48 protein-coding genes (2 of these 48 cut by a window edge) are annotated in these 57,671 nt (G+C 70.9%); 13 read left to right on the top strand and 35 right to left on the bottom strand.

What is annotated here, in order from left to right; translation table 11 throughout:
• On the bottom strand, positions 1–1,526 hold the 5' portion of the coding sequence (gene pruA, locus ACWDZ4_RS09150) for an L-glutamate gamma-semialdehyde dehydrogenase (RefSeq protein WP_451507780.1). The gene continues 106 nt to the left of window position 1, outside the view; the window shows 1,526 of its 1,632 coding nt (coding positions 1–1,526); it begins with the start codon at positions 1,524–1,526; its stop codon lies off the left edge, out of view.
• Positions 1,527–1,583: 57 nt separating this feature from the next.
• The gene (locus tag ACWDZ4_RS09145) at positions 1,584–2,510 is read right to left on the bottom strand and encodes a proline dehydrogenase family protein (protein ID WP_451507779.1); all 927 of its coding nucleotides are present in this window, start codon (positions 2,508–2,510) and stop codon (positions 1,584–1,586) included.
• A gap of 173 nt (positions 2,511–2,683) precedes the next feature.
• Here ACWDZ4_RS09145 and ACWDZ4_RS09140 point away from each other — a divergent pair, with 173 nt between their 5' ends.
• Together ACWDZ4_RS09140 and ACWDZ4_RS09135 are read left to right on the top strand one after the other, a co-directional pair.
• Positions 2,684–3,820 carry a PucR family transcriptional regulator gene (locus tag ACWDZ4_RS09140; protein WP_451507862.1) on the top strand — a complete coding sequence of 379 codons (1,137 nt, stop codon included), beginning with the start codon at positions 2,684–2,686 and terminating at the stop codon, positions 3,818–3,820.
• Between the two features lie 295 nt (positions 3,821–4,115).
• Positions 4,116–4,709: a peptidase inhibitor family I36 protein gene (locus tag ACWDZ4_RS09135; protein WP_451507778.1), complete on the top strand. Its 594-nt coding sequence runs from the start codon at positions 4,116–4,118 to the stop codon at positions 4,707–4,709.
• A gap of 196 nt (positions 4,710–4,905) precedes the next feature.
• On the opposite strand, the gene serA is transcribed toward ACWDZ4_RS09135, so the two are convergent.
• From serA to ACWDZ4_RS09105, 6 genes are all read right to left on the bottom strand, one after another.
• Complete coding sequence (gene serA / locus ACWDZ4_RS09130; RefSeq protein WP_451507777.1) at positions 4,906–6,498, bottom strand: phosphoglycerate dehydrogenase; 1,593 nt, start codon at positions 6,496–6,498, stop codon at positions 4,906–4,908.
• 272 nt (positions 6,499–6,770) lie between these two features.
• The gene (ilvC, locus tag ACWDZ4_RS09125; RefSeq protein WP_451507776.1) at positions 6,771–7,772 is read right to left on the bottom strand and encodes a ketol-acid reductoisomerase; all 1,002 of its coding nucleotides are present in this window, start codon (positions 7,770–7,772) and stop codon (positions 6,771–6,773) included.
• 101 nt (positions 7,773–7,873) lie between these two features.
• Positions 7,874–8,401, bottom strand: a complete 528-nt coding sequence (ilvN, locus tag ACWDZ4_RS09120) for an acetolactate synthase small subunit (RefSeq protein ID WP_069933100.1) — start codon at positions 8,399–8,401, stop codon at positions 7,874–7,876.
• 26 nt (positions 8,402–8,427) lie between these two features.
• Positions 8,428–10,287, bottom strand: coding sequence for an acetolactate synthase large subunit (locus tag ACWDZ4_RS09115; protein WP_451507775.1), 1,860 nt, complete (start codon positions 10,285–10,287; stop codon positions 8,428–8,430).
• 205 nt (positions 10,288–10,492) lie between these two features.
• Positions 10,493–13,381 (bottom strand): putative bifunctional diguanylate cyclase/phosphodiesterase, encoded by a 2,889-nt coding sequence (locus tag ACWDZ4_RS09110; protein WP_451507774.1) that lies wholly within the window; start codon positions 13,379–13,381, stop codon positions 10,493–10,495.
• Positions 13,382–13,707: 326 nt separating this feature from the next.
• Entirely contained in the window at positions 13,708–14,646 is a 939-nt protein-coding gene (locus tag ACWDZ4_RS09105; protein WP_451507773.1) for a 2-hydroxyacid dehydrogenase, read from the bottom strand.
• Positions 14,647–14,721: 75 nt separating this feature from the next.
• Here ACWDZ4_RS09105 and ACWDZ4_RS09100 point away from each other — a divergent pair, with 75 nt between their 5' ends.
• Both ACWDZ4_RS09100 and ACWDZ4_RS09095 read left to right on the top strand, forming a co-directional pair.
• Positions 14,722–15,714, top strand: coding sequence for an aldo/keto reductase (locus tag ACWDZ4_RS09100; protein ID WP_451507772.1), 993 nt, complete (start codon positions 14,722–14,724; stop codon positions 15,712–15,714).
• A gap of 99 nt (positions 15,715–15,813) precedes the next feature.
• Positions 15,814–17,016 (top strand): PQQ-dependent sugar dehydrogenase, encoded by a 1,203-nt coding sequence (locus ACWDZ4_RS09095; protein WP_451507771.1) that lies wholly within the window; start codon positions 15,814–15,816, stop codon positions 17,014–17,016.
• A 126-nt stretch (positions 17,017–17,142) separates the two neighbouring features.
• Here ACWDZ4_RS09095 and ACWDZ4_RS09090 read toward each other — a convergent pair whose 3' ends face one another.
• The 10 genes from ACWDZ4_RS09090 to gatC form a co-directional block, all read right to left on the bottom strand.
• On the bottom strand, positions 17,143–20,244 hold the full coding sequence (locus ACWDZ4_RS09090) for a helix-turn-helix transcriptional regulator (protein ID WP_451507861.1): 3,102 nt from the start codon (positions 20,242–20,244) through the stop codon (positions 17,143–17,145).
• Positions 20,245–20,354: 110 nt separating this feature from the next.
• Positions 20,355–20,528: a hypothetical protein gene (locus ACWDZ4_RS09085; protein WP_451507770.1), complete on the bottom strand. Its 174-nt coding sequence runs from the start codon at positions 20,526–20,528 to the stop codon at positions 20,355–20,357.
• 170 nt (positions 20,529–20,698) lie between these two features.
• The gene (locus ACWDZ4_RS09080; RefSeq protein ID WP_451507769.1) at positions 20,699–20,890 is read right to left on the bottom strand and encodes a hypothetical protein; all 192 of its coding nucleotides are present in this window, start codon (positions 20,888–20,890) and stop codon (positions 20,699–20,701) included.
• 185 nt (positions 20,891–21,075) lie between these two features.
• Positions 21,076–21,624 carry a GNAT family N-acetyltransferase gene (locus ACWDZ4_RS09075; protein WP_451507768.1) on the bottom strand — a complete coding sequence of 183 codons (549 nt, stop codon included), beginning with the start codon at positions 21,622–21,624 and terminating at the stop codon, positions 21,076–21,078.
• Between the two features lie 15 nt (positions 21,625–21,639).
• The gene (locus tag ACWDZ4_RS09070; protein WP_451507767.1) at positions 21,640–23,859 is read right to left on the bottom strand and encodes an MMPL family transporter; all 2,220 of its coding nucleotides are present in this window, start codon (positions 23,857–23,859) and stop codon (positions 21,640–21,642) included.
• A gap of 184 nt (positions 23,860–24,043) precedes the next feature.
• Positions 24,044–26,143: a phosphocholine-specific phospholipase C gene (locus tag ACWDZ4_RS09065; RefSeq protein WP_451507766.1), complete on the bottom strand. Its 2,100-nt coding sequence runs from the start codon at positions 26,141–26,143 to the stop codon at positions 24,044–24,046.
• An 805-nt stretch (positions 26,144–26,948) separates the two neighbouring features.
• Positions 26,949–28,460, bottom strand: a complete 1,512-nt coding sequence (gene gatB, locus ACWDZ4_RS09060) for an Asp-tRNA(Asn)/Glu-tRNA(Gln) amidotransferase subunit GatB (protein WP_451507765.1) — start codon at positions 28,458–28,460, stop codon at positions 26,949–26,951.
• Positions 28,461–28,476: 16 nt separating this feature from the next.
• Positions 28,477–28,710 carry a hypothetical protein gene (locus ACWDZ4_RS09055; protein WP_451507860.1) on the bottom strand — a complete coding sequence of 78 codons (234 nt, stop codon included), beginning with the start codon at positions 28,708–28,710 and terminating at the stop codon, positions 28,477–28,479.
• A gap of 5 nt (positions 28,711–28,715) precedes the next feature.
• Positions 28,716–30,218 carry an Asp-tRNA(Asn)/Glu-tRNA(Gln) amidotransferase subunit GatA gene (gene gatA, locus ACWDZ4_RS09050; protein WP_451507764.1) on the bottom strand — a complete coding sequence of 501 codons (1,503 nt, stop codon included), beginning with the start codon at positions 30,216–30,218 and terminating at the stop codon, positions 28,716–28,718.
• Positions 30,219–30,224: 6 nt separating this feature from the next.
• Positions 30,225–30,521, bottom strand: coding sequence for an Asp-tRNA(Asn)/Glu-tRNA(Gln) amidotransferase subunit GatC (gene gatC, locus ACWDZ4_RS09045; protein WP_015036350.1), 297 nt, complete (start codon positions 30,519–30,521; stop codon positions 30,225–30,227).
• A gap of 236 nt (positions 30,522–30,757) precedes the next feature.
• Here gatC and ACWDZ4_RS09040 point away from each other — a divergent pair, with 236 nt between their 5' ends.
• The 3 genes from ACWDZ4_RS09040 (at position 30,758) to ACWDZ4_RS09030 (ending at position 32,623) form a co-directional block, all read left to right on the top strand.
• Positions 30,758–31,111, top strand: a complete 354-nt coding sequence (locus ACWDZ4_RS09040; protein ID WP_451507763.1) for a hypothetical protein — start codon at positions 30,758–30,760, stop codon at positions 31,109–31,111.
• A 64-nt stretch (positions 31,112–31,175) separates the two neighbouring features.
• Positions 31,176–32,306 (top strand): hypothetical protein, encoded by a 1,131-nt coding sequence (locus ACWDZ4_RS09035; protein ID WP_451507762.1) that lies wholly within the window; start codon positions 31,176–31,178, stop codon positions 32,304–32,306.
• Positions 32,307–32,323: 17 nt separating this feature from the next.
• Positions 32,324–32,623: a hypothetical protein gene (locus ACWDZ4_RS09030; protein WP_451507761.1), complete on the top strand. Its 300-nt coding sequence runs from the start codon at positions 32,324–32,326 to the stop codon at positions 32,621–32,623.
• Here ACWDZ4_RS09030 and ACWDZ4_RS09025 read toward each other — a convergent pair.
• From ACWDZ4_RS09025 to ACWDZ4_RS09005, 5 genes are all read right to left on the bottom strand, one after another.
• A complete protein-coding gene (locus ACWDZ4_RS09025; protein WP_451507760.1) occupies positions 32,620–34,764 on the bottom strand; it encodes a putative bifunctional diguanylate cyclase/phosphodiesterase in 2,145 nt (714 codons plus the stop codon). The genes ACWDZ4_RS09030 and ACWDZ4_RS09025 overlap by 4 nt on opposite strands.
• 293 nt (positions 34,765–35,057) lie before the next feature.
• A complete protein-coding gene (ligA, locus tag ACWDZ4_RS09020) occupies positions 35,058–37,241 on the bottom strand; it encodes an NAD-dependent DNA ligase LigA (RefSeq protein ID WP_451507759.1) in 2,184 nt (727 codons plus the stop codon).
• A 33-nt stretch (positions 37,242–37,274) separates the two neighbouring features.
• Positions 37,275–38,291 (bottom strand): methionine synthase, encoded by a 1,017-nt coding sequence (locus tag ACWDZ4_RS09015; RefSeq protein WP_451507758.1) that lies wholly within the window; start codon positions 38,289–38,291, stop codon positions 37,275–37,277.
• Entirely contained in the window at positions 38,288–38,977 is a 690-nt protein-coding gene (locus tag ACWDZ4_RS09010) for an SDR family oxidoreductase (RefSeq protein ID WP_451507757.1), read from the bottom strand. Before ACWDZ4_RS09010 ends, ACWDZ4_RS09015 begins: the two co-directional genes overlap by 4 nt.
• Before the next feature lie 15 nt (positions 38,978–38,992).
• Entirely contained in the window at positions 38,993–39,556 is a 564-nt protein-coding gene (locus ACWDZ4_RS09005) for an LOG family protein (RefSeq protein WP_451507859.1), read from the bottom strand.
• A gap of 82 nt (positions 39,557–39,638) precedes the next feature.
• Here ACWDZ4_RS09005 and ACWDZ4_RS09000 point away from each other — a divergent pair, with 82 nt between their 5' ends.
• The 5 genes from ACWDZ4_RS09000 (at position 39,639) to ACWDZ4_RS08980 (ending at position 44,563) form a co-directional block, all read left to right on the top strand.
• Positions 39,639–39,971 carry a DUF427 domain-containing protein gene (locus tag ACWDZ4_RS09000; RefSeq protein ID WP_451507756.1) on the top strand — a complete coding sequence of 111 codons (333 nt, stop codon included), beginning with the start codon at positions 39,639–39,641 and terminating at the stop codon, positions 39,969–39,971.
• 52 nt (positions 39,972–40,023) lie between these two features.
• Entirely contained in the window at positions 40,024–40,803 is a 780-nt protein-coding gene (locus ACWDZ4_RS08995; protein ID WP_451507755.1) for an alpha/beta fold hydrolase, read from the top strand.
• A 253-nt stretch (positions 40,804–41,056) separates the two neighbouring features.
• The gene (locus ACWDZ4_RS08990) at positions 41,057–42,211 is read left to right on the top strand and encodes a hypothetical protein (RefSeq protein ID WP_451507754.1); all 1,155 of its coding nucleotides are present in this window, start codon (positions 41,057–41,059) and stop codon (positions 42,209–42,211) included.
• Positions 42,211–43,803, top strand: a complete 1,593-nt coding sequence (locus ACWDZ4_RS08985; RefSeq protein WP_451507753.1) for a substrate-binding domain-containing protein — start codon at positions 42,211–42,213, stop codon at positions 43,801–43,803. The genes ACWDZ4_RS08990 and ACWDZ4_RS08985 overlap by 1 nt, the downstream gene beginning before the upstream one ends.
• On the top strand, positions 43,787–44,563 hold the full coding sequence (locus tag ACWDZ4_RS08980) for a hypothetical protein (protein ID WP_451507752.1): 777 nt from the start codon (positions 43,787–43,789) through the stop codon (positions 44,561–44,563). Before ACWDZ4_RS08985 ends, ACWDZ4_RS08980 begins: the two co-directional genes overlap by 17 nt.
• A 24-nt stretch (positions 44,564–44,587) precedes the next feature.
• Here ACWDZ4_RS08980 and mnmA read toward each other — a convergent pair whose 3' ends face one another.
• Positions 44,588–45,715 carry a tRNA 2-thiouridine(34) synthase MnmA gene (gene mnmA / locus ACWDZ4_RS08975; protein WP_451507751.1) on the bottom strand — a complete coding sequence of 376 codons (1,128 nt, stop codon included), beginning with the start codon at positions 45,713–45,715 and terminating at the stop codon, positions 44,588–44,590.
• A 54-nt stretch (positions 45,716–45,769) separates the two neighbouring features.
• On the opposite strand from mnmA, the gene ACWDZ4_RS08970 reads away from it, so the two are divergent.
• Positions 45,770–46,450, top strand: coding sequence for an N-acetylmuramoyl-L-alanine amidase (locus ACWDZ4_RS08970; RefSeq protein WP_451507750.1), 681 nt, complete (start codon positions 45,770–45,772; stop codon positions 46,448–46,450).
• Positions 46,451–46,473: 23 nt separating this feature from the next.
• Here ACWDZ4_RS08970 and ACWDZ4_RS08965 read toward each other — a convergent pair whose 3' ends face one another.
• The 11 genes from ACWDZ4_RS08965 to ACWDZ4_RS08915 form a co-directional block, all read right to left on the bottom strand.
• A complete protein-coding gene (locus tag ACWDZ4_RS08965; RefSeq protein WP_451507749.1) occupies positions 46,474–47,643 on the bottom strand; it encodes a cysteine desulfurase family protein in 1,170 nt (389 codons plus the stop codon).
• Positions 47,644–47,788: 145 nt separating this feature from the next.
• Positions 47,789–48,004 (bottom strand): hypothetical protein, encoded by a 216-nt coding sequence (locus tag ACWDZ4_RS08960; protein ID WP_451507748.1) that lies wholly within the window; start codon positions 48,002–48,004, stop codon positions 47,789–47,791.
• 41 nt (positions 48,005–48,045) lie between these two features.
• On the bottom strand, positions 48,046–48,891 hold the full coding sequence (locus tag ACWDZ4_RS08955; protein WP_451507747.1) for a thioesterase family protein: 846 nt from the start codon (positions 48,889–48,891) through the stop codon (positions 48,046–48,048).
• A gap of 26 nt (positions 48,892–48,917) precedes the next feature.
• The gene (locus ACWDZ4_RS08950; protein ID WP_451507746.1) at positions 48,918–49,592 is read right to left on the bottom strand and encodes a trimeric intracellular cation channel family protein; all 675 of its coding nucleotides are present in this window, start codon (positions 49,590–49,592) and stop codon (positions 48,918–48,920) included.
• A gap of 18 nt (positions 49,593–49,610) precedes the next feature.
• Entirely contained in the window at positions 49,611–50,783 is a 1,173-nt protein-coding gene (locus ACWDZ4_RS08945; RefSeq protein WP_451507745.1) for an ABC transporter ATP-binding protein, read from the bottom strand.
• Between the two features lie 20 nt (positions 50,784–50,803).
• Complete coding sequence (locus ACWDZ4_RS08940; protein ID WP_451507744.1) at positions 50,804–51,904, bottom strand: ABC transporter ATP-binding protein; 1,101 nt, start codon at positions 51,902–51,904, stop codon at positions 50,804–50,806.
• A 38-nt stretch (positions 51,905–51,942) separates the two neighbouring features.
• On the bottom strand, positions 51,943–52,941 hold the full coding sequence (locus ACWDZ4_RS08935) for an ABC transporter permease (protein WP_451507743.1): 999 nt from the start codon (positions 52,939–52,941) through the stop codon (positions 51,943–51,945).
• A 116-nt stretch (positions 52,942–53,057) separates the two neighbouring features.
• Positions 53,058–54,836 carry an ABC transporter substrate-binding protein gene (locus tag ACWDZ4_RS08930; RefSeq protein WP_451507858.1) on the bottom strand — a complete coding sequence of 593 codons (1,779 nt, stop codon included), beginning with the start codon at positions 54,834–54,836 and terminating at the stop codon, positions 53,058–53,060.
• A 113-nt stretch (positions 54,837–54,949) separates the two neighbouring features.
• Positions 54,950–55,948 (bottom strand): ABC transporter permease, encoded by a 999-nt coding sequence (locus tag ACWDZ4_RS08925; RefSeq protein ID WP_451507742.1) that lies wholly within the window; start codon positions 55,946–55,948, stop codon positions 54,950–54,952.
• A gap of 390 nt (positions 55,949–56,338) precedes the next feature.
• Complete coding sequence (locus ACWDZ4_RS08920; RefSeq protein WP_451507741.1) at positions 56,339–57,139, bottom strand: enhanced serine sensitivity protein SseB C-terminal domain-containing protein; 801 nt, start codon at positions 57,137–57,139, stop codon at positions 56,339–56,341.
• Between the two features lie 71 nt (positions 57,140–57,210).
• Positions 57,211–57,671, bottom strand: partial view of an enhanced serine sensitivity protein SseB gene (locus tag ACWDZ4_RS08915; protein ID WP_451507740.1) — the 3' portion only. Its footprint extends 313 nt past the window's final position; the window shows 461 of its 774 coding nt (coding positions 314–774); its start codon lies off the right edge, out of view — the gene reads right to left on this strand; its stop codon occupies positions 57,211–57,213.

Raw genomic sequence — 57,671 nt, 5'->3', positions numbered from 1 at the left:
TTGGTGCCGGACGCGCGGCCGCCGCCGAAGGGCTGCTGGCCGACGACGGCGCCGGTCGACTTGTCGTTGATGTAGAAGTTGCCCGCGGCGTAGCGCAGCTTGTCCATCGTGTACGCGGCGGCAGCGCGGTCGCCGGAGATGACGGCGCCGGTCAGCGCGTAGTCGGACGCCGACTCCATCTGCTCCAGCATGGCGTCGTACTTCTCGTCCTCGTAGACGTGCACGGCGAGGATCGGGCCGAAGTACTCGGTCGTGAACACCTCGTTCGAGGGGTCCGTGCACGCGATGACCGTCGGGCGGACGAAGTAGCCGACCGAGTCGTCGTACGTACCGCCCGCGACGATCGTGCAGGTCGGGTCGGCGGCGGCGCGGTCGATCGCGGCCTTGTTCTTGGCGAAGGAACGCTCGTCGATGACGGCGCCGATGAAGTTCGACAGGTCGGTGACGTCGCCCATGGTGATGGCGTCGACCTCGGCCGCGAACTCCTCCTTGAAGCCGTCGTTCCAGATCGAGGCCGGGACGTACGCCCGCGAGGACGCGGAGCACTTCTGGCCCTGGAACTCGAAGGAGCCGCGGGTCAGCGCGGTCTTCAGCACGGCGCGGTCGGCGCTCGGGTGCGCGACGACGAAGTCCTTGCCGCCCGTCTCGCCGACGAGGCGCGGGTACGTGCGGTACTTCTCGATGTTGTTGCCGACCGTCTTCCAGAGGTACTGGAAGGTCTTGGTCGAGCCGGTGAAGTGGATGCCGGCCAGGTCGCGGTGGTTGAGGGCGACCTCGGAGACCTCGATGCCGTCACCGGTGACCAGGTTGATGACGCCCTTGGGCAGCCCGGCCTCCTCCAGCAGCCGCATCAGCAGCACGGCGGCGTGCGTCTGCGTCGGGGACGGCTTCCAGACCACGACGTTGCCCATCAGGGCGGGAGCGGTCGGCAGGTTGCCCGCGATGGCGGTGAAGTTGAAGGGCGTGATCGCGTAGACGAAGCCCTCCAGCGGACGGTGGTCCAGCCGGTTCCACACACCCGGGGCGTTCGCCGGCGGCTGCTCGGCGAGCAGGTCACGGGCGTACTTGACGTTGAAGCGCCAGAAGTCGACGAGCTCGCACGGGGTGTCGATCTCGGCCTGCTGGACGGTCTTCGACTGACCGAGCATGGTCGAGGCGGCGAGCGTCTCGCGCCACGGGCCCGCCAGCAGCTCGGCGGCGCGCAGGATGATCGCGGCGCGGTCGTCGAAGGACATCGCGCGCCACGCCGGGGCGGCGGCCAGCGCGGCGTCGATCGCGTCCCGCGCGTCCTGCTGCGTGGCGTGGGCGGCGGTGCCGAGGACGGCCTTGTGGTTGTGCGGCTGTACGACGTCGAAACGCTCGCCGCCGCCCATCCGCTTCTCCCCGTTGATCGTCATCGGGAGGTCGACGGGGTTCTCGGCCAGCTCCTTGAGCTTGGCCTCGAGGCGCGCGCGCTCCGGCGAACCCGGGGCGTAGGTGTGCACCGGCTCATTGACCGGGGCGGGGACCTGGGTCACAGCGTCCATGAGGTCCTTGACTCCTTGGTGAGGGGTGGAAGGGCTCGGCCCTTGGGTCAGCCTGGGTCAGTTCTTGGTGATCATCGAGCGGACGAAGAACAGCAGGTTGGCCGGCTTCTCCGCGAGGCGCCGCATGAAGTAGCCGTACCAGTCGGTGCCGTACGCGGTGTACACACGCATCCGGTGGCCCTCCGCCGCGAGCCGCACGTGTTCCTCGCTGCGGATCCCGTACAGCATCTGGAACTCGTACTCATCCAGTTTGCGCCCCGCGCGCCGCGCGAGCTCCTGGCTGACGGCGATCAGCCGCGGGTCGTGCGACCCGATCATCGGGTACCCGTCGCCCGCCATGAGGATCTTCAGGATCCGGACGTACGCCTTGTCGATCTCGGCCCTGTCCTGGAACGCGACGGTGGCGGGCTCCTTGTAGGCACCCTTCACGATACGGACGCGGCTGCCGTTCGCGGCGAGGCGGCGCGCGTCGTCCTCGGTGCGGAACAGGTAGGCCTGGATCACGCAGCCGGTCTGCGGGAAGTCCTTCCGCAGCTCCTCGTGGACGGCGAACATCGAGTCGAGGGTGGTGTGGTCCTCGGCGTCCAGCGTGACCGTGGTGCCGATCGCGGCGGCGGCCTCGACGACCGGGCGGACGTTGGCGAGCGCCAGCTCGTGGCCGTCCTCCAGCGCCTGGCCGAACATCGACAGCTTCACGGACATCTCGGCCCGCTCGCCCAGCCCCAGACCCTCGAGGTGCTCGATCAGCTCCAGGTACGCGTCGCGGGCGGCGTAGGACTGCTCGCGCGTGGTGATGTCCTCGCCCACGACGTCCAGGGTGACTTCCAGCCCCTTGCCGGCGGCGTCCTGGACGATCGGAACGACCTGCTCGACCGTCTCGCCGGCGATGAACCGGCCGACGACCTGCTTGGTCCCCGGAGCCGCCGACACGAAACGGCGCATTTTGTCGCTGCGCGAAGCGGCGAGGATCACGGGACCCAGCACGGGGCACCTCCACGGAAAAGACTTCGAAGGGGCCGTGGCCGGTAAGGACCGGCACGGCACGGACAACCACCGTGAAATCTATGGATTGCTCGAATCGTGAACCATCGACAGCTGTCACGCATCCCCGGCCCTTACCTCATACAAATGTCTGAAGGGGTGCGAGAATGAGAAGCGTGAAAGGCGATTACCAGGACCTGGTCGACGAGATCTCGGCGCTGCTCGGCGCCCCCGCGACGCTGGAGGACCGTGATTTCCGGCTGATCGCGTTCGGCGCCCACGACAGCGATGACGACACGGCCATGGACCCGGTCCGTACGCGCTCGATCCTCACCCGCCGCTCGACGGCCGAGGTGCGCGCCTGGTTCGAGAAGTTCGGCATCGCCACGGCGGAAAGCCCGGTGCACATCCCCGCCGACCCCGCGGCCGGGGTGCTGCGCGGCCGGCTCTGCCTTCCCGTACGGCACCGGGGCACGGTCCACGGTTACGTGTGGCTGCTCGCCGGGAGCGAGGGCCCGCCGGCGCCCGTGCCGGCCCCGGCGATGGAGGTCTGCGCGCGGATCGGGGCGCTCCTGGCGGACGAGGCCCGTGCCCGCGCCGACCTCGGCCCGTACCTGCTGACCCTGCTCGCCTCGGAGTCCGCCGAGAGCCGGGCCTCCGCGCTGGCCGCACTGGGCACGGCGCTGGGCGACGGCGGCCCGTACGCCCTGCTGTGCGCCGCCCCCTGGACGCAGCCCGTTCCGGGTGTGCGTACGGTCCCGGGCGCGGCCGCCCTCTGTCTGCTCCCGGTGCCCGGTCCGGCCGGCCCGCGCCTCGCCGCCCTGATCAGGCTCCGTACCCGGGCCGACCTCTCCCCCGTCCGCCTGGCGGCCGGCGGCCTGCTCGCCGCGGCGGGCCCGGTCGCCGGCATCGGCAATCCCGTACGCGCGCTGGACGAGCTGCCCTCAGCCTGGCGGGAAGCCTCGGCCGCGGCCCGCGCGGCCCTGGCGCGGCCCCGTCTCGGCCCGGTCGCGCAGTGGTCGGAGATCGGCCCGTACCGCCTGCTGGCCGCGCTCCCCGACAGCGGACCCGGCCATCCCGTCGACCCTGCGGTACGCCCGCTGCTGGAGCCCGCGCACGCCGAACTGGCCCGTACGGCCGAAGTGTTCCTGGACTGCGCGGGCCAGGCGGGCCGCACCGCGAGCACGCTGAGCATCCACCGCCAGACGCTCTACTACCGCCTGTCACGTGTGGAACAGCTCACCGGTCTCGACCTCCACAACGGCGAGGACCGGCTGCTGCTGCACATGTCCCTCAAGGCGGCCCGGCTGTGACGCGTGTCGATCACCAGTTGGCTCATTACAGGCTCTGTACACGTCAAACAGCGCGGCGTGCGGCTGCGGACGAGCCGGCTCCGCACAGCGCCGTCCCCTCGCGCGGCACTCCGGCCCGCCCCGCGACCTGCGGCCCTCTCCCCGGCCACGCCGCCGCCGCTCCCGGCGACCGTGACTTCCGCCGCGCAAGGGGGCGTACGACCAGAAAGCCTCTGGAGGCTCACCGGCCGCGTCGCTAGCGTTTGCGTCGCTCCGGACACCCCGGGGCGACGTGAGCGAAGGGAACGCACTTCCTATGCGCATCAGAAGCAAGCTCGCCGTCACAGCCACAGCGGGAGCCATGGCGGTTCTGGGCCTGGCCGGCCCGACCTCCGCGTCGACCACGCTCGAATCCAAGATCGCGTCCGAGGTGAAGCAGGCCGGGCTGAGCAAGAGCGAGGCCGCCGGACTCCAGAAGCAGATCGACAAGCAGCTCGCCACCACGCCCGGTGGCAAGCAGATCGGCGTCAACCAGATCGCCTGGCGCGGCGGCAAGGCCGTCATGACGTTCCCGTTGCCGGGTGAGAGGCAGGCCCGCGCGGTCAACGAGCCCGTCGGCACCCTCGGAACGCCGAACTGCAGCTACGCCTGGACGTGCCTCTACGAGCACCAGAACTTCGACGGACGCCGGCTGACCTGGTCGGACTGCAACTTCGAGAACCTGGCCAACTGGAGCTTCAACGACAAGACGACGTCCTGGCACAACAACCAGACGCGTGGCACCCAGACTCACGTCTACAACTGGTCGGGCAGTTCCTGGGTCCTCCTGTGGACGTCCACCGCCCCGTCGTCCAGTTCCTACGTCGGCAGCGCCAACAACGACAAGGCAGACGGCCTGTGGGTGTGCTGACGACCGACGGCTGACGACTGACGGCTGACGGCTGACGGCTGAGAGCCGGTCCGGTCTCGCGCTGCCCCCTCCTTCGCCCCCCTGGCGGGGTCGTGCGATACGGACCGGACAGCACCGTGCCCGGGACGCGGATGCCTCGTACACCTTCTTCGTACGAGACATCCGTGCGTCCCGGGCACGGTGGGAAAGAGCCGGGTCAGTCGGCCAGGTTCACGAAGCGGGCCGAGGCCGCGCCGATCTCTTCGGCGATCTCGGTGAGAACCGCCTGCGGAACGGTGTCGTCCACGGAGAGGACGGCCAGTGCCTCGCCGCCCTGGTCCGCGCGCGAGACCTGCATGCCCGCGATGTTGAGCCCGGCCTCGCCGAGGATGCGGCCGAGCGTGCCGACGACGCCCGGGCGGTCCTGGTAGCGCAGGACGACCATGTGGTCGGCCAGCGTCAGGTCGATGTCGTGCTCACCGACGGCGACGATCTTCTGGAGGTGCTTGGGCCCGGCCAGCGTGCCGGAGACCGAGACCTCCTCCCCGCCGGAGAGCGTGCCGCGCACGGTGACGACGTTGCGGTGGTCCGGGGACTCCGAGCTCGTCGTGAGGCGCACCTCGACACCGCGCTCCTGCGCGAAGAGCGGCGCGTTGACGTAACTCACCGTCTCGTCGACGACGTCCTCGAACACGCCCTTCAGGGCGGACAGTTCGAGCACCTTCACGTCGTGCTGGGTGATCTCGCCGTACACCTCGACGTCGAGGCGCACCGCGACCTCGCCCGCGAGCGCGGTGAACATCCGGCCGAGCTTCTCGGCGAGCGGCAGGCCGGGGCGTACGTCCTCGGCGATGACACCGCCCTGGACGTTGACCGCGTCCGGCACGAGCTCACCGGCGAGCGCGAGGCGCACGGACTTGGCGACCGCGATGCCCGCCTTCTCCTGGGCCTCGTCGGTGGAGGCGCCGAGGTGCGGCGTGCAGACGACCTGGTCGAGCTCGAACAGCGGGGAGTCGGTGCAGGGCTCCTTCGCGTACACGTCGAGGCCCGCACCGGCGACCCGGCCCTCCTTGAGGGCGGAGTACAGCGCGGCCTCGTCGACGATGCCGCCGCGGGCGGCGTTGACGACGCGGACCTCGGGCTTGACCTTGTGGAGCGCTTCGTCGCCGATGAGGCCGAGCGTCTCGGGGGTCTTGGGGAGGTGGACGGTGATGAAGTCCGACACCGCGAGCAGCTCGTCGAGCGAGAGCAGCTTGACGCCCATCTGGGCGGCGCGCGCGGGCTGCACGTAGGGGTCGTACGCGACGATCTTCATGCCGAAGGCCGACATGCGCTGCGCGACCAGGACACCGATGCGGCCGAGGCCGACGACGCCCAGGGTCTTCTCGCTCAGCTCGACGCCCGTGTACTTGGAGCGCTTCCACTCGCCGTTCTTCAGGGCGGTGTTGGCCTGCGGGATGTTGCGCGCGGTGGCGACGAGCAGACCGCAGGCGAGCTCGGCGGCGGTGACGATGTTCGACGTCGGCGCGTTGACGACCATGACGCCGGCCTTGGTGGCGGCGGAGACGTCGACGTTGTCGAGGCCGACGCCGGCGCGGGCGACGACGCGGAGCTTCTTCGCCGCGGCGATGGCCTCGGCGTCGACCTTGGTGGCGGAGCGGACGAGAATCGCGTCCACGTCGGCGATGGCCGGCAGGAGCTCTGCCCGGTCGGCGCCGTTGCAGTGCCGGATCTCGAAGTCCGGGCCCAGGGCGTCGACTGTGGCCGGCGACAGCTCTTCAGCGATGAGTACGACAGGTTTCGAGCTCACGTGAGTCCTCACTGGTCCATGGGGGCCCCGCCCGTGCTCTCAAAGCTACGGGGGAGGACGGCCGTCCCGACGGCCGCAGGCGGTGGAGGGGCTAGCCGCGTGGAAGACGCACGACGCTGTGGGCCTGACGCGTGGATGTATGAAGCAGTCTAGTGGCGCCGGGTACGTGGTCTTCCGCCTCAGCGGAAGGATCACCCGTCCGTGGCTGGACGTTCTGTCCAGTTGTGCACGAAGGGCCGCGGCGATACGCCGCGGCCCTTCGTGCCGGAGACTTACGCCTCGTCGTTGTCGACCCAGCTCATGAGCTTGCGGAGCTCCTTGCCTGTGGTCTCCAGCAGGTGCTCGGAGTCCTGCGTCTTGTACTCGTTGTACTTCTTCAGACCGCCGTGGTACTCGTCCATCCAGTTCTTGGCGAACGTGCCGTCCTGGATCTCGGTGAGGACCTTCTTCATCTCGGCCTTGGTCTGGTCGGTGATGATGCGGGGGCCGGTGATGTAGTCGCCCCACTCGGCGGTCTCGGAGACCGACCAGCGCATCTTCTCCAGGCCGCCCTCGTACATGAGGTCCACGATGAGCTTCAGCTCGTGCAGGCACTCGAAGTACGCGATCTCCGGCTGGTAGCCGGCCTCGACCAGGGTCTCGAAGCCCGCCTTGACGAGCGCCGACGCACCGCCGCAGAGCACGGCCTGCTCACCGAACAGGTCGGTCTCGGTCTCCTCGGTGAAGGTCGTCTTGATGACGCCCGCGCGGGTGCCGCCGATGGCCTTGGCGTACGAGAGGGCCAGCGCGAAGGCACTGCCGGTGGCGTCCTGCTCGACGGCGGCGATCGCCGGAACGCCGCGGCCTTCCTCGTACTGACGGCGGACCAGGTGGCCCGGGCCCTTGGGGGCGACGAGCGCGACGTCGACGCCGGCCGGGGCCTTGATGAAGCCGAAGCGGACGTTGAAGCCGTGGGCGAAGAACAGCGCGTCGCCGTCCTTCAGGTTGTCCTTGACGGACTCCTCGTAGACCTGGGCCTGGATCGGGTCCGGGATCAGGATCATGATGACGTCGGCCTCGGCCGCGGCCTCGGCCGGCGTGACCACGCGCAGGCCCTGCTCCTCGGCCTTCGCCTTGGACTTGGAGCCCTCGTGCAGACCGACGCGGACGTCGACACCCGAGTCACGGAGCGACAGCGCGTGGGCGTGGCCCTGGCTGCCGTAACCGATCACCGCGACCTTGCGGCCCTGGATGATGGACAGGTCGGCATCGTCGTCGTAGAACAGCTCGGCCACTGGGATTCTCCTTGTGTGCTGGTGGTGCGTCCCACCGTACGGCGGGGTGCGGAATGAAGGATTTCGGGTCTCGCTATACGAACAGCGGGATCGGAGCGGGATCAGGCCGAGCGGTCGAGGGCCCGCAGGCTGCGGTCGGTGATCGACCGGGAGCCGCGCCCTATGGCGATCGTGCCGGACTGGACGAGCTCCTTGATGCCGAACTGCTCCAGCATCTTGAGCATCGCTTCGAGCTTGTCGGCGCCGCCGGTCGCCTCGATCGTCACGGCCTCGGGGGAGACGTCGACGGTCTTGGCGCGGAACAGCTGGACGATCTCGACGATCTGCGAGCGGGTCTCGTTGTCGGCCCGCACCTTCACGAGGACGAGCTCGCGCTGGATCGCGGCGCCGGGCTCGAGTTCGACGATCTTCAGTACGTTGACGAGCTTGTTCAGCTGCTTCGTCACCTGCTCCAGCGGCAGGGCCTCGATCACGTTCACCACGATGGTGATGCGCGAGATCTCGGGGTGCTCGGTGGTACCGACCGCGAGGGAGTCGATGTTGAACCCGCGGCGGGAGAACAGGGCCGTGATCCGGGCGAGGACGCCCGGCTTGTTCTCGACCAGGACGGAGAGGGTGTGCTTGGACATGGGCGTTGAGTCTCTCTCTCGTCTGCTCAGTCGTCTTCGTTGTCGCCGAAGTCGGGGCGGACCCCGCGGGCGGCCATGACCTCGTCGTTGGAGGTGCCGGCGGCCACCATCGGCCAGACCATGGCGTCCTCGTGCACGATGAAGTCGACCACGACCGGACGGTCGTTGACGGCATTGGCCTCGGCGATCACCTTGTCGAGATCGGCCGGGTCCTCACAGCGGATCGCGTGGCAGCCCATGGCCTCGGACAGCTTCACGAAGTCCGGGACGCGGGTGCCGGCGCTGGGCTGCCTGCCGTCGGCGTCCGGGCCGCTGTGCAGCACGGTGTTGGAGTAGCGCTGGTTGTAGAAGAGGGTCTGCCACTGGCGGACCATCCCGAGCGCGCCGTTGTTGATGATCGCGACCTTGATCGGGATGTTGTTGAGCGCGCAGGTGGTGAGTTCCTGGTTGGTCATCTGGAAGCAGCCGTCGCCGTCGATGGCCCAGACCGTACGCTCCGGCATGCCGGCCTTGGCGCCCATGGCGGCCGGGACGGCGTACCCCATCGTCCCCGCGCCGCCGGAGTTGAGCCAGGTGGCGGGCTGCTCGTACTGGATGAAGTGCGAGGCCCACATCTGGTGCTGGCCGACGCCCGCGGCGTAGATCGTGCCCTCGGGGGCGAGCTGTCCGATGCGCTGGATGACCTGCTGCGGGGAGAGCTGCCCGTTCTCCGGCAGGTCGTAGCCGAGCGGGTAGGTCTCGCGCCAGCGGTTGAGGTCGTGCCACCAGGCGGTGTAGTCACCGGTGTGGCCCTCGGTGTGCTCGGCCTGGACGGCCTGGACCAGGTCGGCGATGACCTCGCGGGCGTCACCGACGATCGGCACGTCCGCGGCCCGGTTCTTGCCGATCTCGGCCGGGTCGATGTCGGCGTGGACGATCTTGGCGTACGGGGCGAAGCTGTCCAGCTTGCCGGTGACGCGGTCGTCGAAGCGGGCTCCGAGGGCGACGATCAGGTCGGCCCGCTGCAGCGCGGTGACGGCGGTGACCGCTCCGTGCATGCCCGGCATTCCCACGTGCAGCGGGTGGCTGTCGGGGAAGGAGCCCAGCGCCATCAGGGTGGTGGTGACGGGGGCGCCGGTGAGCTCGGCGAGGACCTTCAGCTCCGCGGTGGCGTTCGCCTTCATGACGCCGCCGCCGACGTACAGGACCGGTCGCTTGGCCTGGACGATCAGCTTGGCGGCCTCGCGGATCTGCTTGGCGTGCGGCTTGGTGACCGGGCGGTAGCCGGGCAGGTCCTGGCCGGGCGGCCAGCTGAACGTGGTCTTCGCCTGGAGGGCGTCCTTGGCGATGTCGACCAGGACCGGGCCCGGGCGGCCCGTCGAGGCGATATGGAAGGCCTCGGCGATGGTGCGCGGGATGTCCTCGGCCTTGGTGACCAGGAAGTTGTGCTTGGTGATCGGCATCGTGATACCGACGATGTCCGCCTCCTGGAAGGCGTCCGTGCCGATCGCCTTGGAGGCGACCTGGCCGGTGATCGCGACCATGGGGACGGAGTCCATGTGGGCGTCGGCGATCGGCGTGACCAGGTTCGTCGCGCCGGGACCCGAAGTCGCCATGCACACACCGACCTTGCCGGTGGCCTGGGCGTAACCGGTCGCCGCGTGACCCGCGCCCTGCTCGTGGCGGACCAGGACGTGGCGGACCTTCGTGGAGTCCATCAGCGGGTCGTACGCCGGCAGGATGGCGCCGCCGGGAATGCCGAATACCGTGTCGGCGCCCACTTCCTCGAGAGAGCGGATGAGCGACTGGGCGCCCGTCACGTGCTCGACAGCGGTGGCGCGGTTTCCGCCGTTGCGGGGCCGCGGCTGCGGATGGTGGGCCCCGGAGGCCTGCTCGGTCATCGGCATTCTCTTCTCGAAGCTGAGGGTTTTGCGAGGGTTTGGGGAGTGCCAGTGCAACAAAAAACCCCCCGTGCCGTGAGGCAAGCGAGGGGAGCGCGCCGGTGCGGTCTGCAGAGCTGCATGTGCGTGCTCTGCTTCAGCCGACGCGCTTTCCAAGTACGAGAATTCGGGTGCGCATGACACTGACCCTCCCTCCGGCGCCCGGTGCCTGTCAAGTAGGTGGGACGGGCGTCTCACTATTTGAGCGCATTGGAGGACGTGTGATCATTTCGTTTCTGTTCGCGCCCGCATGACGTACGGGAAGTGATCCGCCCGGCCCGCCCGCGAGGACGGGCAGCGCCTCCTTGCCCGGCACGGGGAACTCCGCGCGCGCGAGCGCCCGCCGCAGCCGGTACTCGTCGAGCGGCCCCGAGAAGGCCATCCCCTGCCCGTGCGTGCATCCCATGGCGCGCAGGGCGAGGACCTGCTCCGGCACGTCCACACCGTCCGCCACGGACTGCATCCCGAGGTCGCAGGCGATCCGCAGCAGCCCGCTGGTGATCTTGTGCAGCCGCGCCGACTCGACGACCCCCTCGACCAGACCGCGGTCCAGTTTCAGTACGTCGATGGGGAGCCGGCGCAGCGCGTTGATGGCCGCGTACCCGCTGCCGAAACCGTCCAGCGCGATCCGCACCCCGAGCCTGCGCAGCGCCACCAGGCGCCGCTCCAGTTCCTCGAAGGAGATCCGCGGGTCACTGTCGGCCAGCTCGATGATCAGCGAGCCCGAGGGCAGGCCGTGCCGGGTGAGGAGGGCCTCGATGGAGTCGAGCGGCAGGGACTTGTCCACCAGCCTGCGGGCCGAGAGCCGGACCGACACGGGCACCTCGTGGCCCGCCCGGTTGCGCTCCGCCGCCTGCTCGACCGCCTCTTCGAGGAGCCACCGGCCGAGCTCGGCGGTGCGGGCGCCCTCCTGGGCCTCGCCGGTGTCGGCCACTCTGAGGAACTCGGCGGGCGTGAAGAGGATGCCCTGCGTGGACCGCCACCGGGCCTGGGCGGCGACGGAGGCCACCCGGCCGGTGGTGAGGCTCACCACCGGCTGGTGGAGCAGCGCGAACTCGCCGTCGTGGAGCGCGGTGCGCAGCCGGGTGGCCAGTTCGGTCCTGCGGACCACCTCGGCCTGCATCTGCGGCGCGTACAGCTCGACCCGGTCCTTGCCGCCGGCCTTCGCCCGGTACATGGCGAGGTCGGCGTTGCGCATGAGGTCGGTGTGGGTGACGCCGGCCTCGGCGAAGGCGATACCGATGGACGCGGCGACGCGCACCTCGTTGCCGTCGATCCGGTACGGCTGCGAGAGCGTGAGGCGCAACCGCTCGGCGATCTCGTGGACCTGGCATTCGCGGGCGGCCTGGTCCCTGTTCCCCTCGCCGAGGATGAGGGCGGCGAACTCGTCTCCGCCGAGCCGGGCCGCGGTGTCCCCCGAGCGCACGGATTCCTGGAGGCGGCGGGCCGCCTGGATCAGCAGCTCGTCGCCGGCCTGGTGGCCGAGGCGGTCGTTCACCCCCTTGAAGCCGTCGAGGTCGATGTAGAGCACGGCGGTGCCGGGGTCGCAGGCGCGGCGGCCGCCGAGTGCCTGGCGGACGCGTGCGGTGAACAGGGCGCGGTTGGGCAGGTCGGTGAGCGGATCGTGTTCCGCGTTGTGCTGGAGCTGGGCCTGGAGGCGGACCCTTTCGGTCACGTCCCGGCTGTTGAAGATCAGGCCGCCCTGGTGCCGGTTGACGGTGGACTCGACATTGAGCCACTCCCCCGTGCCCGACCGGAAACGGCATTCGATGCGGGTCGTCGGCTCCTGGGCGGGGGACGTGGCCAGAAAACGGCGTACCTCGTGGACGACTCCGCCCAGGTCCTCCGGGTGGATGAGGGAGGCGAGCTCGGATCCGATGAGTTCCTCGGCCTCGCGTCCGTAGACGCCGGAGGCGGCCGGGCTGACGTAACGCAGCACCCCGGTGGGCGCGGCGATCATGATCACATCGCTCGATCCCTGCACCAGCGAGCGGAAGTGGTTCTCCTTCTGCGCCAGCTCCTGGGTGAGGGAGATGTTGTCGACGAGCATGATGCCCTGGCGTACGACGAGGGCGAGCACGACCGTGCAGCCGGTGAAGATCACCACACGGTCCACGCGGCGGCCGTCGACAACGTTGTAGAGAATGCCCAGGGTGCAGACGGCGGCGGCGAGATACGGCGTGAGGGCGGCCAGTGAGCCGCTGATGGGGCGGCTGCCCGGACTGCGCGTGCTCCGGTGGTACGGAGCGCCCTGCCCCCACCGCGCGGCGCGGCGCGCGCCCCAGGGCGCGTAGGCGAGGAGCAGCGAGCCGGCGAACCAGCCGGCGTCGAGGAGCTGGCCCGAGCGGTAGTTCTCACGCAGCAGGGGCGAGGTGAACAGCGCGTCGCACAGCACGGTCATGGCGAGGGCGGCTATCGCGGTGTTGATCGCCGCGCGGTTGGCGCTGGAGCGCCGGAAGTGCAGCGCGAGCACCATGCTGACCAGCACGATGTCGAGCAGCGGATAGGCGAGGGAGAGGGCGGCGTGGGCCACGCTCTCGGCCTGGAAATGCGCGGTGTGCGCGAGCGCCAGGCTCCAGGAGAGCGTGAGCAGCGAACCGCCGATGAGCCAGGAGTCGAGCGCGAGGCACACCCAGCCGGCCCGGGTGACGGGGCGTTTGGCCAGGACGAGCAGGCCGACGATGGCGGGCGGACCGAAGCAGAGGAAGAAGAAGTCGGCGGCAGAGGGCGAGGGGACCTCACGGTCCAGCACCACTTCGTACCAGCCCCAGACGGCGTTCCCGCACGCCGCCATCGCGGAGGAGACCGCGAACAGCAGCCAGGCGGGCCGGAAGCGGCTCTCGTGCGTGCGCGCGTAGAGGAAGCAGGAGACCGCGGCGATCAGGGCGGCGACGGCGAGCCCGAAGTCGCCCATGATGAGCGCGGCCCGGGCGGACCCCCAGCCGAGGGCCGCGCCGATGGCGTAGGCCCCGCAGACGAGGGCGAGCGCGAGCCGGCAGAGCAGGCCCGCTCCGCTGCCGAACCCCTGGTACCGGGCGAGGAGCGCCCCGGGGGCACTCACCGGGCCACCCTGACGCGCGGCGCCCCGGGCGCCGGAGGTGCGGGAAGTATCTGCGGGCCGCGCCTGTCCGCCGGATCGTACGAGGGTTGTCGTCGGTGGCCCTGCCGCGTCGGATCAGTGGTCCATTCGCCGTGCATCGCCCGTCGCCCCCCTCACAGTCCGGTCGCTCCCCAGCGCCGTGACATCGCGCGGCGCAGCCCCTTGGTCCGGACGATACACCAGTCTCGTCACTCAGGGACATAGGTTCTCTACGCTCCGTGACGATCAGTGGAGTGGATGGCACGCGGTGCGTCCGGGTGACTTCGGAACGCGTTCGCGAGCCGCTGTCAGTGAGTGGTGAGGACGATGTTGTGCAGCGGTTCGCCGTCGGCGAACCGGGTCAGCTGATCGGCCATCAGGCGTCTGGCGCGGGGCATGAACGCCGAGGTGCTGCCGCCGACATGGGGGCTGATGAGGACGCCGGGCGCGTGCCAGAGGGGATGGCCTGCGGGAAGGGGCTCGGGGTCGGTGACGTCGAGGGCGGCGCGCAGCCGGCCCGATTCGAGCTCGGCGAGGAGGGCCTTCGTGTCGACGACGGGACCCCGGGCGACGTTCACGAGCAGCGCTCCGTCCTTCATGCGGGACAGGAAGCCGGCGTTCACCAGTCCCTGGGTCTCCTCGGTGAGCGGGGTGGAGAGGATCACGACGTCCGCCCCGGGCAGCAGTCCGGGGAGGTCGGCCAGCGGGTGCACGGGGCCGCGCTCCGTTGTACGGGCGGAGCGCGCGACGCGCGCCACCCGCGCACACTCGAAAGGTGCGAGCCGGTCCTCGATGGCGGCGCCGATGGAGCCGTAGCCGACGATGAGAACGGACTTGTCGGCGAGCGCGGGGTAGAAGCCGGCCCGCCACTCCTCCTTGTCCTGGCCGTGCACGAAACCGGGGATGCCGCGCAGCGAGGCGAGGACCAGGGCGAGGGTGAGCTCGGCGGTACTGGCCTCGTGGACACCGCGGGCGTTGCACAGGTGCACGCCCGCGTGCAGGTCCCCGAGGCCGGGCTGGACGTGGTCTATGCCCGCGGAGAGCGTCTGGACGGCGCGCAGGGACGTCATCGCGGCGAGCGGGCGCACCGCGATCTCGGCCCCCTTCATGTAGGGGACGACGTAGAAGGCGCAGTCGGCGGGGTCGGCGGGAAAGTCCTGGCCGCCGTCCCAGAAGCGGTAGTCGAAGCCCTCGGGGAGCCCTTCGATCTCGGCGGCGGGGACGGGGAGCCATACGTCTGAAGTCATGGTCAGGAGGCTATGCGAAGGACCGGGAGGCACAGAGGTTAGTTTTGGGAGCGGCAGAGGGAGGGGTACGGGGAGTTGGAGCGCAGGACAATCGGTGCGGCAGCGCTCGAAGTGGGCGCGATCGGACTCGGATGCATGCCGATGAGCTGGGCGTACACCGGTTCGCAACAGCGCGGGGACCGGTCGCTCCGCACCGTGCACGCGGCGCTCGACCAGGGGACGAGCCTGCTCGACACGGCCGACATGTACGGGCCGTTCACCAATGAGCTGCTGCTGGGGCGGGTGCTCAGGGAGCGGCGCGCCGATGCCTTCGTCTCGACCAAGTGCGGGCTGCTCGTCGGTGATCAGCACATCGTCGCCAACGGGCGGCCGGGGTATGTACGGCGGGCCTGTGACGCCTCTCTGCGGCGGCTGCAGACCGATGTGATCGACCTCTACCAGTTGCACCGGCCGGATCCGGAGGTGCCGGTCGAGGAGACCTGGGGTGCGATGGCGGACCTGGTCGGGGCGGGGAAGGTGCGGGCGCTCGGGGTGTGCGCGGTGGGGGCGCGGGCGTCACGGCGTTCCGGGGCGCGGATGCACGATGAAACGATTCGTCAGCTGGAGCGCGTGCAGCAGGTCTTTCCGGTGAGCGCGGTGGAGGCCGAACTCTCGGTGTGGTCTCCGGAGGCGCTGGCGTCGCTGCTGCCGTGGTGCGAGGCGCGGGGCGTCGGTTTCCTGGCCGCCATGCCGCTGGGCAACGGCTTCCTGACGGGGACGCTCAAGCCGGGGCAGGGCTTCGAGCCGGACGACGTACGGGCCAGGCATCCGCGGTTCACCGCCGAGATGATGGCGGCGAACCAGCCGGTGGTGGCGGGTCTGCGGCGGGTCGCCGGGCGGCACGGCGCGACTCCGGCACAGGTGGCGCTGGCGTGGGTGCTGGCGTGCGGGCGCCATGTGGTGCCGGTGCCGGGGACCAAGCGGGAGCGGTGGGCGGTACAGAACGCGAGGGCTGCGGCGCTGCGGCTCACGGCGGAGGATCTCGCGGAGATAGCGGGGCTGCCGTCGGCGCGGGGCTCGTGGGACTGACCCGGCCGGCCGGTCCGGCCGGGAACGGAACCTGCGGGGCGGCAGCGGTGTATGAAGAGGGAGAGCCGCCGCCGGTGACGACTGCCGGCCGTCGAAGGGATGCGTACCGTGCAACGTCCTGCTGTGACAGCTGTAGTGGCTGCCGCCGTTCTCCTGCTCGCGGCGGGGTGTTCCGGCCCGGACGAGAATGCGCCGGACGGCCGGAAGAGTTCCGCACCGGCTTCCGAGGCCCCGGGCGGCGGGTCCGCGTCGCCGTCGGGCGATGCGGCCGGTCCCGGGTCCGGGTCCCGCGCCGAGCCACCGCCCGCCAAGGGGTCGGTCAAGGTGGTGAACACCCTCACCGAGGACCTCGAGTCTCCCTGGGGACTCGCCCCGCTGCCGGACGGCGACCTGCTGGTCTCCTCGCGCGACGAGGGGACCATCACGCGGATCGACGGCGAGAGCGGCAAGAAGACGGAGGTCGGCTCGGTGGCGGGGGTCGCACCGGAGGGGGAGGGCGGGCTCCTGGGCCTGGCCGTCTCGCCGTCCTTCGCCTCGGACCACATGGTCTACGCGTACTTCACCACCGCGTCCGACAACCGCATCGCCCGCCTGGCGTACGACGAGAAGAAACCCGCCGGGCAGCAGCTGGGCGCCCCGGACACCATTCTCAGGGGCATCCCGAAGGGCACGGTCCACAACGGCGGACGGATCGCCTTCGGTCCGGACAAGATGCTCTACGCCGGGACGGGCGAGACGGGTGACACGGGACTGGCGCAGGACAAGAAGTCGCTGGGCGGCAAGATCCTGCGGATGACCCCGGACGGTGATCCGGTGCACGGCAATCCGGAGGCGGACTCGGTCGTCTACTCCTACGGGCACCGCAATGTGCAGGGCCTGGCCTGGGACAGCGGGAAGCGGCTGTGGGCGGCCGAGTTCGGCCAGAACACCTGGGACGAGCTCAATCAGATCCGGCCGGGTCGGAACTACGGCTGGCCGGAGGCCGAGGGCAAGGGCGGCAGGGAGGGATTCGTCGACCCGGTCGCGCAGTGGAAGACGGCCGAGGCATCGCCGAGCGGTATCGCGTACGCCGCGGGCTCGGTCTGGATGGCGGGCCTGCGCGGCGAGCGGCTGTGGCGGATTCCGCTGGACGGTACGGAGCCGGCGGCCGGCCCGCAGCCGTTCCTGGAGGGGAAGTACGGCCGGCTGCGCACGGTGGTGGCGGCCGGCGGCGACAAGCTGTGGCTGGTCACGAGCGAGACGGACACCCGGGGCACACCGGAGCCGGGCGACGACCGGATCCTGGACCTGGAGGTGAAGTAACCCCTGGAAGGAGCGGAAACGATCGGCCCGGCCGCCGCGAGCACACTCGGCATCCGGCGCCCGTCATCCGGCATCCCGCATCCGTCATCCGGCGCCCGGCATCCGTCATCCGTCATCCGGCATCCGTCATCCGGCTGCTGCCTCGGCCCGCTCCGCTACGTCGGTGAAGAGCCGCAGGCGGTGAGCCATCGCGGCGGCCTCGCCCCGGCCGGAGACGCCCAGTTTGGCCAGGATGTTGGAGACGTGGACGCTCGCCGTCTTGGGTGAGATGTACAGCTCTTCGGCAATCTGCCGGTTGCTGCGGCCGGCCGCGACCAGGCGCAGTACGTCCTGTTCACGGGGGGTCAGGCCCAGCGACTCCGCCGGGCTCGCGGTCGGCGCCGGGGCTTCGGGGGCCCGGGTCAGCGAGAGGCGGGCGCGCTGGGCGAGCAGCGCGACGCTCTCGCCGAGCGGACGGGCGCCCAGGTGCTCCGCCGCGGCCCGGACCAGCCGGAGCAGCTCGGCGGCCCGCTCGCGTTCGTCGGCGTTCAGTTCGCGGAGGCTCACCGCACCGGTCCCGGTGTCGCCGCCTCCCGTGGCGGAGGCCGCGAGCAGGGACTCCGCCCAGCGCAGGCGGGCGCGCGCCAGGTCGTACGGGCGCTCCAGGGGCTCGAACGCGCTGACCACACCGGCCCAGTCGTCGGGGGTGGCGCGGCCCTCGGCCCGGCGCAGCTCGGCGCGGACCCAGTGTTCGTACGCGTGCCAGAGCGGCGCGGGCGTGGCCAGCCGCCTCGCTCCGGCGCGGATCAGCTCCAGGGCCTCGGCCCGGCCCGCCTCCGCCGCCGGGAGGCCCCGCGCGTCCGCCTCGGCGGCGGCGGCTTCGGCCAGCAGGAACCAGGCGTAACGGTGCGTGCCGAGCGGGAAACCCGCCGAGACGGTCTGCGCCAGTTTCGTACGGACGTCCAGGACGCGGCCGCGGGCGGCGGCGATGGTCAGCTCGACCTTGTGCAGCGGGAGGTCGTGCTGGGGCATCGGGTCGTGGCTGCCGAAGTACGCGCGGGCGGCCGCCGACTGCTCGTCGGCCTCGGTCAGTTCACCGCGGGCCCGCGCCACGTCGGCCCGTATCCAGGCGGCGGCGCCGCGGGGCTTGGTGCTGGGCACGGAGGCCCGCTCGATGCCCACGGCGTGCCCGACCGCCTCGCTCCAGCGCCCGAGGGAGGCGAGCGACTCGGCGAGATTTCCGCGGACCCAGGCTTCGCTGTCCGCGAGGCCGTACTTCCCGGAGAAAGCGAGACCTTCCTCCGCGACGGCGACCGCCTCCCGGGAGCGCCCCACGGACTCCAGATGGGAGGGGAGGTTGACATAGACGCGGCCCGCCACGCTGGCCAGGCCCTGCACGGCCGCCTGTTCCTTGACGGCGTACAGCACGGCGAGGCCGCCTTCGACGTCACCCGAGTCGACCATCAGGCCGCCCAGCGTCGTCCGTGCGGTGAGTTCGATGTCTCTGGCACCGACCATGCGGGCGTACTCCACGGCCTGTTCGGCGGCGATCAGGGTCTCCGGACCGGGCTCGTGCAGCATGCCCCAGCCCGCCACCTGGGCCAGCACCTCCGCATGGACGGCGGACGGCGGCAGCCCGCGCACGAGGTCCCGCGCGGTGGCCAGCTCGGACCAGCCGTCGCCCCGCGCGAGGATCGACACCATCCTGGCGCGCTGGACCCAGAACCAGGCCTCGCGCAGGGGGTCGTCCTCGCCCTCCAGGATCCGCAGCGCCTTCTTCGCGATCTTGAGCGCCCGTTCGCGCTCACCGCCGAACCGGCCGGCGACGGTGGCTTCCGCCATGAGGTCGAGGTAGCGCAGGGGCGTGGTCGCGGGGTCGCAGCCGCAGGGCGGGTAGACCCCGGCGTAGTCGACGGGGCGCAGCACCGCGCGGACGTCGGCGGGGGCGTCGTCCCACAGCTCCATGGCGCGCTCCAGGAGGCGCAGCTGCTCGGCGTAGGCGTGGCGGTGGCGTGCCTCGACGGAGGCCTTCAGCACGGCGGGGAGCGCCTTGGCCGCGTCGTGCGCGGCGTACCAGTAGCTGGCGAGACGTGTGGCGCACTGGTCGGCCGGCACCAGCGTGGGGTCGGCCTCCAGCGCTTCGGCGTACCGCCGGTTGAGGCGGGAGCGCTCCCCGGGCAGCAGGTCGTCGCTGAGCGCCTCGCGCACCAGGGAGTGCCGGAAGCGGTAGCCGTCGCCGTCCGGCGTCGCGAGGAGCAGGTTGGCGCCCACGGCGGCCCGCAGCGCCTCGATCAGATCGTCCTCGGGGAGCCGGGCGACGGCGAGCAGCAGCCGGTACTCGACGGTGGAACCGCCCTCGGCGACGATCCTGGCGACCTTCTGGGCGTCGTCGGGCAGCGCTTCGACCCGTACGAGCAGGACGTCGCGCAGGGAGTCGCTCAGGCCCGTGGTGCAGCCGGTCCCGATGCAGCAGGCCAGTTCCTCGACGAAGAACGCGTTGCCGTCGGAGCGCGTGAACACCTCTTCGACCAGGGCCGCTTCCGGCTCGGTGGCGAGGATGCCGGTCAACTGGCGGTGCACTTCGGAGCGGTTGAAGCGGGCCAGCTCGATGCGCCGGACGGTGCGCAGCCGGTCGAGTTCGGCGAGGAGGGGCCGCAGTGGGTGGCGGCGGTGGATGTCGTCCGCGCGGTAGGTGCCGATGACGACGAGGCGCCCGCGCCGCAACGTGCGGAAGAGGTAGGCGAGGAGGTGGCGGGTGGAGGTGTCGGCCCAGTGCAGGTCCTCCAGGGCGAGGACGACCGTACGGTCCGCGGTGATGCGCTCCAGGAGGCGGACGGTCAGCTCGAAGAGGCGCGCCATGCCGTCTTCGCTGTGCTGGTCGCGGGAGGTCTCGCCGAGTTCGGGCAGCAGCCTGGCCAGTTCGTCCTCCTGGCCCGCGGCCGCGGCGGCGACCTCGTCGGGGAGCCTGCGCCGCAGGGTGCGCAGCGCGGTGGAGAACGGCGCGAACGGCAGCCCGTCGGCGCCGATCTCGACGCAGCCGCCCACCGCGACGACGGCGTCCTGCCGGCAGGACGCCGCGAAGAACTCCTCGACGAGGCGGGTTTTGCCCACCCCGGCCTCACCGCCCACGAGCAGCGCCTGCGGCTCGCCCGCGGTGGCGCGGGCGAGCGCATCGGTGAGCTGGGCCAGTTCGCCGGCGCGGCCGACGAACACCGGGCTGACAGACCTGGTTTCCACATCGCTGAGCATCGCACAGGGGTCCGACAACGCGGGACCCATTACGGCACGCGCGGAAGGCATGATCGTCATCTCGTGTCCTTCACGCCGTAACCCGGTCACCCGGTCACGCCGTCACCCGGTCACGCGGCCCGCGCGAACCGGCTGCGCAGTGAACTCACCGGCCCTTCCGGTGCGTTCTTCCCGGACGCGCGGGCGGCCCGCCGGGCCTTGACGGCCTGCTGTACGAGGCGTTCGGCGGCGGCCCGGCGCATCAGTTCGGCCGCGTGCTGCTGCTGGATCTCGTGCTGGAACATGGGGTTCTCCCTGGTGAGCCGTTCATCGGGACGTTCTCCGCGATGTCTCGACTCTCGCTTCCCAGGGGGCACCGGCGCATCGGGAGAGTGCCGCATCTTGGCAGCACGAAGGGCCTTAGGGACGTACCCGCAGGTGTACGTACGTCCCTAAGGCCCCTGGTGCGGATGCCCTACTGGCCTGCTCCCGCGCCCGTTTCCGCCGCGGGCGGCACAGACACGGCGGCGAAGAGGTCGGAGTGCATCCCGGCGGAGACGAGCAGCCCGAGGACGCCGGGGGCGAAGCCCGCCCAGGCGAAGGAGCGGATCCAGCCGGAGCGGTGGACGCTGCCGGGCGTACCGGATGCCGGGCGGACCAGCACCACGACGGCGACGGCCGGGGCGAGCAGCGCGGAGCCGCCGTCGACGGGCGGCCATGTGCCGGCCGTTGCCGTACAGCGCGGCGACCTGGCCGGCGGGGCTGTCGGTCTGCGGGGTCCCCGGCCGGCCGGTGAGTGTCTGGCGCGCGGCGGCGACACGGCTGGTCCGGGTGCCGTTTCCGAGAGCTCCCTCAACGCGCCTCGCGCCACTCCCGCGCCAGCACCGACCAGATCTCCGCGTCGTGCCGTACGCCCCGGTGGGGGGAGCTTTCGCGCAGTACGCCGTCCCGTGTCATCCCCAGCCGCTTCGCGACATTGACGCTCGCGGTGTTCGCGGACGACACCCTCCACTCGACGCGGTGCATCCCGCGCTCCTCCACCGCCCAGTCGATCAGCACCCGCGCGGCGCGCGTGACCAGCCCGCGGCCCACCGCGGACTCCTCCAGCCAGCAGCCCACCTCGCAGTTGCCCGACGCGGCGTCGAAGACCCGGAAGAGGACCCCGCCGACGAGCGTGCCCTCGCGCCAGATGCCGTAGAGCCGGCCGGTGTCGGCGGCCTGCTTGTCGGCGTACGACTGGAGGAAGGCCCGCGCCGAACCGAGGTCCGCGGCGGCCGCCGCCAGTCCGATGTACCGGTCGATGTACTCGCGCCCACGGTCCATGTGGGCCAGGTACTCCTCGGCCCGCCACGGCTCCAGGGGACGCAGTTCGGCGTCGTCACCCAGCGGTATCGCGAACATCCTGCTCCTTGCCGGCTAGGGCACGAGCTGCTGGGAGTCCTCCGACTCGCCCGTGCGCTGGGCGTCGATCTTTTCATGCGCGGCGCGGGACTCGGGGGGTTCGATGCTGATGCGCGGCAGCCACCGGTCGAGCCGGCGCGGCAGCCACCAGTTGGCACCGCCCAGCATGTGCATCAGAGCGGGCACCAGGAGCGTACGGAGAACGAACGCGTCCAGGGCGACGGCCGCCGCCAGCGCGATGCCGAACATCGCGATCACGCGGTCGCCGCTGAGCACGAAGGCCAGGAAGACCGCGATCATGATCACGGCAGCGGAATTGATCACGCGGCTGGTCTCGGCGAGGCCGACGCGCACCGCCCGCCGGTTGTCACCGGTCTCCAGCCACTCCTCGTACATCCGGCTGACCAGGAAGACCTGGTAGTCCATCGAGAGCCCGAAGAGCACCGACACCATGATCACCGGCAGGAACGGCTCGATCGGCCCCGCGCTGCCGAGGCCGAGCAGTTCGCTCCCCCAGCCCCACTGGAAGACGGCCACGACGACTCCGAAGGAGGAGGTGACGGCGAGCACGTTCATCAGCGCGGCCTTGAGCGGGATGCCGACGCTGCGGAAGGCGAGCAGCAGCAGGACGCAGCCGAGCGCGATCACGGCGCCGACGAAGAGCGGCAGCTTGCCGACGATGACCTCGGCGAAGTCGTCGTAGCTCGCGGTCACCCCGCCGACGTACACGTCGAGCGACGTGCCCTGCTGGACCTGGGGCAGGACGCTGTCGCGCAGCCGGTCGACGAGTTCGCTGGTGTCCTGCGACTGCGGCGACGACTGCGGTACGACGGTGAGGGCCGCCGTGTCGCCGCTGCCGTTGTACGTCACCGGGCTGACGGACGCGACGCCTTCGGTGGTGCGCACGGCGCCTTCCAGGGCGTCCATGGCGGCGCGGTCGTCGGCGCCGTCGACTTCGGCGACGAGCGTCAGCGGGCCGTTGCTGCCGGGGCCGAAGCCTTCGGCGAGCAGGTCGTACGCCGCGCGGGTCGTCGTGGACGCCGGGTTGTTGCCCTGGTCGGACGTGCCCAGGTGGAGCGAGAGCGTCGGCAGCGCGAGGACCAGCATGACGACCGCGGCGACGGCGCCCAGCAGTTTGGGCCGGCGCTCGACGAAGGCGGACCAGCGGGCGGCGAAGCCGGTGGGGAGGTCGGGCTGCGGGCCGTGCTCGGTGAGCTGCCTGCGCTCGCGGCGGCCGAGGGCCCTCGCGCCGATGAGGGAGAGCAGGGCGGGCAGCAGGGACACCGAGGCGGCGACGGTGAGGACGACGGTGAGCGAGGCGGCGATCGCGACGCCGTTGAGGAAGGACAGGCGCAATATCAGCATGCCGAGCAGGGCGATGCAGACGGTGGCGCCCGCGAAGACGACCGCGCGGCCGGTCGTGGCGACCGCGTCCACCGCCGCCTCGGTGACGGACAGGCCGCGGCGCAGTCCCCTGCGGTGGCGGGTGACGATGAACAGGGCGTAGTCGATGCCGACGCCGAGCCCGACCAGCATGCCGAGCATCGGCGCGAAGTCGGCGACCGTCATGACGTGGCCGAGCAGCACTATGCCCGCGTACGCGGTGCCGACGCCGACCAGGGCGGTGGCGATGGGCAGCAGGCTGGCGGCGAGCGAGCCGAAGGCGACGAAGAGGACGACGGCCGCGACCACGACCCCGACGATCTCGCTGACGTGCCCGCTCGACGTCTCGGTGAGGGCTATGGCGCCGCCGCCGAGCTCCACCTGGAGTTCGGCGGTCTCCGCGTCCTTGGCGGTGTCCACGACGGCCTTGGCCCGCCGCTCGAGAGCGTCGTCGGCCTGCGCGTCGAAGGTGACGGTGGCGTAGGCGGTGTGTCCGTCGGCGCTGATCCGGCCCGCACCCCCGCCCTCGTACGGGCTGATGACGGTCGCGACGCCGGGGAGGTCCTCGATGACGTCGAGCGTCCGGGTCATCGACTGCTGGACTCCGGCGGCCCGCACGGTGGTGCGGCCCGCCGTGTGCCAGACGACGGTGTTGCCGTCGTCTCCCCCGCCGTCGAATCCGGCGTCGAGGAGGTCGGCGGCGCGGCCCGACGGGGTGCCGGGCACCTCGTAGTCGTTGGTGTACGACGGACCGGCGACGCCTGCGGCTCCGGCCACCGTGCCGAGCGCGAGCAGCCACAGCAGGACTGCGGCGAAACGGTGCCTGACGCACCACCGTGCGATTGCTGCCAACGGACCGGCTCCCTGGGGGTAGTGGCTCTTCACAGGGAACGACAGCCCGCAAAGACCTCATGACCTACGCTCAGCCACTCTGACACCCAAACCTGATCAATTGTCCCTTTCGTGCGCTTACTCACATGTGCTTGCCCCCATGTGTTTGCTCACATGTGTCTGCTCCCGCGCACCACCCGGCGCTTCAGCCCGAGACGCTCGCACGTCCGTTCTCCATGTGCCCCATGAGGCGCCGGCGGAAAGCGCCGTCACCCGTGACGGTGATGTCCAGGTCGTACCAGCCGTGCGCGTCGGCGGCCGAGTGCACCACGGTGCGGCTGCGGCCCGGCTTCACCGTGACCTCGCGGGAACGCCTCCCGTCGAGGCCGGCCTCGTCGGCGTACGCGAGCGTCCGCACGGTGAAGGTCAGCGGCTCCCCGCCCCGGTTGACGAGGGTGAGATGCAGGTCGCGGTCGCGTGCGCCGAGGTACGAGGAGACCTCGGCGGCGCCCGCCTGCGTACCGGCGAACTCGCGGCGGAAGCCGTTCGGCCCGGTGATCGTGAAGCGGTAGGCGTCCTTGGTAAGGGGTACGTCCCATTGCGCCGTGCCCCTTACGTCCCGGTGCTGCGGAACGGCGAACTCACCGGCGTACGGATAAAGGGCGAAGTGCGCGCTCGCGCGCCCCGTGTTGCTGAGCGCGACCTTGAAGACGCCGCCCTCGGCCCTGCCGTGGGCGTCCGGCTGGTACGGCAGCGGGCGCGCGGGGCGCGTCCCCTCCTCCTGCACGGGCATGTGCTGCTCCAGCGGGGGCACGGGCCGCCAGCGCCCCGTGAACGGCGGGACCGCCCCCGGCCGTTCCAGCTCGGGCTGCCTGCGTCCGCGCTCGAAGTCGAACGCGGAGGTCAGGTCGCCGGTGACGGTCCGGCGCCAGGGCGTGATGTTGGGCTCCTCGACGCCCGTCCACCGCTCCAGGAAGCGGATCACGGAGGTGTGGTCGAAGACCTCGGAGCAGACGTAACCGCCGACGGTCCAGGGCGAGACCACCAGCATCGGCACCCGGATGCCGAGCCCGGTCGGGCGGCCCTGCCACCGTTCGTCGGTGTTGTCCGCGGGCGGGACGGGCGGCGGGACGTGATCGAAGAAGCCGTCGTTCTCGTCGTAGTTGATCAGCACGACGGTGTGGCGCCAGACGTCCGGGTGCGAGGCGAGCGCGTCCAGCACCTGGTAGACGAGCGAGGCGCTGGCGACCGGCGACGAGGAGCCGGGGTGCTCGGAGTCGACCGCCGAGGGCACCAGGTACGACACCTCGGGCAGCCTGCCCGCCGCCACGTCGGCCCGGAAGTGACCGGCGAGCCCGCCCGTCTCGACGCGCCGCAGTCCACGCTCGAAGAGCGAGCGCTCCTCGGCGCTCAGCGTGGCCACGCCCGCGTCCAGCGCGGTGAGCAGCCGCTCGCGCTCGGCGGCGTCGTCCGTGTCGCGGACCTTGGCGTAGAAGGCCTCCATGTAGGTGAAGCCGCCGGGGGCCTTCGCGAGCGCCTTGCGGGCGATCTTCTTGAAGGTCGTGAAGAACTCGATGTTGTTGTCGGTGAAGTTCTCCCACTCCGTGTACGTCTTCCAGCTGCGGCCCGCCTTCTCCAGCCGCTCCGCGTACGTCGGCCACGGGTAGCCGGGGTGGCTGCCCTCGGCGTACGCCGCGTTGGTGACGGCCCGGCTGCCGTCGGCCTCGAAGCCGGTCCAGCCGCTCCACAGGTGGTTGCGGTTCGGGCTCGTGGACGTGTGGATCGACGAGTGGTAGGCGTCGCAGATGGTGAACGTGTCCGCGAGCTCGTAGTGCATCGGCAGGTCGCGGCGGTCGTAGTACGCCATGGTGGCGCCGGTCTTGGCCGACACCCAGCCGTCCATCCAGCCCTGGTTCCAGGCTTTGGCGCCGCCGCCCCACGAGTGGTCGAGGTCGCCTATGTACTGGAGGTCCTTCTTCTGCGCCTCGGCCGCGTCCCGTACGGGGAAGGGCAGGACGGTCCGCAGCGGCCCGGGCTGCTCGTAGACCGGCTTCCCGGAGGGGAGCTCCACGGCGTTGCGGTCACCGAAGCCACGTACGCCGCGCAGGGTGCCGAAGTAGTGGTCGAAGGACCGGTTCTCCTGCATGAGAACGACGACATGCCTGACCGCCTTCAGCCCGCCCGGGGGCGGTTCTCCGGCTGCCGCCGCCCGCAGTGAGGGCGGGAGCAGCGACCCGGCCGCGGCGGCGCCGAGGGCGCCTCCGCCCAGCGCGAGCATCCTTCTGCGCGAAATGTCCGATGACACGCCCGACCTCCCAGTCGACAGCCAATGGTCCACCTGTGATCCATTGAGTGGTACGCCTGGGACGGTAGTGAGGCCGGGTGGCGACGAGAAGACCCGGTGACGACTCCGGCGTGAACGTCCAAGACAAGGCGCGAAGAGTCCAAGCACTATCCGGCCACGCGGCGCGGTTCAGCGGGGCGCGGTTCAGCGGGGCGCGGTTCAGCGGCGAGTGGGCCCGGTCAGCCCTTCCTGGGCTTCCGGGGCCTTCCGGCCTTCTTGCGCGGCGGAGCGACCGGCACCACCGTCCGCAGGTGGCGGCGCACCCCGTCCGTCGCCACGGCCGGCTGATCGATCTGGTCTTCCGCCAGCAGATCGACGAAATCCCTCGCGGACGGTCACGAGATGACCGGGAGCGGCCCCCTCCAGGACGGTGCGCCCCTCGTCGGTGAGCACGGCGGGCACACCGCGCTCGTCCGGCGGATCGGCGTCACACCGCATCGGCCGGCGAGCGGAACGCCGTGACGCTGCCGGGCACCAGAATCGTCAAGGCGTTCAACACCGTGACGGCTTCCGCCCTCGGGGCGGGCACCCTGGGCGGCGGCCGGCTGTTCCTCCCGGTGGCCGGTGGCGAGGAGACCGCCAGGAAGACGGTCATCGACCTCGGTGCGCAGCTCGCCTTCGGTCAGGGCCTCGGGCCCGGCATCGGCCTCACCCTCGCGCGGCAGTCCGACGCCCGGGGGTGCGCCTGTTCCGTACGCCGAAGGGGCGGCGCACCGGATGCTTCCGGTGCGCCGCCCCTTCGGCGTACGGAACAGGCGTACGGGCGTCAGCCCTCGCTCACGCCCAGCTTCTCCAGGATCAGCTCGCGCACGCGCGCCGCGTCCGCCTGGCCGCGCGTGGCCTTCATGACCGCGCCGACCAGCGCACCCGCCGCCGCGACCTTGCCGCTGCGGATCTTGTCCGCGATGCCGGCGTTGGCCGCGATGGCCTCGTCCACGGCCGTGGACAGCGCGCCCTCGTCCGAGACGACCTTCAGGCCGCGCTTCTCGACGACCTCGTCCGGGCCGCCCTCGCCCGCGAGGACGCCCTCGATGACCTGGCGGGCCAGCTTGTCGTTGAGCGAGCCCTCCTTCACCAGGGCGGTGACGCGGGCGACCTGCTCGGGCGTGATCGGCAGTGACGCGAGGTCGCGGCCGGACTCGTTGGCGTTGCGGGCCAGCTCGCCCATCCACCACTTGCGCGCCGAAGCGGCGTCCGCGCCCGCCCCGATCGTCGCGACGATCAGGTCGATCGCACCGGCGTTCAGCATCGACTGCATGTCGTGCTCGCCGACGCCCCACTCCTCGCGCAGGCGGTTGCGGCGCACCCGCGGCAGTTCGGGCAGGCCCCGGCGGAGCTCCTCGACCCACTCGCGCGAGGGGGCCACGGGGACCAGGTCGGGCTCCGGGAAGTACCGGTAGTCCTCGGCGTTGTCCTTGATGCGGCCGGCCGTGGTGGAGCCGTCCTCCTCGTGGAAGTGCCGGGTCTCCTGGACGATCGTGCCGCCGGAGTCGAGAACCGCGGCGTGCCGCTGGATCTCGAAGCGGGCCGCGCGCTCCACCGAGCGCAGCGAGTTGACGTTCTTCGTCTCGGAGCGCGTACCGAACTCCTCGCGGCCGTGCGGCCGCAGCGAGAGGTTCACGTCGCAGCGCATCTGGCCCTGCTCCATGCGCGCCTCGGAGACACCGAGCGCCTTGATGAGCTCGCGGAGCTCGGCGACGTACGCCTTCGCGACCTCGGGGGCCCGCTCGCCCGCGCCCTCGATCGGCTTGGTGACGATCTCGATGAGCGGGATGCCGGCCCGGTTGTAGTCCAGGAGGGAGTGGGACGCGCCGTGGATACGGCCCGTCGCGCCGCCGACGTGCAGCGACTTGCCGGTGTCCTCCTCCATGTGGGCGCGCTCGATCTGCACGCGGAAGATCTCGCCGTCCTCCAGCTGGACGTCCAGGTAGCCGTTGAAGGCGATCGGCTCGTCGTACTGGGAGGTCTGGAAGTTCTTCGGCATGTCCGGATAGAAGTAGTTCTTCCGGGCGAAGCGGCACCATTCGGCGATCTCGCAGTTGAGCGCGAGGCCGATCTTGACGGCCGACTCGACGCCGATCGCGTTGACGACCGGGAGCGAGCCGGGCAGACCCAGGCAGGTGGGGCAGGTCTGGCTGTTGGCGTCCTGCTTGAGCTCCGTGGAGCAGCCGCAGAACATCTTCGTCTTTGTGCCGAGCTCGACATGGACCTCCAGGCCCATGACGGGGTCGTAGGACGCGAGCGCGTCCTCGTACGACACCAGTTCAGTGACGGTCACGGTGAAACTTTCCCTCTCAGCCCAGCAGGACGTCGTCGTCGCCGAGCTTCTTCAGCTCGCGGTAGAGCAGAGAGAGGCCGGTGACAATGGCGGCGGCGGAGACAACGGCGTCGACGAGACGGAGCGTGTCATTGTCCTTGCGGGCCATACGGGCCTGCTTGACGACGCTGATCGCGCCGAAGGCGGTGGAGCCGATCGACAGGTACGTACCGGCCTTGGAATTCTTGAATCCCTTGGCCTTGATGGGCATGGGGCTCACAGCGACGGTGCCTCCTCAAGCAGCGGGTGGCCCCACTTTTCCACGAAGGCGGCCTCTACGGCGGCGCCCACCTTGTAAAGGCGGTCGTCCTTCATGGCGGGGGCGATGATCTGGAGACCGACCGGCATGCCGTCCTCGGGCGCGAGGCCGCAGGGCAGCGACATGGCGGCGTTGCCGGCCAGGTTGGTCGGGATCGTGCACAGGTCCGCAAGGTACATCGCCATCGGGTCGTCGGCGCGCTCGCCGATCGGGAAGGCGGTGGTGGGCGTGGTCGGCGAGACGATCACATCGACCTTCTCGAACGCCTTCTCGAAGTCCTGCGTGATGAGCGTACGGACCTTCTGGGCGGATCCGTAGTACGCGTCGTAGTAGCCGGAGCTGAGCGCGTACGTACCGAGGATGATCCGGCGCTTGACCTCGTCGCCGAAGCCGGCCTCACGGGTGAGGGCGGTGACCTCCTCGGCGGACTTCGTGCCGTCGTCGCCGACCCGCAGGCCGTAGCGCATGGCGTCGAAGCGGGCCAGGTTGGAGGACGCCTCGGAGGGGGCGATGAGGTAGTACGCGGAGAGGGCGAGGTCGAAGGACGGGCAGTCCAGCTCCACGATCTCGGCGCCGAGTCCGCGCATCAGCTCGACGGACTCGTCGAAGCGCTGGAGTACGCCGGCCTGGTAGCCCTCGCCGCGGAACTGCTTGACGACGCCGACGCGCATGCCGGCGACGGAGCCGTTGCGGGCGGCCTCGACGACCGGCGGGACCGGGGCGTCGATGGAGGTCGAGTCGAGCGGGTCGTGCCCGGCGATGACCTCGTGCAGGAGCGCGGCGTCCAGGACCGTACGGGCGCAGGGGCCGCCCTGGTCGAGGGAGGAGGAGAACGCGACCATGCCGTAGCGGGAGACGCCGCCGTACGTCGGCTTGACGCCGACGGTGCCGGTGACGGCGGCGGGCTGGCGGATGGAGCCGCCGGTGTCCGTGCCGATGGCCAGGGGCGCCTCGTACGACGCGAGGGCGGCGGAGGAGCCGCCTCCGGAGCCGCCGGGGATCTTGGTCAGGTCCCAGGGGTTGCCGGTCGGGCCGTACGCGCTGTTCTCGGTGGAGGACCCCATGGCGAACTCGTCCATGTTGGTCTTGCCGAGGATGACGACGTCGGCCGCCTTGAGCTTCCGGGTGACCGTGGCGTCGTACGGCGGGATCCAGCCTTCGAGGATCTTCGATCCGACGGTGGTCGGGACGCCCTCGGTGGTGAAGATGTCCTTGAGCGCGAGCGGTACGCCGGCCAGCGGGCCGAGCTCCTCGCCGTTCGCCCGCTTCGCGTCGACGGCGCGTGCCTGGGCCAGGGCCCCCTCGCGGTCGACGTGCAGGAAGGCGTGCACCTTCTCGTCGACGGCGTCGATACGGGCCAGGTGGGCCTCGGTCACCTCGACGGCCGTGAGCTCACCCGAAGCGATCTTCGAGGCGGTCTCGGCGGCGGTGAGCTTGATGATGTGCGTGTGGTCCGTCATGACGGTTTAGTCCTCCCCCAGGATCTGCGGCACCTTGAAACGCTGCTGCTCCTGGGCGGGGGCCCCGGAGAGGGCCTGCTCCGGGGTGAGCGACGGACGGACCTCGTCCGCGCGCATGACGTTGGTCAGCGGCAGCGGGTGGGAGGTCGGCGGTACGTCTTGGTCGGCGACCTCGGAGACGCGGGCGACCGCGCCGATGATGTCGTCGAGCTGACCGGCGAAGTGATCGAGCTCTTCGCCCTTCAGCTCCAGACGCGCCAGCCGTGCGAGGTGGGCGACCTCCTCGCGCGTGATGCCAGGCATGCAGCGATCCTCTGGGGTGAGTGTGTGGGTTTTGGTTTGGCCCAATCCTATGGGGCGCGGACCCCTGCCCACGAAACGGCAGCCCTGTGACACCTCTGTGACGGCAGCGCATTGAGGGAGTGACCGGAGAGTAGGTAGCTTCGTACCGGTCATGATGTGGTGATCTACGCGCGGGAGGGCACGTGGCCGAGGGCCCGGAGTCGACGAGGCGAGTCGACGAATCCGAAATGCTCGAGATGAGTCAGCAGGACCCCGCGCGGGCGAGAGTGTTGCGCAAGTCCCTGGAGGAGCTCGCCTCGGGACGGGGCGGGGACGCCCTCAGGGAAATGGCGCAGGAGGTCCTTTCGGGCCGTACGAGCCTTCGGGACGCGGTGAACGTGTCGGCCTACTCCGAACAGCTCGTCGCGCAGGCGGCCCCCATGGCCGAGAAGTGGGCTGCGCTCTCCGAGGCCGAGCGCGAGGCGCTCGCCGCCGAGGGCGAGCGGAGCATGGCCGAGGAGCAGAGCCGGATCGACGAGGAGCGGCGCGCGGCGCCGGGCGACGGCGGCAGGAAGTCCCGCCACGACAGCCGGGGCTGGTCGCTGTACTGAGCGGCTGTGGGGCGCGGGACAAGGCCCCGGAAAACCACGTGTCTTTCAGGGGCAGGAGCAAGCAGTGAACTTTCGGGTGGAGCCGGGCGCGATCGACGGCTTTTCGAAGCTGGTGGGGCGTGCTGCCGACGGCAGTACGAAGGCTGTCTCGTACACGGCCAACGCGCAGATCGACAACATGGCGGGCGGGGCGCTCTGGGACGTGGTCACGGGCGATCACGAAAAGTACGTGGCCGACGCCAAGAGCGCTCTGCGGAAGGTGCAGAAGGTCCTCGAATCCTCGCAGCAGGAGCTGGCCAGGACCGCCAGGTACTACCGCGAGACGGACAGCGGCGTAGCGGCGAAAATGGACGCCACCTATCCGGGGTCCAAAGGAGCGGGCGGCAGCCCGGACGGCGGCAACGCACAGGACTTCTCCGACGCGAGCGACGCCGCGGACCTGCTGAAGAAGCCCGCCGACAGCACCAACCCGCTGGTCGCCTACGGCCAGGGGCACGCCGACGAGTACACCATGAGCCCGGTCCAGAAGTCCCTCGGCTCCGTCCTCGACCTGGGCAGCCCGTCGGCCATGGCGGTGGAGGCGTCCAAGCTGCTCTTCGGGTTCGACCCGTTCGGCGAAGTGACGAACTGGGTGGTCGGAGACTGGAACAAGTACAACGACTGCGCCGACGTGTGGGGCGCTCTCGGCGCGTACTGCGACGCGGTGGCCGCCAACCTGAAGAAGGGCAACGGGAACGTCGGCCTGAGCTGGGCCGGCAACGCTTCGGACGCCGCAAGGATCTACTTCGACGAGTTCGCCGGGAAACTCACCGAGATCAAAGCGGCCTTCGACTCCCTGGAGGGCTGCTACAAGCAGGCCGCACAGATGGCGTTCCAGTTCGCCGAATTCCTGAAGTCCTTCCTCGTCGCGTTCTGCGACCTCCTGGTCATCTGGCTGGTGAACCTGGCCGCCGCCCAGGCCGTCAACGTGATTCCGGTCGGCGGGCAGGTCGCGTCGGCCGCCATGTTCGCCCTGGCGGCGGCACAGGCCCTGCGGATCATGGCGCTGTGGGTCGAGGCGTCCAAGGCCTTCGACGCGATGGCGACCGCCTTGAGTGCCATCGCCCTGGCCATGACCACGGCGATGCACGGCTTCTCCGCGGCGGACGGATTCCCCGAGGTCAGTTCGGGCGGCTACGACCACCGCGCAGTCTAGAGACGGAGGAATCACCCATGTCTTTCATGTTCGGCGACAGCCCCGACGCTCTTGAGCTGTTCCTCACCCGCGTGCGCGACCTGACCGTCGGGTGGACACCCGGCTGCCTGCTGTTCGCGTGGTTCCTGACCAAGGAAGAGGGCTGGCACATGAGCTTCCTCGCCCTGTGCGTGCTGCCGCCTGTCGCGGCGTACCTGGGCATCCGCGCCAAGCGCGAGATCCGCGCGGGCCTCGCCTGGGGGGCGGGCGCCCTGGCCCTTGCGCCCCTCCCGCTGATCGCCGCCATCGAGCTCCTTCAGGGCGCCGGCCGCAGCTAGTTCACCACCTGGCCGGACGGTGCCGGGGACGGAGCCGAGGACGGGCGCTGGGCCTCCTCCAGGGCCGCCGCTGCGACCCGGTCCAGGTCGACCTGGCGGTGCCAGCCCCGCTCGCCGCGGGCGAGGAGCCACGCCGTCGCCTCGTCCGGCGGCATCGCCGCCGCCACCAGCCAGCCCTGCACCGCGTCGCAGCCCAGGTCCCGCAGCCGCTCCCACGTCTCGTCGTCCTCGACGCCCTCGGCCACCACCAGCAGGCCCAGCGAGTGGGCGAGGTCGACCGTGCAGCGGACGATCTCGGCGTCCTCGTTGTCGATCGCGAGCCGGGCCACGAACGACCGGTCGATCTTGAGCTCGCTCACCGGGAGCCGGCGGAGGTGGACCAGGGAGGAGTAGCCCGTACCGAAGTCGTCCAGGGACATCTTCACGCCGTGCCCGGTCAGCCCGGCCAGCGTGTCGGCCGCCCGCTGCGGATCCTCCAGCAGCACGTGCTCCGTTATCTCCAGCTGGAGGGAGCCGGCGGGGACACCGTGCCGGGCCAGCCGCGCCGCCACCGCGCCGGCGAACCCCGGCGTGTGCACGTCGCGCGGCGACACGTTCACCGCCACCGGGGTGTTCAGCCCCTGCTTCCGCCAGCGCGCGACCTGCGCGAGCGCGGTCTCCAGGACGTACTCCGTCAGGTGCGGCATCAGGCCCGACGACTCCGCGATGGCGATGAACTCGTCCGGGGGGACCCGCCCCCGCTCCGGGTGCACCCACCGGACCAGCGCTTCCAGGCCGGCCACCTGCCCGTCGAAGCGGACCTTCGGCTGGTAGTGGAGCTCGACCTCGCTCGCGTCCAGCGCCCGCCGCAGGTCGCCCAGCAGGCCGAGCCGGTCCGGTGTGTTGCTGTCGCGCTTGGACTCGTAGACCTCGACGCCCGTACGGTCCCGCTTGGCCTGGTACATCGCCACGTCGGCCCGGCGCAGCAGCCCTTCCGCGTCCAGCGCGTGGTCGGGGAAGACGGCGACGCCCGCACTGGCCTCCAGAACGAGCGTCAGGCCGTCCAGATCGAGCGGTGAGGAGAGCTCGGCCACCAGGTGCCTGGCGACGCGCTGCGCACTGGTCGTCGAATCGGCGGTCGGGAGCAGGACCGCGAACTCGTCGCCGCCGAGCCGCGCGGCCTCCGCCCCGCGCGGCAGCGCCAGCCGCAGCCTGTCGGCTATCTGGAGCAGTAACCGGTCGCCCGCCAGATGACCGAGCGTGTCGTTGACCGCCCTGAAGCGGTCGAGGTCTATCAGGACGAGAGCGGTCCTGGTGCCGGTGTTCTCGGCCTCCTCCAGCGCGGGCCAGGTCCGCTCCAGCAGCCACTGCCGGTTGGGCAGCCCGGTCAGCGGGTCCCGCAGCTGCTCCTCCGCCCTCGCCCTGGCTATCCACAGGGTGGAGTCCAGGGCGATCAGCGGTACGGCGAACAGCGGCAGCAGGACGGGCAGCGCCACCGCGATCACACAGATCAGCGGTGCGATGCCGAGCAGGGCGACCGCGACGAGCCCCTGCCGGTGCAGGGCCGTCCGGGCGACCGACGGCAGCCGTCCGCTCCTCGGCGCCAGCACGTACCAGAGCAGGACGCGTGTGAGGGCGAGATACGCCAGGGCGGCCAGGGCGACCTCCGGGACCGCCCCCACCCCCCACTCCAGCGGATTCCAGGGCCTCTCGACGGTCGGTACGTCGCCGAACACGGCCAGCACGAGCGCCGCGGCGCCTATGCCCAGGATGTCCACCGCGCCGTGCAGCAGCCCCTGCCGCCAGCGGTGCCTGCGGGCCATGCCGACCAGCACCACGACGGCCAGGCTGACCAGGCCGGCGGGCACCCAGCCGTACAGCATCAGGACGGCGAGGGTGAGCGCGGCGCCGGAGCCCGTGCCGCCCCACCACCGGTCGCGGCCGAGGGCGACCAGGTGGCCGACGATGACTCCGGTGAGCAGCGCGAGGGACCAGCCCACCTCGCCGTCGGGGAACAGCGCGCGGTCCCCCGTCACGGCACCGAAGACCCCGGTGGCCAGGACGAGGGCGGCCAGTGTCACGACGGCGGCGGGCAGCACCCTCGGGGTGCCTGCCCACCGCCGCAGCCGTGAGGCCGGATCGGCACTCTCGGTCGGTTTCATTGCGTCCCTCTCACAGCCGGCGGTGCCCGTGCCACGCGGTGGCTCCGTTGTCATGCCACCACGACGGAAAAACCTTCCCCACGCCCTTCATGAGCAGGGGACACCTCATCGCAGCCGCGCACGACAGGCGCACATCCCAACAGTAGGCCGCAGAAGGCTCTCGCGGGCAGCGGTCCACCGCTGTTGCCCGAATGCGACCCAGCCGCCCTTGTCCGTCTGCTATGCACTGAACGGGTGATACCGGCTGCGGTTCTTTCCCCTCTCACCAGCCCTTTCCCCGCCCGGCGCCACGCCTACTCCTCGGCGGGCACAGCCGCTTCACGGGCTGCTTCCGGACCCTGGGCCAAAAGGACGGCGAATCCCTCCTCGTTGAGGACGGGCACCTTCAACTGCATGGCCTTGTCGTACTTCGAGCCCGGGCTGTCACCGACCACCACGAACCCGGTCTTCTTCGAGACAGATCCGGTGACTTTCGCACCGAGGCTCTGGAGCGCCTCCTTCGCGCCATCCCGTGTGTGGTTCTGCAGGGTCCCGGTCACCACGACCGTGAGGCCCTCCAGCGGACGGGGCCCCTGGTCCTCACCGGCGCCCTCCTCCTCCATCCGCACCCCGGCCGCCCGCCACTTGCGCAGGATCTCCCGGTGCCAGTCCTCCTCGAACCACTGTTTGAGCGAGGCGGCGATGGTGGGACCGACGCCCTCCACGGCGGCCAGTTCCTCCTGTGTCGCCTGCTCGATCCGCTCCAGCGAACGGAACTCACGGGCCAGCGCCTCCGCCGCGACCGGCCCCACGTGGCGGATGGACAGCCCGGTGATGACCCGGGCCAGCGGTCGCTCCTTCGCCGCCTCGATGTTCTTCAGCATGGCGAGGGTGTTCTTCTTCGGTTCGCCCTCCTGGTTGGCGAAGAACGTCACTACCTTCTCCTCGCCCGTCTTCGGGTCCCGCTTGGGGAGTCCCGAATCCTGGTCCAGGACATACGACTTGATGGGCAGCAGCTGCTCCACCTTCAGGTCGAAGAGGTCGCCCTCGTCGCGCAGCGGCGACTCGGCCGGCTCCAGCGGCCGGGTGAGCGCGGCCGCCGCGACGTACCCGAAGTTCTCGATGTCCAGGCACTTGCGGCCGGCCAGGTAGAACAGCCGCTCCCGCAACTGCGCGGGGCAGGAACGGCCGTTGGGGCAGCGGAGGTCGATGTCGCCCTCCTTCATGGCCTTCAGCGGCGTACCGCACTCGGGGCACTGGGACGGCATCACGAACTCCCGCTCGCCGCCGTCCCGCAGGTCGACCACGGGCCCCAGGATCTCGGGGATGACGTCACCCGCCTTGCGCAGCACCACCGTGTCCCCGATGCGTACGCCCTTGGCCTTCACCACTTCCTGGTTGTGCAGGGTGGCGAACTCGACCTCGGAACCGGCGACCGTGACCGGCTCCACCTGGGCGTACGGCGTCACGCGCCCCGTCCGCCCCACGCCGACCCGGATGTCGACCAGCTTGGTGTTGACCTCCTCCGGCGCGTACTTCCAGGCGATGGCCCAGCGCGGCGCCCGCGAGGTCGAGCCGAGCCGCCCCTGGAGCCGGATCTCGTCGAGCTTGACGACGACGCCGTCGATCTCGTGCTCCACGGAGTGCCGGTTCTCGCCGAAGTACGCGATGAACTCCCGTACGCCCGCGAGGTCCTCGACGACCTTGTTGTGCCGCGCGACCGGCAGGCCCCATTCGCGCAGCAGCTCGTACGCCTGCGACAGGCGGTCGATGTCGAAGCCCTCGCGGGCCCCGATGCCGTGCACCACCATGTGCAGCGGGCGGCCCGCGGTGACCTTCGGATCCTTCTGCCGCAGCGAACCGGCCGCCGCGTTGCGCGGGTTGGCGAAGGGTTTGTCCTCGGCCGCCACCAGCCGCGCGTTCAGCTCCTGGAACTTCTCCATCGGGAAGTAGACCTCGCCGCGGATCTCGACCAGGTCCGGGACACGGTCGCCCTTCAGCCGCTCCGGGACGTCCGCGATCGTACGGACGTTGGGCGTGATGTCCTCGCCCGTGCGCCCGTCGCCCCGGGTCGCGGCCCGGGTCAGCCGGCCCTTCTCGTACGTCAGGTTGACCGCGAGGCCGTCCACCTTCAGCTCGCACAGCAGGTGGTACGGCACGGCGCCCAGCTCGCTCGCCACGCGCTCGCCCCAGGCCGTGAGCTCCTCGTCGTCGAAGGCGTTGTCGAGGGAGAGCATGCGCTCGCGGTGCTGGACGGCGGTGAAGTCCGTCTCATACGCTCCCGCGACCTTCTGGGTCGGCGAGTCGGGCGTGCGCAGCTCGGCGTACTCCTCCTCCAGCGCCTCCAGCGTCCGCAGCAGCTTGTCGAACTCCGCGTCGCTGATGACCGGCTGGTCCTTCACGTAGTACCGGAAGCGGTGCTCCTCGATCTGCTCGGCGAGCTGTGCGTGCCGCTCCCGTGCCTCCGCGGGCACCGCCGCCTGCTGTTCGCCAGCCATCGTCCTGTCCTCCCGTTTCCGGTCCCGTCCCCGTTACTCAGGGTTGTCCGCGAGTGATCTCGCCGCCCGGGCGCAGTGTGCGAGCGCCGCGCGCGCATACGCGGGGGAAGCCCCCGCGAGCCCGCACGACGGAGTGATCACCAGGGACTCGGCGAGAGTCCCCGGATTCAGCCCCAGCCTGCGCCACAGCGTCCTGACACCCATGACGCTACCGGCCGGGTCCGACAACGCCGTGTCGGTGCCCGGCACGATTCCGGCGAACAGCCGCGTACCGCCCTCCACCGCCTCACCGATCACCTCCTCGTCACGCTCGGTGAGCAGTGAGAAGTCGAACGAGACCCCTGCTGCGCCGGCCCGGCGCAGCAGGGCGAACGGCACGTCCGGCGCGCAGGAGTGGACCACCACCGGGCCGTCGGCGGCCCCCATCACGTCCCGCAGCGTTCCCTCGACGGCCTGGCGGTCCACCGCCCGGTACGTCCGGTACCCGCTCGCGGTCCTGACCTGCCCGCGCAGTACGGCCGTCAGCGACGGCTCGTCGAGCTGGAGCACCACCTGGGCGCCCGGCATCCGCCGCCGCACCTCCGCCAGATGCGCGCGCAGCCCCTCGGCCAGCGAGCCCGCGAGGTCCCGGACCGCGCCCGGGTCGCCCAGCGCCGCCTCGCCGCCGCGCAGCTCCAGCCCCGCCGCCAGCGTCCACGGTCCGACGGCCTGCACCTTGAGCGGCCCCGTGTACCCCTGCGTGAACTCCTCCAGCGCGTCGAGGTCCTCCCCCAGCCAGGACCGCGCCCGCCGCGTGTCGCGTCCCGGCCGGTCGCTGAACCGCCAGCCGCTGGGTTCGAGGTGGACGTACATCTCGACGAGCATCCCGGCGGTCCGCCCGATCATGTCGGCCCCGGGGCCGCGCGCGGGCAGCTCCGCCAGGTACGGGAAGTCCTCGAAGCTGCCGGTGACGGTCTTCGCGGCCTCCCGCGCGTCCCCGCCGGGCATCGAACCGACGCCGGTCGCCGGGCCCCACGTGTATCCGCCCGTGCGGTCGGTGGTCCCGCTCATCGGCCCGGCCGCACCGTCAGGTCGTTGACCTCCGCGTCGCGCGGCAGGTCGAGTGCCATGAGGATCGTCGTCGCGACCGACTCGGGGTCGATCCACCGCGTCGGGTCGTACTCCTTGCCCTCCTGGTGGTGGACCCTCTCCTGCATGGCGCTGGCGGTACGTCCCGGGTAGACCGAGGTGACGCGCACGCCGTTCTCGTGCTCCTCCTGGCGCAGCGCGTCGGCGAGGGCCTTCAGACCGTGCTTGCTCGCTGCGTACGGGCCCCACTGGGCATGCGCGGCGAGGCCGGCGCCCGAGTTGACGAAGACCACGTGGCCCTTGTCGAGGCGGAGTTGGGGCAGGAAGAGCCGGGTCAGCTCGGCCGGGGAGATCAGGTTCACGTTCAGCTGGCTGTGCCAGGCGCGGGTGCCGAGGTCGCCGATCCGGCCGAGGTCGACGACGCCCGCGATGTGCAGCAGCGAATCCACCCGCTCCGGCATCGGCTGGTGGGAGAACGCCCAGGAGAGCCGGTCCGGATTGGAGAGGTCGCCGACGAGCGTACGGGCGCCGGGGAGGCCCCCCGCGAGCTGTTTGGCGCGGCCCGCGTCGCGGGCCATCAGGACGACGTCGTCGCCGCGCTCGTGCAGGCGGCGGGCGACGGCGGCGCCGATGCCCGAGCCCGCTCCGGTGATCACATGTGTAGCCATGGGCCCATGCTCGCATCACCGCACCCCGGCGCCCGCGGCGGCAGCCGCTGATGTCACCGCCTCAAGGTAGGCCAGTGCCGCCACGCCGTCCTCCGCGAAGAAGACCAGGTCGGTGAGGGGAAGGGGCAGGAAGCCCTCCTCGTCCATCCGCTGGAACTGCTGCTTGAGGCCGTCGTAGAATCCCGCCGTGTTGAGCAGCACCACCGGCTTGGTGTGCAGGCCGTGCTTCTTCAGCTCCAGTATCTCGGTGGCCTCGTCCAGCGTGCCGGTGCCGCCGACCATGACGACGACCGCGTCGGACTTGGAGAGCAGCAGCGCCTTGCGCTCGGCGAGGTCCTTGGCGATCACCATCTCGTCGGCGTTCTCGCGCGCCGCGGCGCGCAGGAACTCCACCGAAACGCCGACGAGCCGCCCGCCCCCTTCCTGCACACCGTCCGCGACGACCTTCATCAGGCCGGCTTCCGAACCGCCCCAGACCAGGGTGTGGCCGCCCCTGCCGAGCAGCTCGGCGAATTCGCGGGCGGGGCGCGTGTAGCGCTCGTCGAGGTCGGCGGCGGAGAGGAAGACGCAGATGTTCAGTGCCATGGGAAGAACCTACGCCGCACGGATGCTGGAGTGTGAGACGGCTGTCGCACCACCAGGACCGAGGAGAGGATCGCCCGTGACCGCAGGACACCGCATCACCGTCGAGCAGGGAACCGAGCATGTACGTGTCACACATGGCGGACAGGTGCTGGCGGAGAGCCGCCGCCCGCTGCTGCTGCGCGAGACCGGCCTGCCGGTGCGCTACTACCTCCCGCCCGAGGACGTCAGGACCGATCTGCTGACGCCTTCGGACCGGCGCACCCACTGCCCCTTCAAGGGCGACGCGTCGTACTGGTCGCTGCCGGACGCCGCGGATCTGGTGTGGGCCTATCCCGACCCGAAGCCGGAAGTGGCAGCCGTGAAGGGCCACTTCTGCTTCTACGAGACGGAGGTCGTCGGTACGGACTGAGATTTTTTTCCCGGGAGCGATGAGTTCCGGGGCGCCGGCCGGTCAGCACCTCATGACCAAAGTGATTTCACGTGACGGCACGCCCATCGCCTGCGAACGGCGGGGCGAGGGGCCGCCCTTGATTCTGGTCGGCGGTGCGTTCAGCACCGGTACCGCCGAGATCCCGCTGGCGGCGTTGCTCGCACCGTACTTCGGCGTCGTCACGTACGACAGGCGCGGCCGCGGTGGCAGCGGGGACACCGCGCCCTACGCGGTCGCGCGTGAGGCCGAGGACCTGGCGGCCCTGGTCGAGGAGGAGCGCGGGCCCGTGTCGGTGTACGGCATGTCGTCGGGCGGGGCGCTGGTCCTGGAGGCCGCCGCCGCCGGGGTGCCGTTCGACAGGATCGCCGTGTACGAGCCTCCCTTCACCGTCGTCGGGCCGGACGACAGGGCCGCCAAGTCGCGGTACTCGGCGCGGCTGGGCGAACTCCTCGCGGCCGGCGACCGCGGGGGCGCCGCCGAGCTCTTCCTGTCGGTGGTCGGTATGCCGCCCGAGGTCGTCGCGCAGGTGCGCAGGGCACCGATGTGGCCGGAGCTGGAGGCGGTGGCGCCGACCCTGGCGTACGACGACGCGGTGATGGGCGACGGCACGGTGCCGACCGAGCGGCTGGCGTCCGTCAGAGCGCCGGTGCTCGTCGTCGACGGCGGCGCGAGCCCGCACGTGATGCGGGAGGCCGCCCGGCGGGTCGCCGGCGCGGTGCGCTGCGGCAGGCACCGCACCCTGACGGGCCAGGTCCACGACGTCGCCCCGCAGGTACTGGCCCCGGTGCTGCGGGAGTTCTTCGCGGCGTGAGCGGAGCGTCCGGTTCCGCCCAGCTGACGCGGAGTTCAGCGGAAGACTGCCGCGGACCGGTGGCACAGTGTTCCCCGGGCGTTGGCCGAAGGTTCCGCGGGAAGTCATCCACAGGCGCGACGGTGTGCAGGGCGTGAGCCGGGGATCGGCGGGGGAGGCGTCTGTGGTGGTGGGGGAAAGACAGACAGTCGAAGAACCGCGGCTGGGCATCAGACGCGCATCGCGCTCGGCCCGGTCGCGGCGCAGTTTTCTCGTGACGTTCCTGCCGCTGCTGGCGGTGGTGCTGACGGGAACGGCCGCGCTGGCCGTGTCGGGGAACATCCTGCTTCCCGCCGAACGGATCATCACACTGGAAGGCAAGATGGCCTCCAAGCGGGACTTCTTCGAGGACGAAGAGGTCCAGCGCCTTCTGCTGAAGCATCACATACGGGTGCACATCACCAGTTCGGGATCGCGCGAGGTCGCCGTGCGCGAGACCGACTCGTACGACTTCGTGTTCCCGTCCGGGCAGCCGGCCGGTGACCTGATCACCGGTGAGCGCGCGGCGGACAACCAGTACGCCAAGGTGTACCGGCCGTTCGTCAGCCCCATCGTGCTGGCCACCTACCGCGAGTACGCCGACACGCTCGCCGACGCGGGCATCGCGAAGCCGCAGCGCGGCCCGGGGGCGGAGGAGCCGTACTACTACGCGCTGGACATGCCGAAGTTCCTGCGGCACATCCACGACAAGCGCCGCTGGAACGACATCGGGATACGGCGGCACAACCTCGCCAACGCCAACAGGATCGTCGTCCAGACCCCCGATGTCTGCGGCTCCAACTCGGCCGGCACCTACCTGGCCCTGGTCGCCTTCACCTGGCGCGGCGACGGCGACGAGGTGCCGGACTCGGACCGGGAGGCCGACGAGCGGGCCCGCGCCATCCGCCACCTCATGGAGCAGGGGCTGCCGGCCGCCGACGTCTTCCGCACCTACATCTCGCCCGAGGGCAAGAACATCGCCCCCGTGGTGGTCGCGTACGAGCACCAGTACCTCGCCTACCAGGTCCGGTACAGGGCGGACGCGAAGAAGCTCGACCCGCAGCGCGTGCTGCTCTATCCGTCCGGCCAGTTCGTCACCCAGCCGCAGTTCATCGCCCTCAACAAGGACGGCGACCGGCTCGGGGAGCTGATCACGAACGACCCGCGGCTGCGGCGCCGCGCGATGGAACTGGGCTTTCGCATACTCGACCCCTCGGGCCAGGTCGCGGGCGACCAGCTCAGCGCCTTTCTCCAGGACCACGAGATCCCCGTCCCCGCCCTCTCCGGCGACGCCACGAGGTCGGCCATGCCCCGGCTGCGCTACCTGGAGCGGATGATTTCGAACATCGGCGGCTGTCCCGCGGCCGACGTCGTGCCCGGACGGCCGTGATGGGCGCGCGCCGCGGCCCCGCCGGCCTGGTCGCGCTGTGCCTCGTGTCCCTGTTGCTCGCGCCGGCCGCCTGCTCCGACGACCGCCCCGAGCCCGTGACGCTGCGGGTGCTGGCCAGTTCGGAACTCGCCGACATGAAGCCCGTGCTCGACGAGCTGCGCCGCGAGACGGGGATCTCGCTGGAGATGGACTACCGGGGCACGGTGGACGCCGGCAACGAGCTCGCCGGACCCGGCGGCCACCGGCACGACCTGGCCTGGCTCTCCTCCGACCGCTACTTCCTGCTCAGGTCCAGGGCGAACGGCGACCGTGGCGAAAAGCCCCTGGCCACCAGCATCATGCGCTCGCCCGTCGTGATCGGCATGCGGCGCGGGACGGCCGAGCGGCTGCGCGAGAAGGCGCCCGACGGCCAGATCTCCTGGGCCGACGCGGCCGACGCGGCGGCCGACGGATCGCTGCGGTTCGGGATGGCCGACCCGCGCCACACCAACAGCGGCCTCGCGGCGCTCGTCGGAGTCGCGACCGCCGCGGCGGGGACCGGCACCGCGCTGCGTCCGGACGACGTCTCCTGCGACCGGCTGCGCGGCTTCTTCGCCGGACACGCGCTCGTCAGCGACGCCTCCGCCGAGCTCGCCGACCGCTTCGCGGCACGTCAGGGCGAGCTGAACGCCCTCATCACGTACGAGTCCGAACTTCTGGCGCTCAACAGCAGCGGCAGACTGCGCGAACCGCTGGAGATCGTCTATCCCAGGGACGGCATGGTCCTGTCCGACTACCCGCTGCTGCTCCTCGACCCGGCCCAGCGCGCCGCGTACGACACGCTGGTGGAGTGGCTGCGCAGCGAACCCGTACAGAAACGGATCATGGAGCGCACCCTGCGGCGGCCGATCGATCCGGCCGTGCCCCGCAGCGCGCCGCTGCGCGAGCCCGTCGGCAACGCGCTGTACTTCCCCGACGACCAGAAGGTCGTCGACCGGCTCCTGGCCGACTACGGGGACCCGGAGCGCGACCGCTCCTCGCAGGTGATCTTCCTGCTCGACTTCTCGACGTCGATGCGCGGCAAGCGGATCGCCCAGCTGCGCGACACCTTCGACGCGCTGGCCGGCGCGGACGACTCGCGCTCGGGCAAGTTCGTCCGCTTCTACCAGCGCGAGACGCTCACCGTGATGCGGTTCGGCGGCAGCGTGCTGGACAGACGGAGCATCACCTACGAAGACCCCTCCGACCTGGACCGGCTGCGCGGCTTCGTCGCGTCCGGCGAATTCGACGACGCCACCGCCATCTGGTCCTCGCTCGACCGCGCCTACCGCGACGCGGCCGTGCTCGCCCGCGAGCACCCCGGGCGCACCCTCTCCATCGTCCTGATGACCGACGGGGAGAACAACACCGGTATGGGCCTGGACGCGTTCATCCGCCGCCATGCCCGACTGCCGCAGGAGGCCAGGGCCGTACGCACGTACACGATCCGCTACGGCGAGGCCGACGCCGGGGAACTGGACCGGGGGGCACGGGCGACGGGCGGCCGCATGGTCGACGCCACCGGCCGGTCCCTCAAGAGCGCCTTCAAGGAGATCCGTGGGTGTGCTGACTGAGGCGTGGTGGGGCGTGTGGTGGCCCTGGATGCTCCTGTGGCTGCTGACCGCCTCGGGAGCGGCGGCTCTGCTCGTCCTGGCGGTGCTGTGGCTCGTCCGCGTCAGGCGCGATCGCGACCAGACCCTGACGTACAGCATCTGCTTCTACCTCCACGACCGCTCGGTCATGGACCACTACCAGATGCGGGGGTACGCCGCGGCGCTGCGCAAGGAGGTGGAGCAGCGGACCAGTGACAGCGCGGACGGCACCATCCGCGCCAAGGTCTTCGGGCTGAGCGCGGGCGCGGGCCGCAAGGACAACAGCGAGATCGTCAGCAAGTACATGGAGGTCGCCGAACCCATCTCGGTCATCGGCGTCATCATGGACGTTCTGGAGGAGAAGAACGTCATCGTCCATGTCGACCTGGCGGGCGGGGCGATACGGCGCAACGCGGCACTCACCCGGGCGCTCGCCGACCGGCCCCCGGCCGCGTCGCCCTCCCCGCAGACCGTGCGGCTGCGCGACATCGAGGACTTCGTGCTGATACGCGGCCGGTTCCGCAAGATCAGCGAATCACCGGAGTCCACGGTGTTCCTGGCCCCCTACGGCGACCCCGAGGACCCTTCCCGGGGGCCGCGGGTGCGGGTCACCTGCGCGACCGAGGGGCTGCGCAACGAGGTCCCGCGGGGGACGTTCTCGGCCCGCTGCCTGGGCAAGGTGCAGGACTGGAACACCGAGGACGGCGTGCTGGAGGTACAGGCCATGGCGATCTTCCGGTAGGGCGGCGCGGGACGCGGCCCCGGATCAGGCCAGGGCGGCCGTCGCCCGGCTCGTCGCCGCGATGGTCGCCGAGCCGACCACGCGCGTGCCGTCGTACAGCACGATCGCCTGGCCGGGCGCGACGCCGCGCACCGGCTCGGTGAAGGTGACCCGGAGCTCCGAGCCGTCGACCAGTTCGGCGGTCACCTCCGTCTCGCCGCCGTGCGCGCGCAGCTGGGCCGTGTACGTGCCGCTGCCGGCCGGAGCCGTGCCGCACCAGCGGGGCTTGATCGCCGTGAGGGCGGTGACGTCGAGGGCCTCGACCGGGCCCACCGTCACCGTGTTGTTCACCGGGGAGATGTCCAGGACGTAGCGCGGCTTGCCGTCGGGGGCGGGGTGACCGATGCGCAGGCCCTTGCGCTGGCCGATGGTGAAGCCGAAGGCGCCCTCGTGGGTGCCCACCTTGGTGCCCGACTCGTCGACGATGTCGCCCTCCGCCTTGCCGCCGAGGCGGTTCGCCAGGAAGCCCTGGGTGTCGCCGTCCGCGATGAAGCAGATGTCGTGGCTGTCGGGCTTCTTCGCGACCGCCAGGCCCCGGCGCTCGGCCTCCGCGCGGATCTCGTCCTTGGTGGTGAGGGTGTCGCCGAGCGGGAACATCGCGTGCGCCAGCTGCCGCTCGTCGAGGACCCCGAGGACGTACGACTGGTCCTTGGCCATGTCGGAGGCGCGGTGGAGCTCGCGGCTGCCGTCCTCGTTCAGCACGACGGTCGCGTAGTGGCCGGTGGCCACCGCGTCGAAGCCCAGCGCGAGCGCCTTGTCGAGCAGCGCCGCGAACTTGATCTTCTCGTTGCAGCGCAGGCAGGGGTTGGGGGTGCGCCCCGCCTCGTACTCGGCGACGAAGTCCTCGACGACGTCCTCGCGGAAGCGCTCGGCGAGGTCCCAGACGTAGAACGGGATGCCGATGACGTCGGCGGCCCGGCGCGCGTCGCGCGAGTCCTCGATGGTGCAGCAGCCGCGCGCGCCGGTGCGGAACGACTGCGGGTTGGCGGACAGGGCGAGGTGTACGCCGGTCACGTCGTGTCCGGCCTCGGCGGCTCGGGCAGCGGCAACGGCGGAGTCGACCCCGCCGGACATGGCGGCGAGGACACGGAGGCGGCGCGGGGTCTCAGTCATAGCTCTCCCAGGGTAGACGGAACCACCGACAGGGCCGAAAGCGTTATCAGGCTCATGGAACACAAGAGGCCGGCAGGCACGGGCAGAGGGCCCAGCAGACGCGCCCTGCTCATCGGGGGCGGCGCGGCCGTCGTGGGCGGGACGGCCGCCGTGTTCGGGGAGGAGCTGTCCCGGCTGTGGTGGCTCGTGCCGGGCGTCGACAAGCAGCGCACGGAGGGAGAGGTGGATCACACGGGCGCCCGCTGGGTGGCGGCGTCGGCCGCGAACCTGCGGACCGCCGACCGGCCCGACGACTACTCCATCGACCGGATCGTGATCCACGTGACGCAGGGCAGCTTCGCTTCGGCCGTGCGCGTCTTCAAGGACCCGCTGCACGCGGCCGCGGCGCACTACATCGTGCGCGCGAAGGACGGGCATGTCACGCAGATGGCGCGGGAGCTCGACGTCGCCTTCCACGCCGGGAACCGCTCGTACAACGAACGGAGCGTCGGCATCGAGCACGAGGGCTTCGTCGACCGGCCGGAGGACTTCACCGGCGTGATGTACCGGTCGTCGGCCCGCCTCGCCGCCGGGATATGCCGGCGGTACGGGATACCCGCCGACCGGGAGCACATCATCGGCCACGTCGAGGTGCCGGGCACCGACCACACGGATCCGGGCCCGCACTGGGACTGGGACCGCTATCTGCGGCTGGTGCGGGAGGAGCTGGCGGGCGGCCCGCCCGTCACGACGTGACCGGGGAGCGGAGCGGCCCGCTCTCAGACGAGACCGGCCGTACGCGCCCGCTCGACCGCCGGGCCGATCGCGTCCGCCACCGCCGTCACGTCCTCGGTGGTCGAGGTGTGCCCGAGCGAGAAGCGGAGCGTGCCGCGGGCCAGGTCGGGATCGGTGCCGGTGGCCAGCAGGACGTGGCTGGGCTGGGCGACTCCGGCCGTACAGGCGGACCCGGTGGAGCACTCGATGCCCTGCGCGTCGAGGAGCAGGAGCAGGGAGTCGCCCTCGCAGCCGGGGAAGGTGAAGTGGGCGTTGGCCGGCAGCCGGCCGCCCGGGGACGGGTCGCCGCCGAGGATCGCCTCGGGGACGGCGGCGCGCACGGCCGCGACCAGGTCGTCGCGCAGGCCGCCGATCTCGCGGGCGAACCACTCGCGCCGCCCGGCCGCGATCCGGCCGGCCACCGCGAAGGCGGCGACGGCCGGGGCGTCGAGGGTGCCGGAGCGCACGTGCCGCTCCTGTCCGCCGCCGTGCAGCACGGGTACGGGGGTGTACTCGCGGCCGAGCAGCAGCGCGCCGATGCCGTACGGGCCGCCGATCTTGTGCCCGGACACGGTCATCGCGGCGAGCCCGGAGGCGGCGAAGTCGACCTCCAGCTGCCCGAACGCCTGCACCGCGTCGGCATGCAGCGGCACTCCGAACTCGGCTGCCACGTCGGCCAGTTCGCGGACCGGCATGACGGTGCCGATCTCGTTGTTGGCCCACATGACGGTGGCCAGGGCGACATCTGAGGGGTCGCGTGCGACGGCCGCGCGCAGCGCTTCGGGATGGACCCGTCCGTACGCGTCGACGGGCAGGTACTCGACGGTCGCGCCCTCGTGCTCGCCCAGCCAGTGGACGGCGTCCAGCACCGCGTGGTGCTCGACGGGGCTGGCCAGCACGCGGGTCCTGCGCGGGTCGGCGTCGCGCCGCGCCCAGTACAGGCCCTTGACGGCGAGGTTGTCGGCCTCGGTGCCGCCCGCGGTGAAGACCACCTCGCTGGGCCGGGCGCCGAGGGACTCGGCGAGGGTCTCGCGGGCCTCCTCGACGGTACGCCGCGCCCGTCGGCCGGCGGCGTGCAGGGACGAGGCGTTGCCGGTGACGGCGAGCTGGGCGGTCATCGCCCCGACCGCTTCCGGAAGCATCGGGGTGGTCGCGGCGTGGTCGAGGTAAGCCATGGTGCGGTCGATTCTACGAGTCCCCCGGAGCGCGCGGCCCCGGCCCGGCAGGATGCGGGGGCGCGGGCGGGTGCGGGCGGGGTGTCCTGCGGGGCTTCTCCCCTGCCTGTCCCTTCCCGAACCGGGGCTCCCCCGGCCCCGCTCCTCAATCGCCGGAGGGACTCCGCGGGAGCCCGTCCGTCCCGTACAGCTTCAGGACCTCCGCCGCCCTCGCCAGTTCCCCGCGCACCTCCTCCGGCGACACCACCTCCACCCGTTCGCCGAAGGCCGGCAGCGAGCGGGCCTCGGGGGCCGGGCCGAAGGCCGGGTCCACCGCCGTCCGGAACAGCAGGAGTACCGACAGCAGCCGTTCTGATTCCACGGCGCCCATCCTGCGCGAACAGCCCGCCCGGGGGCGGGGATTCAGCCGCGCGGTGCCCGCGCCAGCTGCCGGGACTGGGCGACGAGCCGGTCCGCGCTGTCCCAGACCTCCGCGTCCTCCTCCAGGAAGCCGCCCGCGAGGTTGCGGGTGGTGATGGAGACGCGCAGCGGTCCGGGGGCGGGGCGGCAGCGTATGTGGGTGGTGAGCTCGACGGTCGGCGTCCAGCCCTTGAGGCCCAGCTCGAACGAGGTCGGCGGCAGGGCGTCGACGGTGAGCAGCAGCGAGAGCGGATCGGCGTCGCGGCCGTCGGCGAGGCCGAACCAGCCGCGCATCTCGCCCTTGCCGGAGGGCGCGCCGACGGCCCAGCCGGCGGTGGCGGGGTCGAGGCGGACGTCGAGGCGCTCGGCGATGGCCGAGCTGCCGGGGATGACGGCGGGCCCGGCGTCCGTGCCCAGGCAGTGCTCGTACGGCGGCATGGCCGGCGGCTTCGCGGAGGTGCGGACGTCGTCGGGCAGGGCGTCGAGGTCGCCGTACGAGGCGAGGACGCGGATCCGCTCGACCTCGGTGCCGTCCTCGGCGTACTGGAAGAGGGAGGCCTGGCCGGTGGAGAGGGTGCGCCCGGTGCGGACGGTCTGACTGCGGACGACCGCCCTGCCCGGCACGGAGGGGGTCAGGTAGTGCGCCGAGACGGTGAACGGGTCGGGGTGCGGCAGGGCATCGCCGAGCGCCCGGCCGAGCAGGGCGAGGAGGTAGCCGCCGTTGACGGCGTGGATGATCGTCCAGCCCGCGGAGAGCTCCGCGTCGTAGACGCCCGGTTCGTCCGGTGCGCGCGAGGAGAGGGCGGTGTCGCGGTCGAACTCGCTGTCTCCGATGGATGCCTGTGCCATGGCATGCACCGTACACCGAGACATTACTAAGCGGTAGCTTCAGACTGTTCCTCGGCCTTCGCCGAGCTCCGGTGCCAGGCGCGCGGCGCCCGCCAGTGGAAGTGCAGCGCCAGCAGGCGCAGCAGGAAGGCGGTGACGACGGCGATTGAGCTGGTCACGGCGTTCAGCGCGTCGAAGCGGAGGAACAGGGCGGCCATCGCGGCCCCGACGATCGCGGGGACGGCGTACAGGTCGCGGTCCCAGCGCAGCAGCGAGGGCACCTCGTTGGCGAGGACGTCCCGCAGGACGCCGCCGCCGACGGCGGTCGCCAGGCCCAGGGCGGCGGAAGCGGTCAGGCCGAGCCCGTGGTCGTACGCCTTGGTGGTGCCCGTGACGCAGAAGAGCCCGAGCCCGGCCGCGTCGAAGGCCATCACCGAGCCCTGGATGCGCTCCACCTCCGGGTGGAGGAAGAAGACCAGGGCGGCCGCGATCAGCGGGGTCGTGAAGTACCCCAGGTCGGTGAAGGCGGCCGGCGGCACCGCGCCGATGATCAGGTCGCGGAGCAGCCCCCCGCCCAGCGCGGTGACCTCTGCGAGCACCGCGATGCCGAAGACGTCGAAGTTCTTGCGGACGGCGAGCAGCGCGCCGGAGATCGCGAAGACGAAGATCCCGACGAGGTCGAGCGCATGCTGGACGGAGGGCGTGAAGAGTTCCTGGAACACCGGGCAATTGTGCCGGTTCTATTCCTTGCCGGTGTCCTCCGCGCCCGCGGGCCCGGCTTCGCCCTCGGCGGCGCCCGCCGTCTTCGCCGCCGCCGCGGGTGGCGTGACGTCGACGAGCTCGATCGCCTCGCGCGCCGTGTCGAGCACGACGGACGACTCCGGTGCCTGGTCGGGCGCGTTCTCCGGGTGGTGGCAGGCCACCTGGTGACCGGTCTTCAGAGCCGTCAGCGGCGGCTCCTGCGTCGTGCAGATCTCGGTCGCCTTCCAGCACCGCGTGTGGAAGCGGCAGCCCGGGGGCGGCGAGATCGGCGAGGGCACGTCGCCCTTGAGCAGGATCCGTTCGCGCTTGTGCTTGCCGCGCGGGTCGGGCACCGGGACGGCCGAGAGCAGGGCCTTGGAGTACGGGTGCATGGGCGACTCGTACAGCGCCTTGCGGTCCGCCAGCTCGACGATCTTGCCGAGGTACATCACGGCGATGCGGTCCGAGACGTGCCGGATGACCGACAGGTCGTGCGCGATGATCACGTACGTCAGCCCGAGCTCGTCCTGGAGGTCGTCCAGCAGGTTCACCACCTGCGCCTGGATCGACACGTCCAGCGCCGACACCGGCTCGTCGGCGACGACCAGCTTCGGCTTGAGCGCGAGCGCCCGCGCGATGCCGATGCGCTGGCGCTGTCCGCCGGAGAACTCGTGCGGATAGCGGTTGTAGTGCTCCGGGTTGAGACCCACCAGCTCCAGCAGCCGCTGGACCTCCCGCTTCACCCCGCCCTCGGGCGTGATGCCCTGCAGCTTGAAGGGCGCGCTCACGATCGTGCCGACCGTGTGGCGCGGGTTCAGCGAGGAGTACGGGTCCTGGAAGATCATCTGTACGTCGCGGCGCAGCGGACGCATCTGTCCGGTGCCGAGGCGGGTGATGTCCCGGCCCTCGAACTCGATCTTCCCGCTGGTGGGCTCCAGCAGGCGCGTGATCAGCCGGCCCATCGTCGACTTGCCGCAGCCCGACTCGCCGACCACGCCCAGGGTCTCCCCCGGGCGCACGTCGAAGTCGAGACCGTCGACGGCCTGCACCGCGCCGACCTGGCGCTGGAGCAGGCCCTTCCTGATGGGGAAGTGCTTCACCAGGCCGCTGACCCTCAGCAGGGGCTCGGGGGACGGCGGCGGCGAGGAGGACGCCTGCTCCGAGATCGTCACTTCGGGATCCTTCGTCTCGCTCACAGCTTCGGCGCAATCTCTTCGGCCCAGATCCGGGTCCGGTCCTCGGCCGCCATGTGGCACGCGGAGTAGTGCCGTGCGGACTCCTGTCCGGACAGCACCTTGAGTTCCGGCCGCTCGGTGCGGGTGACCCCGCCCTTGGGCACGTCCGCGTACGGGCAGCGCGGGTGGAAGGCGCAGCCGCTCGGGATGTTGATCAGGCTGGGCGGCGAACCCTTGACCGGGATGAGGCGCTCGGTCTGGTCGCGGTCGATGCGCGGCATCGAACCCAGCAGACCCCAGGTGTACGGGTGCTGGGGCTCGTAGAAGACCTTCTCCGCGGGACCGCGCTCGATGCACCGGCCCCCGTACATCACCAGGAGGTCGTCCGCCAGCTCGGCGACGACACCCAGGTCGTGCGTGATGACGATGACCGCCGAGCCGAACTCCTTCTGCAGGTCCCGGATCAGGTCGAGGATCTGCGCCTGGACGGTGACGTCCAGGGCGGTGGTCGGCTCGTCGGCGATGAGCAGCTCGGGGTTGTTGACCAGCGCCATCGCGATCATCGCGCGCTGGCGCATACCGCCGGAGAACTCGTGCGGGTAGCCGTCGAACCGCTTGTCGGGCTGCGGGATGCCGACCCGGTCGAGCATTTCGATCGCGCGCCGCTTGGCGGCCTTCTTGTCGACCTTGTTGTGGATGCGGTACGCCTCCACGATCTGGTGGCCGATCGTGTAGTACGGGTGCAGCGCGGACAGCGGGTCCTGGAAGATCATCGAGATCTCGCGGCCGCGCAGCTTGCGTACGTCGTCGGGGTCGGCGGACAGCAGTTCCTTGCCGTCCAGCCAGATCTCGCCGGAGATCCGTGCCTTGCGCCGGCCGTACTGGCCGACGGTGTGCAGGCCCATGATGCCGAGCGAGGTCACCGACTTGCCGGAGCCGGACTCGCCCACGATGCCGAGGGTCTTGCCCTTCTCCAGCTGGAAGGAGAGGCCGTCCACCGACTTGACGAGACCGTCGTCGGTGGGGAAGTGCACCTTGAGGTCGCGCACGTCGAGGAAGGCGTCCGGCTGCGGGGAGCCGGTGCGTACGGGCTCGGCGACCGCACCGGTCTTCGTCAAGGGGGCTCCGGGGGCCTCCCCCGGGACAGGCACAGTGGTCACGAGAGCCTCACTCGGGGGTCGATCACGGAGTACAGGATGTCCACGACGAGGTTCGCGAGCACGACGGCCGCGGCGGCGATGAGCGTGACACCCAGGATGAGCGGGAGGTCGAAGTCGCCGATCGCCTTGACGGCCGCCTGGCCGAGGCCCGGGAGGCTGAAGGCGGTCTCGGTGAGGATGGCGCCGCCGACCAGGGCGCCGAGGTCCATGCCGAGGATGGTGAGGATCGGCGTCATCGTCGAGCGCAGCGCGTGCTTGCCGACGACGACCGGTTCGCTCAGGCCCTTGGCCCGGGCGGTACGGATGTAGTCCTCGCCCAGGACCTCCAGCATGGTGGCGCGGGTGAGCCGGGCGTACATCGCGGCGTACAGGAAGGCGAGGGTCACCCACGGGAGCACCAGGCCGCTGAACCAGCCGAGCGGGTCCTGCGCGATGTCCACGTACTCGGCGTCGAACCAGCCGAGCTGGGTGCGGAAGACCGCCAGGGAGAGCAGCGCGGTGAAGTAGATCGGCAGCGACACACCCGCGAGGGCGATGGTCATCGCCGTGCGGTCGATCGCCGTACCCCGCTTGAGGGCGGAGATGATGCCGGTGGTGACACCGACGACGACCCACAGCACGCACGCGCCGGCCGCGAGGGACAGGGTGACGGGGAGCCGCTCGGTGAGTACGGGCCAGATCTCCTGCTCCGTACGGAAGGAGTAGCCGAAGCACGGGGCGTCGCAGTGGAACGACGAGCCGCCGCCGGTGTAGTCCCGGCCGACGAAGATTCCGCTGATGAAGTTCCAGAACTGCACCAGGATGGGATCGCCGAGGCCGAGCTTCTCCCGGACGCCTTCGACCGCGCCTGGGTCCGCCTGCTTGCCGATGAACATCGCGGCGGGGTCGCTGCCGGTCAGTTTCGGGATCACGTAGAAGATGCCGAAGGTCACGAGAGTGACCACGAGCAGCATCACGACGACGGCGGTCAGCCGCCTGATGAGGTATGCGAGCACTACGGTCGGCCCGGCGGCGGCCCGGGGATCCGGTGAGGGGTCCCCGGGCCGCCGCACGCGGCCATCACCTGCCCTTCGGGCTTAGCGGCGGGTGTGCCGGCGGAGCGAACGGACGGTCACTTGACGCCGAGGGAGGCGTAGTCGTAGCGGCCGTTGTAGGAGTCGGCCGTGTAGACGTTGGTCAGCCGCGAGCTGCGCCAGATCACGTTCTTCTCGAAGGTGAAGGGCAGGTAGACCGCCGCCTCGGAGACCTTCTCGTTGATCTGCTTGTAGAACTCGGCGGCCTTGACCGGGTCCGTCTCCAGCAGCGCCTTGTCGAACAGGGCGTCGATCGACTTGTCCTTCATCATCGAGAAGTTGTTGTTGCCGCTGTCGAGGATGAAGCGGCTGTCGACCAGCGGCTGCGAGAAGCCCTGGCCGGACGGGAAGTCGGCACCCCAGCCCATGATGATGATGCCGTAGTTCTTCTTCTCGACGTTCTTGGGAGCGCCGATGATGCCGGAGGTCTGCGCACCGTCGTACTGGTCGATCTGCACATCGACGCCGATCTTGCGCAGCGACTCCTGCATCGACTCGGCGGTGGCGATCTCCTGCGGCTTGTTGTTGCGGACCGCGATGGTGGTCTTGAAGCCGTTCGGCTTGCCGCAGGCCTTGAGCTCTTCCTTGGCCTTGGCGACGTTGCCCGTGGTGTCCTTCAGGACGTTGTACGGGTCGTACTTCGGGTCGGAGCCCTTGATGCTCGGGGGCAGCATGTTGGTGGCGATGTCGCCGCCCGCCATCGGGCCGCCGCGGGCGGTCTGCAGCGACTTGTGGTCGGCGCCGTAGATGAGCGCCTTGCGGCAGTGGACGTTGTCGAGCGGCTTGACCGTCTGCGGGAACACCGCGTACCGGATGAAACCGGTCTGCGGGTTGTCGACGTTGGCCTTGTGGTCGCGCAGCGCCTTGGTACGGCCGGCCGGGCTGATGCCGGTGGCGTTGATGTCGACGTCGTAGTCGCCCTCGATCAGGCGGTTGTCCATGTCGTCGGCGTTGGTGATGAGCTTGAGCGAGACCTTGTCCGGCAGCGCCTTGCGGACGGTGTCGCTCTCCTTCTTCCAGTTGGGGTTGCGGCTCAGCTCCATGCCCTTGTTGGGGGTGTAGGAGTCGATCTTGTACGGGCCGTTGGAGAAGGGCTTCAGGCCGTACTTCTCGACCGTGTCCTTGTCCTGGCGGACCGGCGTGGCGGCCGGCATGGCCAGCATCTGGAGGAAGTCGCCGTTGGGCTTCGGGAGCTTGAAGACGATGGTCTTGTCGTCCGGTGTCTCGATGGCCTTCAGGCCGAGCTTGTCGGCCGACTTGTCCTTGTACGGACCCTTGTACTCCTTCTTCGGGTCCAGGACCTGCTGAAGGTAGATCGGGCCGCCGGAGATCTTGTCCTGGGCCCAGATGCGCTCGATGCCGTACTTGATGTCCTTGGAGGTGACGGGCTTGCCGTCCTCCCACGTGACGTCGTCCTTCAGCGTGAAGGTGTACGTCTTCTTGTCCGCGGAGACCTTGCCCGTATCGGTTGCCATGTCCGCGACGAGTTCGGTGGACTCGGTGCCCGCGGCCGGCTTGAAGGTGATCAGCTGGCGCGTGTAGTAGCGGGCGAAGTCCCACATGAAGCCGTAGTAACCGCGCTGCGGGTCCCAGGAGTCGGCGTCCTGCGTACCGATGAACTTGATCGTGCCGCCCTTCTTGTCCGAGGCGTTCGCGATCTTGCCGACGGCCGCGTTGAAGCCGGGGGCCTTGCCGCTGCCGTCGGCCCCGTCGTCCTTGCCTCCGCCACCGCACGCCGCGGTGCCGACGAGCGCGGCGACGACGAGCGCCGCACTTGCGGCGAGCCGTCGCCTGGAAGAACTGTTGGCTGTCACGATCAGCAACCTCCGTGAGAGTGCCGGACCTTGAGGGGACCGACGGTTGTGGTGGCCTCCTGACACATCGGCAGGGGCGGCGCGTAGGGCGTGTGCGGGTGGTACGGGGCGAGCGGTCAGCGGGAGCCCTTCGGGTCCAGCGCGTCACGCACGCCGTCGCCGAAGAGGTTGAAGGCCAGCACGGTGACGAAGATGGCCACGCCGGGCGCGATCATGAACATCGGATCCGCCTCGTAGTACTCCTTGGCCTTGGAGAGCATCTGCCCCCAGGAGGCGGTGGGCGGTTTGACTCCGGCGCCCAGGAAGCTCAGGGCGGCCTCGCTGAGGACGTTGGTCGGGATCATCAGCGTCGTGTAGACGGTGATCGGGGCCACCAGATTGGGCAGCAGCTCCTTGAAGAGGATGTACGCGCGGCCGGCGCCGAGGCTGCGTGCCGCCTCGACGTACTCGCGCTCCCGGAGGGAGAGCGTCTGGCCGCGGACGATCCGGCCCACGTACGGCCACCCGAAGAAGCCGATGACGACGATGAGCGCGCCGATGCGCACGCCGGAACCGCTGAAGCCCCAGAGGGAGTTGGGCAGTACCGAGACCAGCGCGATGATGAAGAGCAGCTGCGGGAAGGCCAGCAGGACGTCCATCACCCGGCTGATCGCCGCGTCGACCCAGCCGCCGAAGTAACCGGCGATGATCCCGAAGAGCGTGCCGAGTACGACGGCGAAGAGGGCCGCGAGGAAGGCGACCAGCAGCGAGATCCGGGCGCCGTAGACGAGGCGGCTGAACACGTCGCGGCCGTTGACCGGTTCGACTCCCAGCAGGAAGTCCGAGCTCATACCGCCCCAGCTGCCGATCGGCGTGCCGAACAGCGGGTCGATCCTGTCCTCGTGGAAGTCGTTCGGCGGGTGGCCGAGCACGCTGACGATCAAGGGTGCGAACACCGCGACCAGGATCAGGAACAACACGACCACGCCGCCGGCCAGCGCCACCTTGTCGCGCTTGAGCCGCACCCAGGCGATCTTCCATGGCGAGCGGCCTTCGATGGCTTTCGCCGGAACATCGGCCGCGACGTCAACGGCCGCGGTCTCCGCCGCGCTCGTGTCGTGCAGTGGTGCCGTCATCGTGGTGGGGACCCCTCTCGGCTCGGCCGACGGTGGTCGGCCCGCGCCCGCCGCTGTAGCGGCTTGTTCGCATCGCAGGTGCAAGTGGTGCAGAAGGTGGTCGTACAAACGCATGTGACACAGGGAAGGCGGGTCGTACACAGGACCGACGTTCCTTGTTGCGGGAGTCTTCAATGAGCTCGCGATCACCCGCCAGACCTGGCGGGGAATGGATGCGCAACCGTGATGTGGCCTGTGGGCTTCCGCTATCCGAACATCTTGATCGGCTCAGCGGACCACAAGCATCCTTATACCTCAGACCGGACATGCCGCCCAACAGCCCTGATGAGCTGTCGAATTGGGCCGTACGCGTGACCGGTGGAGCCGGTGGAGCCGGTGGAGCGAGCGCGTTCAGTAGGCGCGCGGCGCCGGGTAGCCGTAGCCGCCCTGCGCGGCGGAGGAGGGCGGGGCGGGCGCCTGCGCCTCGCGGTCGTAGAACGGGCGGGCGTTGGCACGCAGCCACATGGAGACCGGGTCGTACGCGTCGGACATCGTGACGGTGGAGACGGGCAGCCCCTCGGGGACCGCGCCGACCGACTGCCGCATCATCGCGCGCACCGCGTCGACGGACTGCGGGCCCGTGTCGTAGAGGTCGAGTCCGATGGCCAGGTACGGCACCCCGAGCGCCGGCTGCACCCAGGCGCGGCGCAGGGCGCGGACCGCGGGCGTACGGTGGGCGTTCTGCGTGAGCAGGGCGTAGAACTGGGGGATCTCGACGGCCGGTTCGGACAGCCGCAGCGGTCCGGCGGGCATCCGGTCGAGCCCGGTGGCGATACGCCGCAGATCGAGCCACGGGATGCCGACGCCGCCGCCGGGAGCGTGCGGGTTCAGCCAGATGCCCCAGCGGTCGGGGAAGAGCGCGCGGGCGACGTCCTGGCCCGTGACCACTTCGTACGCCCGGCTCCAGCCGCTCGCGGCGAGCTCCTGGGCGGAGGTGACGCACGGCGCGTAACCGAGCCCGTCGACCTCCATGTTTCCGTACTGGGCGTCGGGGGAGCCCGCCTGGCCGTGCCAGAGCAGCATCCAGACCCGGCCGCCGGCCGGGTCGGCGAGGGCGCGCAGCAGCGCCTCGTACGCGTCGTACCGCCCGGGTGTCACCTGGCGCAGCATGTGCTCGACCTGCCCGGCCGCCGCAGTGCCTGACGCGCTCACCCTGGGTCCCGCCCCTCTTCGATCCACCGTGTTGCACCAGCTTAAGCGGCAGCACCGACACAGAGCACGAGTCAGGCGCGCGTGTAGAAGGGCCGCACCTTCTCCAGCATCCAGCCCGCGACCGGGTCCTGCGCCACGTCCAGCAGGAGCAGGTTGACCGGCCAGGGCACCTGGACCCGGCCGAGCGCCCGGCCGAGCGCGTCCATCGGGGCGTTCGGGCCGGCGCCCTCCCGGGCCGCCAGCTGTACGCCGACGAACAGTGTCGGGGACCCGCCCTCGATGCTGGCGAGCGCCCTGCGGGCGGTCACCACCACACCGCTCTCCTCGAACTCGCCGGCCGCGGCGGAGAGGAAGTCGACCGGCTCCTGCTGCCAGTCCGGCTCGAAGAGCCGCACCCTGCCCCCGGTGGCCGGCCCGTCCAGCGGCGTACGGCCGGCCCGGCAGAGCTCGGCGACGGCGGGCGGCGGCAGCGGCACCCCGACCACGCCGTCCGGGTTCACGGCGATGCCGAGCTGCGGGGGCAGGCCGCGGG

The sequence above is a fragment of the Streptomyces sp. NPDC003016 genome (genome assembly GCF_053591455.1).
This window is presented reverse-complemented; position numbering and strand designations above follow the sequence as displayed.

Excerpts from the sequence above, each read along its gene's own strand:
- ACWDZ4_RS09135 (WP_451507778.1), top strand. The coding sequence starts at position 4,116 with ATGCGCATCAGAAGCAAGCTCGCCGTCACAGCCACAGCGGGAGCCATG.
- ilvN (WP_069933100.1), bottom strand. The coding sequence starts at position 8,401 with ATGTCCAAGCACACCCTCTCCGTCCTGGTCGAGAACAAGCCGGGCGTC.
- ACWDZ4_RS09115 (WP_451507775.1), bottom strand. The coding sequence starts at position 10,287 with ATGCCGATGACCGAGCAGGCCTCCGGGGCCCACCATCCGCAGCCGCGG.
- ACWDZ4_RS09105 (WP_451507773.1), bottom strand. The coding sequence starts at position 14,646 with ATGACTTCAGACGTATGGCTCCCCGTCCCCGCCGCCGAGATCGAAGGG.
- ACWDZ4_RS09095 (WP_451507771.1), top strand. The coding sequence starts at position 15,814 with ATGCGTACCGTGCAACGTCCTGCTGTGACAGCTGTAGTGGCTGCCGCC.
- ACWDZ4_RS09090 (WP_451507861.1), bottom strand. The coding sequence starts at position 20,244 with ATGCTCAGCGATGTGGAAACCAGGTCTGTCAGCCCGGTGTTCGTCGGC.
- ACWDZ4_RS09085 (WP_451507770.1), bottom strand. The coding sequence starts at position 20,528 with ATGTTCCAGCACGAGATCCAGCAGCAGCACGCGGCCGAACTGATGCGC.
- ACWDZ4_RS09075 (WP_451507768.1), bottom strand. The coding sequence starts at position 21,624 with ATGTTCGCGATACCGCTGGGTGACGACGCCGAACTGCGTCCCCTGGAG.
- ACWDZ4_RS09055 (WP_451507860.1), bottom strand. The coding sequence starts at position 28,710 with ATGCCCATCAAGGCCAAGGGATTCAAGAATTCCAAGGCCGGTACGTAC.
- gatA (WP_451507764.1), bottom strand. The coding sequence starts at position 30,218 with ATGACGGACCACACGCACATCATCAAGCTCACCGCCGCCGAGACCGCC.
- gatC (WP_015036350.1), bottom strand. The coding sequence starts at position 30,521 with ATGCCTGGCATCACGCGCGAGGAGGTCGCCCACCTCGCACGGCTGGCG.
- ACWDZ4_RS09040 (WP_451507763.1), top strand. The coding sequence starts at position 30,758 with ATGAGTCAGCAGGACCCCGCGCGGGCGAGAGTGTTGCGCAAGTCCCTG.
- ACWDZ4_RS09030 (WP_451507761.1), top strand. The coding sequence starts at position 32,324 with ATGTCTTTCATGTTCGGCGACAGCCCCGACGCTCTTGAGCTGTTCCTC.
- ACWDZ4_RS09025 (WP_451507760.1), bottom strand. The coding sequence starts at position 34,764 with ATGAAACCGACCGAGAGTGCCGATCCGGCCTCACGGCTGCGGCGGTGG.
- ligA (WP_451507759.1), bottom strand. The coding sequence starts at position 37,241 with ATGGCTGGCGAACAGCAGGCGGCGGTGCCCGCGGAGGCACGGGAGCGG.
- ACWDZ4_RS09015 (WP_451507758.1), bottom strand. The coding sequence starts at position 38,291 with ATGAGCGGGACCACCGACCGCACGGGCGGATACACGTGGGGCCCGGCG.
- ACWDZ4_RS09010 (WP_451507757.1), bottom strand. The coding sequence starts at position 38,977 with ATGGCTACACATGTGATCACCGGAGCGGGCTCGGGCATCGGCGCCGCC.
- ACWDZ4_RS08995 (WP_451507755.1), top strand. The coding sequence starts at position 40,024 with ATGACCAAAGTGATTTCACGTGACGGCACGCCCATCGCCTGCGAACGG.
- ACWDZ4_RS08985 (WP_451507753.1), top strand. The coding sequence starts at position 42,211 with ATGGGCGCGCGCCGCGGCCCCGCCGGCCTGGTCGCGCTGTGCCTCGTG.
- mnmA (WP_451507751.1), bottom strand. The coding sequence starts at position 45,715 with ATGACTGAGACCCCGCGCCGCCTCCGTGTCCTCGCCGCCATGTCCGGC.
- ACWDZ4_RS08970 (WP_451507750.1), top strand. The coding sequence starts at position 45,770 with ATGGAACACAAGAGGCCGGCAGGCACGGGCAGAGGGCCCAGCAGACGC.
- ACWDZ4_RS08965 (WP_451507749.1), bottom strand. The coding sequence starts at position 47,643 with ATGGCTTACCTCGACCACGCCGCGACCACCCCGATGCTTCCGGAAGCG.
- ACWDZ4_RS08955 (WP_451507747.1), bottom strand. The coding sequence starts at position 48,891 with ATGGCACAGGCATCCATCGGAGACAGCGAGTTCGACCGCGACACCGCC.
- ACWDZ4_RS08925 (WP_451507742.1), bottom strand. The coding sequence starts at position 55,948 with ATGACGGCACCACTGCACGACACGAGCGCGGCGGAGACCGCGGCCGTT.